The organism is Desulfotomaculum sp. OF05-3, assembly GCF_003435535.1.
GTDB lineage: Bacteria > Bacillota > Clostridia > Lachnospirales > Lachnospiraceae > Pilosibacter > Pilosibacter fragilis.
Genome location: NZ_QWGO01000028.1, coordinates 1,182 through 46,189, shown reverse-complemented (window position 1 = coordinate 46,189; position 45,008 = coordinate 1,182). Strand labels below are relative to the sequence as shown.

Sequence of the window (45,008 nt, the reverse complement as noted above, 5' to 3'; positions counted from 1 at the left end):
ATGTATTGAACTGTCCGCAAAAAATGACCGACTGATTTGGAACAGCGGCAGGGGCGTATTGAACGGCAGGGCAATATGTTCCCAGAGGTGGAGGTTTACCGTTATGTAACGGAGCAGACCTTTGATGCCTATCTCTATCAGTTGGTGGAAAGCAAGCAGAAATTTATCAGCCAGATCATGACGAGCAAAAGCCCTGTCCGTTCCGCAGAAGATGTGGATGAGGTTGCCCTTTCCTTTGCGGAGGTCAAAATGCTTGCCACAGGGGACGAGCGTTTCAAAGAAAAGATGGACTTGGATATGCAGGTATCGAAGCTCAAGGTGCTAAAGCAGAGTTACCTTAATCAGCATTATGAGCTTGAGGACAGAGTGTTGCAGCACTTTCCGAAAGAAATAAAACAGCTTGAGCAGCTTATTTCTGCCTATGGGTGTGATGTTCCCCTGCTTGAACAGCATAAACCAAAGGGCGAGGATCGGTTTTGCCCAATGACTTTGCAGGGTGTGACTTACACAGAAAAAGCCGATGCAGGCAAGATGCTTCTTGCAATCTGTAAGGAATATCCGCTGACACAGCCGAAAGAAATCGGCAGCTATCGAGGGTTTCAGATGGAGATTTACTATGATACGGTCAATACCCATTATTGCCTGAACTTGTGCGGCAAGACAAAACACAAGGTCAACTTGGGCGAGGACGCTTTGGGAAATCTAACCCGAATAGAAAACGAGCTTGCCAGAATCCCCGATAAGCTGGAAGCGGCAAAGACCAGACGGACGGAAATTTTATCGCAGATTGAAAATGCAAAGGAAGAACTGGCGAAGCCTTTTGATTTTGAGGACGAGCTGAAAGAGAAAACGGAAAGGCTCAATGCTTTAAATATTGAGCTGAATCTGGATCAGAAAGACCCTGCGGTACTTGATGCAGAGCCAGAGGAAACAAATGAACTACCCGAAAGAAAAGCGGCTGACCGTGAGCGATAATCTTCTTTTGCACATTTGAAAAGCCGTTATTTGGGCGGTATAATGGGAAAAGATTGAATAATCGGAGGTGGAAAAATGTCTTTGGAATTTCAGTTTGAAACATTTGTAGATGTGTACCACAGCATCTTTTCCGAATATCTAAGCTCTGTTATCGCCAAGCTGCCGAAAGAAAATGAGAAGTACCGTGCCATGAAAGAAGAACTCTCAAGCCTGTATGACAAATATCCGAAAATCTTGGACATTTTTGATATGGATAAGGCGGAGGGACTTTCTGCTGAAGAATGTGCAGGACTTGTAGAAGCCTTGCAGCTTCGGAATGAGCTTACCGATATGGAACTGCAATCGGTTTATTTTCGGGGCTGCTATGATGGTGTGGGGTATCTGAAAAAAGCAGGAATTTTGTAATGAAATGATTGAGGAAAGGCGGCGTTGGTGTGAAGCTGACGCCGCTTTTTACATAGTTAAGAAATAGAAAAAAATAAAATAATATGATACAATCATATAAAGGTTAAATATTTGGAGGATCGATATAAATATGTTAAAAGACTGGAATTTTTGGCTTTCGATAGTAACGGTGGTAGCTGCTGTTATTGCCTTAATGCAAACGAAACAGCAGATTAAATTGAGTAATAAGCAGCATCTGTTTGATAAAAGAGTAGAGCAGTACCTAATAGCTAAGGGGCTTATTCAACTATATGAAAATAATGATACAATATTAGTATTTAAAGAAAATGAACCAATATTATCAATAGATTTCATATTTATGCAGATGACGAACAATACTTATATGGAACAAATGGTAGATGTAATATCGCATCCTTTAGAAGAACCTTATCATAAGAAATTTTTAATTAGACTGGAGGAACTCAAAGAAATTTCTACAAAAATTAAGTTTATTTTTAGTGGTAAAGAAGCTATCCTTTTAGGCGATTACATTTTACATTATCAAGAGTTGTTATTTAAGATGTATCAGTATCAAATACTATTGGGAAAGTTAAAAGATGCATCTCAAGAGTTTCGATTAACTATTGAAAAAGCCAGAGAAACAGTTGGAGAAAATCAATATCGAGAAGAATTACAAAAAGCGGTTGACAATTTGAAACAGGCTTATGATGTGCTTAAAAAGGGAAAAGTTGAAGAAAAAATTGAACAGCAGATCACATTGAGATAAATAAAGGTGGAAAAACTGATATATAATTAAAAAAATAGTTTGAGGTGTGGTATGAATGAAAAGAATAGAAATATAGAATATGAACAATTGGCTAAAAAGATGCAAAAAGTTGCAGATGAAATTACTCGTAATTTTCCTTTAAATAATATACTTCCACAGATGAAAATAATACAGGAGAAAATATCAAATTTAAGAATGTTCCCAATTTCGGAAGAATTGCAAACATTTATTTTAGAAGCAAAAGCAAGTGAAAATTTGTCGCATGAAGATTTTATGAATAAATATGGAACAGAAATTGATTTATGCAAAACTGTTGGAAAAGCAGGGTGGGTTGTATCACAACATTCAAATCCAAGGGAAATTAAAGAGTGGTATCAATTAGTTATTCAAGGAAAGGAAAGTGATATCGTAGATTATTTTGATGCAAATGCTAATAACATTTTAAATAAAATCAAAAATAATTTGTCAAATACCTATATAGAAATGTCTAATTGTCGTTATTATAATAAAGGTATGGAAGCATATGATAGAGAAGATTATATGACAGCTGCAATGTATTTAGTTGCATTGTTAGAAGCGAGGATAAATGATTATATGAATTATCCAAGAAAAATGTCGTATTCAAAAAAATATTCCAAAGATGGCTTTGAACAACATTTAAATAAAGAATTTTTGAAAGCTAATTCTTTTTTTACAAAGAGATTTTTGTTTTTGGATATGTATCCATCTTTAATTGAGTTTTTGAATAGACTATTTGTAGATGGGAAATATACATTTGAAAGTAAGAGTGAACCACCATACATTAACCGTAATTGGCTTTTACATGGGAAATGTGCAAGAAATATTGAGAGATTTGAATGTGTACAAATTCTTAATGCATTAAATGTTATAGAGTTTGTATTTAAAATGCTATAAAACAAGGACTAAATTTACATAGCCGAGAGGTTTATCAAACGATAATCCCCTCGGCTTATTTTATTTTCAAGGAGGTGCAAAAGTGAATTATCAGGAGTACAAGCAATCCCTGAACCAAAGGCTGACCGACAAGGTACAGCGTGAGCTTTCGGCTTTTCAGGAGGAAATGTTAGGAAAACCGCCGCAAGAAATCTACGATGCAGCATATCAGATCACATTGAAGAATGATATTGCCGAGTGTTTTTCGGAAACAGATTATTCCCCACAGGCGGCGAAAGCTCTCTTAAAATCGCCCAATCTGTTACAAGAGGTTTATGATGAGTGGTTAGAAACCGATTATACCCATATGGAAGATTTACGCCAGACCATCACAGAATTTAAAGACTATATGGTTAAGACAGAAAAAATATTGTCTTGGGGAGAGAGGTAATAAAGAAATGAGAAGTAACAAGCCTTATGTTCCTCTTGATCCTGCACTCATCGAGCAGGCAAGACAGATTGACCTTTTAACTTATCTTAGGGACTGTGAACCGAGCAATCTTGTAAAAGTGAAAGGCACAACGAATGTGTATTGTACCGCCGAACACGACAGCCTAAAGATTTCTAATGGCAAGTGGTATTGGTGGTCGAGGGGCTTTGGCGGCGTATCTGCCCTTGATTATCTGATGAAAGTCAGAGGTTTTGGCTTTGTGGAGAGCATTGAAATTTTGACAGGCAGGGAGTTTTCTTATGTGTCGCCGCCCCCTGTTCCAAAGGAACAGAAAGAAAAAGTGCTGCTTTTACCCGACAGATATTCCAACAATGAGCAGGTCATTCACTATCTGTTCGGGCGTGGAATTGACTTGCAGATCATTCAGGAGTGCATTGATGAAGGTATCCTGTTTGAGAGTGCAGGACGATACCACAACGCTGTTTTCGTTGGTAAGGATGAAAAAGGCGTATCCAGATACGCCGCCTACCGAGGACTTGGCGGTAACTTCCGTCTGGATGCTTCGGGAAGTGACAAGCGGTATTCGTTCCGACTTCTGGCAGATAAGCCTGCAAGTTCGGTGCATTTATTTGAAGCCGCCATTGATTTACTGTCCTATGCCACTTATCTGAAATGTGAGGGAAAGGACTACAAAGGAGAAAATCTACTCTCTTTGTCGGGGGTGTATCAGCCAAAGAAAGAGCTGAAAGACAGCACCATCCCCATTGCCCTATCCACATTTTTGAAAGCAAACACGCAAATTAAAACGCTCTATCTGCATTTAGACAATGACAATACAGGCAGACGGTGTACCGCCGCCTTAAAAGTATTGTTGCAAAAAGACTATGAGATCGTTGACGCACCGCCGCCTGTCGGTAAGGATGTCAACGATTTTTTGTTGTCCTATCTGGGTATCGGACAGCAGAAAAACCATCGTGAAAGGGGGGATGCCCGTTGATTGTCGGATGATGATTTCCAGAAAGATACTAAAAATAACATCAAATTTAAGAAGGAAAGCGAGGAATTATCCAATGAAAAAATATGCAGTTACTCTTACAGGACACTATGAAAAGACCATTTCTGTTTATGCAGATACTACCGAACAGGCGGCGGAGAAAGTCAAAATCATTCTCTTTGACACCGACCTTATTTCTTTTTCTGAGGAAGATTTTGTCTGCGGAGAAGCCAAGATTGAGGATGTAGATAAGGAAGATGGAAAGGAAAAAGATACGCCCGATGAAGAGGAGGCCGAGTGTATGAACCACGAGGATTGTTCGGGATGTCCGTATCTTTGCCCAGCGTGTGGAGAATGTCTGTGTGAGTACGAGGACTAAGACAGGTCTTACCAAGCACTGAATTTGATTATCCATCTTTTGACGGATACCAAATTCGCTTGTTAGGGGAAGTCCCCTAATACCCCCAATCAAAAGAAATACCGCAAGGGTATCCCATTATGCCGTAAAGCACGGCAGGAATAAGGAAAGGAAGTGTTAAGAATGAGTGAGTGTATCTCTTTTATCATCGGCACAATGGTCGGCGGTCTGACAGGTGTTGTGCTGATGTGCTGTTTGCAGATAGGAAGGCTCTCCGACAGAAAGGGTGTGACCGATGCGTAAACGAAATGTGCAGGTACTCTTTCGGCTGACGGAGGAGGAAGCCGATGAGCTTAACGAGCTTGTGCGAAAGTCGGGGCGTTCCAAAGAAGCGTTTTTAAGGGCGATGGTGAAAGGCTACCGCCTGTGCGAAAAGCCTGTCCCAGAGTTTTACCAGATGATGCGGGAACTGTCTGCCATTGGCAACCGTGTCAATCAGCTTGCGGCAAAAGCCAACGCCCTGAACTTTGTGGATGCACCGATGCTTACGGAAGAAGCAGTTAAGTGGCGGCAGTTCCAGATGGACATTCGCAAGAAGTATCTGCTTCCGAAAAAGGGATCGGGGTAATGGCTGTCTGTGAGATATGGGATGTGAAAGGCAGGCTTGACCATCCTATCGACTACGCCAAAAACCCAGAAAAGACCGTCAATCCCAAATACACGGAAGCAGACTTGCAGGCATTAGGTGATGTGATGAAATACGCTACTAACGGAGAAAAAACGGAGAAGCAGTTTTTTGTCACAGGCGTCAACTGTGACCCTGCCACCGCAAGGGATGAAATGATGATAACGAAAGGGCAATGGCAGGATGAAAGTGAGATTGTCTGCTATCACGGCTACCAGAGCTTTAAGCAGGGCGAGGTCACGCCAGAGCAGGCTCACGAGGTCGGGGTGAAACTTGCCGAGCGTATGTGGGGCGACCGATTTCAAGTGATTGTCGCCACCCATTTGAATACGGACTGTCTGCATAACCATTTTGTGTTAAATTCCGTATCCTTTGCGGACGGGAAGCATTACCACGACAACAAGAAAAATCTGCGTCTGATCCGCAAGCGGTCGGATGAACTGTGTCGTGAGTATGCCCTGTCCGTGATTGAACAGCCAAGCGGCAGGAAGAAGCCTTACGCTCTTTATCAGGCGGAGAAGCAGGGACTTCCTACCAGAGATACGGTGGCAAGGCAGGCAGTGGACGAAGCCATCAGCAAGTCGTTTACGCTGAAAGACTTTGACCGTGAACTGTTAAAGATGGGCTACCGCATTAACTTTGACCCAAACCGTAAGTATTGGACGATCATCGGGAAAGGATGGCAAAGACCAAAACGGCTTTACAAGCTGGGCGAGGATTATACCAATGACCGCATTGTGGAGCGTATCAAGGAAAATTCCTATGCCGTCAGATTTTCACAGTTTGCCAAGTCCACAAAAGAAGTTAAGGTTTTCCGTGTCCGAGGGACAATGAAAAATGCCCGAAAGATAGGCGGACTGCGGGGGCTGTATCTTCATTACTGTTATAAGCTTGGCATCTTGCCAAAAGGCAGAAAACAAGATTATGCGAAGCTTCATTATCTTTTGAAGGACGACCTTATGAAGATGGAGATGATCGCAAAGGAAACAAGGCTGCTTTGCCGCTGTCATATTGACACCGCAGAGCAGCTTTTGTCATATAAGGCTTCTCTGACAACGGAGATGGCAGAGCTGACCGCAAAGCGTAAGGGACTTTATTCCCTCTCCCGCAAAGCAAGCGGCGAAGAAAAAGAGGCGGTCAAGGCTCAGATTTCCGAGATTACAGGGCGGCTTAATACGATACGAAAGGAGGTCAGACTGTGTGAGGGCATCGAAGTCCGAAGCGGTGTCTTAAAAGAGAAGTTGCAGACCATTCGGACAGAAGAACAGGAAACCAAACGAAAGGAGCTGATGAAGAATGAACACAGGCGGCGAAGCGGCAGAACAGATCGTCCGAATGAGCTTGGAGGGCTTTGAGGTCGCTGCCAAAATTACAGGGGCAGGGGCGAAGAATATCGCTATTCTGCTCTATACCATTCTCAAGGAAGAAAAGAAAACGAAAGGAAAGTCAAGGCTTACCAATATGCTCCGTTCTGGCAAGGAGTTGAAAGTCTTTACGGTCAGGCGTGGCGACCTGAAAAAATTTACGCAGGAAGCCAAACGGTACGGGGTTCTTTACTGTGTATTGGCTGACCGAAAAAATAAAGACCCGAATGCGGTTGTGGATGTGATTGCCAGAGCAGAGGACGCATCGAAGATCAGCCGAATTGTGGAACGCTTCAGCTTGGCGTCTGTGGATACCGCTACCATCGTACAGGAAGCGGAAAAGACAAAAGACGGTAAGTCGGCAAAGACAGGGCAGCCAGAGCCAGACATCGGGGTACAGGAAAAAGCACAGAAGGATCAATTATTAGACGCCCTGATGGGGAAGCCTGTCCAGAAAGAGGACAATGCCCAAAACCCCTCGGTGGCAAAGACAGAAAAGTCCCCTCTGTCCGAGCCTACCTTAGAGAAGCGAAGCAAGTCCGCAGAGGGGGCTACTTTGAATAAGGAGAAACCATCCGTCAAGGAAGAACTGCGGAAAATCAAAGAGAGCCGCAAGGAACAGGAAACAGAAACTTCCCCGACTCTCAATCAGGAAAAATCTTCCAATCAGGCAAAGCAGCCTGTGAAAAAGACAGAGCATAAGCAGCCTGCCAGACGGAAGAAACCGAAAAAATCGAAAGGAGCAAGATAATGAGTATTTACGATGTATTTGGCGGCAGTAAGCCGTTTAATAAGGAGGAATGGGCAGCACAAAAACAGGCACAGCGTAAGGAAGCCTATGAAATGATTGACAACACCTGTACCGAGATGCTTGCGGACGGCGATGCTTTTCAGCAGTATCTTGAGGTACAGGGGCGTTTTGACCGTTACTCTGTCAACAATGCGATTTTAGTATCTGCCCAGATGCCTGAAGCGACTTCTTTGAAGGATAAAAATGCTTGGAAGCAGAGCCGTGTCTATGTAAATAAGGACGCCCAGAAGGTTATCATTCTTGAGCCAGGGAAAGAGTACACTCGTGAGGACGGGACAAAGGCAGTCGGTTACAATGCAAAAGAAGTTTATGATATTTCCGATACTTCCGCAGCAAACCGACAGCCGCCACAAGAAAAGAAGGGAATGCGTGAGCTTGTATCAGCAATGATTGACGCAAGCCCTGTTGGTTTTCAGCCTGTGGACGATTTGGAACTGCCTGCCTTTTATGACAGCGGACAGCAGACCATTTTTATTAAGACAGGGCTTAATGAGGAACAGCTCTTTGTGAGTATGGCAAAGGAAGTGTCGGCGGCAGTCTTTGATTTTAAGTATAACGAGAGCCGAGATGCGTCTGATTTTAAATCGTTCTGCGTTGCCTATATGGTCAGTTCCCGTTACGGTGTGGATACAAGGGCGTTCCGTTTCGATAAGCTCCCCAAAGAGTATGAGGGAATGGACGCACAGGCACTCAAAGGCGAGCTTGGTTCTATGCGTGATGTTCTGGGAGAAATTCAAAGCGAGATGTATAAGAGCCTTGAAAAGAATAAACCTGCAAAAAGCAAAGAGCAGGAACGCTAAGGCGAGGTGCTGCTTATGAAAGAAGAACGCTACCATCTGGCATTGGACGCTTATGATAAAAATATTGTCATCCGTGCCTTAAACACCTTGCGGACACAGCAGTTACAGGAGGAACGCCCCACCGACCCTGTGGATGAACTGATTATCAAGGTGTCCGAAGCTCCGAGCAGAAAGGTCAGGGTGCTGCCCTGCAAGTGCCGTGAGGAACGATAACGATCAGAAAACGAGCCTGATCCTTGCCGTCTGCGGTATTCTTCCCATCGTGTGGTTTGCCCTCTTGACCGCCCCGTATGTAGATGGCGGTCTGGTGGAAATTATTGAAAACCTACCCATAGCAATGAACAACCCGTTTCACATAACGGTGTGTGAGGACAGCGTAAAAACTGTCCTTCTTTTTTTGCTTGTTTATGGGATGGGGATCGGCATTTATCTTTCTACACGGAAGAACTACCGCAGGCGTGAGGAACACGGTTCTGCAAAATGGGGCAACGCAAGTGCTATCAACAAGAAATATCAAGACAAGAACCCGTCTGCGAATAAGCTGCTGACCCAGAATGTCCGTATCGGTCTGGATGGGAAAAAGCACCGCCGAAACTTGAACATTCTTTGCTGCGGCGGTTCTGGGGCGGGAAAAACCCGCTTCTTTTGCAAGCCCAACGCTATGCAATGCAACACATCTATGGTGGTTTTAGACCCAAAGGGAGAAATTGTCCGAGATGTGGGAGGGTTGCTTGAAAAGAAAGGGTATGAGGTGCGTGTCCTTGACCTTATCAATATGCACAAGAGCCATTGTTACAATCCTTTTGTCTATCTGAAGAACGATAACGATGTGCAAAGGCTTGTGACCAATCTTTTTAAGGCAACGACCCCGAAAGGCAGCCAGTCGCAAGACCCGTTCTGGGATACGGCGGCAAGTATGCTGCTTTTGTCCTTGGTATTCTATCTCAAATACGAAGCACCAAAGGACGAGCAGAATTTCCCGATGGTTATGGAGTTACTCCGTGCAGGGGAAGTCCACGAGGATGATGACAGTTATATCAGTCCTCTTGACGAATTGTTTGACCGTCTGGAAATGGAGAACCCAGACCATATCGCTGTGAAGTATTACAAGGATTACCACTCTGGTAGTGCCAAGACCTTAAAGAGTATCCAGATCACCCTTGCCGCAAGGCTTGAGAAATTCAATCTTGAGAGTGTGGCGGCTTTAACCGCTACCGATGAGCTTGACCTGCCGTCATTAGGCGAGAAAAAGGTGGCTCTGTTTGCCCTGATCCCAGACAACGACACGAGCTTTAACTTCCTTGTGTCGATTTTATACACCCAGATTTTTCAACAGCTCTTTTATCTTGCCGACCACAAATACGGAGGAAGCCTGCCTGTGCATTGCCATTTTATTATGGACGAATTTGCCAATGTTTCGCTGCCAGACGATTTCGACAAGATTTTGAGTGTGATGAGGTCGAGAGGTGTGTCGGTCAGCATCATCCTGCAAAATCTGGCACAGCTCAAAGCCTTATTTGAAAAGCAATGGGAAAGCATTTGCGGTAATTGTGACGAATTTTTGTATCTGGGTGGCAACGAACAGAGTACCCATAAGTATGTGTCGGAGCTTTTAGGAAAGGAAACCATTGATACGAACACCTATGGAAAAAGCTCTGGTCGCAGCGGAAATTATTCCACCAATTATCAAATCTCAGGGCGTGAGCTTTTGACCCCAGATGAAGTGCGTATGCTTGATAACCGCTACGCACTTTTGTTTATCCGTGGGGAGCGTCCTGTGATGGACTTGAAATATGACATTTTAAAGCACCCCAATTTAAAGCTGACAACGGACGGAGGAATGCCGCCCTATCTGCACGGCGAACCGACACAGGCTGTCGCAACCCTTGTGTTTGACAGCGATATTCCAAAGAACGCTGTAACGGTGCAGGCTGTCAGCACATCTTATGAGCTTCTGTCCGAGGAGGACTTAGAGGAATTATTCAAAATTTAAGGAGGAATTACTGTATGAGATTATTTAAGAAGAATGACACCCAGAAGAACAACACCCAGAAGAATAACACAAAGCTGCCGATGACAGGCAGGGTAAAGAAAGGCTTCCGCTTTTACTGTATGGTGGTGATGGCGATGACCGTTGTGCTTGGCAGCTCCGTGACTGCCTTTGCCGCAGGCGATCCGTTGACCGTAGTGAATAACCTGTCCGACTTTATCTTCGGTCTGGTAAGGGCTGTCGGAATGATTATGCTTGGCTTTGGTATCGTGCAGATCGGTTTATCCCTGAAATCTCACGACCCCTCTCAGAGAGCAAACGGCTTTCTGACCCTTGCAGGCGGCGTTGTGATTACCTTTGCAAAAGAGATTTTAACCCTTATCACAGGTTAAGTTTGAGGTAAGGAAGAAAGAAAAGACAATACCTGCGGTGCGGTTTCCTTTGGAACTGCACCGCAGGAGGAAAGGAGGGTACAAAATAGAGAATAACCAGAAATACAATATCATTTATGCCGATCCACCGTGGCGATACCAACAGAAAAGGTTGTCGGGGGCTGCGGAACATCATTATCCCACAATGAGCGTGAAAGATATTTGCGGGCTGAAGGTAGAGGAGATTGCAGCAAAGGATTGTGTCTTGTTTCTATGGGCGACTTTTCCCCAGCTTCCTGAAGCTCTGCGTGTGATTAAGGCGTGGGGCTTTCAGTACAAAACAGTAGCCTTTGTCTGGCTGAAGCAGAATAAAAGTGGAAAAGGTTGGTTTTTCGGTCTGGGCTTTTGGACAAGGGGCAATGCGGAAATCTGTCTGCTTGCTATCAAAGGGAAACCGCACCGAAATTCCAACCGTGTCCATCAGTTTCTTATCAGTCCAATCCGAGGACACAGCCAAAAGCCCGAAGAAGCAAGAGAGAAAATCGTAGAGCTTATGGGGGAGTTGCCCCGTGTGGAATTATTTGCCCGTGAAAAGACAGAGGGATGGGATGCTTGGGGAAACGAGGTGGAAAGTGATATTGAAATAAGCAGTGATACAGAAAAAGAATGGAGGTGATCGATGTGTCTGATAACTGGGTAGTTCAGAATTTGGAGAACGCTTTGAACACTTGGAATGAAAAGTTAGCGGAGATATGGCAGATTATTACCCAATCCCCAGAGCAGTTCAAAGGCGGCACGATATGGGATGTGATCGTCGGTATCCACGGTGCGGTGCAGGCGATCGGACTTGCCCTTTTGGTGCTGTTTTTTGTGGTAGGCGTAATGCGTACCTGTGGCAATTTTGCAGAGGTCAAACGCCCCGAACAGGCATTGAAGCTGTTTATCCGTTTTGCCCTTGCGAAAGGTGCGGTCACTTATGGTCTGGAGTTGATGATGGCTCTTTTTAATATCGTACAAGGCTTGATTTCTACCATAATGAACGCCGCAGGTTTTGGTTCGGCAACCGATACGGTATTGCCGCAGGAAATTGTAACAGCAGTTGAGGACTGTGGCTTTTTCGAGAGTATTCCCTTATGGGCAGTCACCTTGATCGGCGGTCTGTTTATTACGGTCTTGTCGTTCATTATGATTATGTCGGTGTACGGCAGGTTTTTTAAGCTCTATCTTTATACCGCCATTGCACCTGTGCCGTTATCTGCATTTGCAGGAGAGCCGAGCCAGAGTGTAGGCAAGAGTTTTATCAAGAGCTATTCTGCGGTCTGCCTTGAGGGAGCAATCATTGTGCTTGCCTGTATTATCTTTTCCCTCTTTGCCGCAGCTCCGCCCGTAGTCAATCCTGATGCGGCGGCAGTTACAATGGTGTGGAGTTATGTGGGCGAGCTGATTTTTAATATGCTCATCTTAGTCGGTGCGGTCAAAATGGCAGACCGAGTAGTGCGTGAGATGATGGGATTGTAATGCAAAATTTTTCTGTGCATATTGACTTGGTTGTATGAAATGAGTATAATATGGGTAGAATAATACTATCTAATATACGAGAAGGAGGTTTTGTTATGAATATTCGACCATCCGCAGCAATCCGCCAGAATTACAACGAGATTGCCGATATGTGCAGAAAGACCGCAGAGCCGATTTTCCTTACCAAGAACGGCGAGGGAGATTTAGTCGTTATGGATATTGAAACTTATAACCGCAGGGAGAAAATGCTGAAGCTGCGTGAGGAATTGCTTGCCGTAGAGGAAGATAGAATGGCAGGCAGAGTTGGCTGTACGCTTGATGAACTGGACGCTTACCTTGATGATGTGATTGCAGAGGTGTAGCGTATGACAGAGAACAAGAGATACAAAGTCATTGTTTCTGACAGGGCAAAGAGAATGTTGGGAACACATATCCGTTTTATGGCACAGGTCAACAAAGAAGCAGCAGCGGCAAAAAAGAAAGAGATTATGACCGCTATGCGTTCCCTCTGCCAGATGCCGCAGCGTTTTCCATTTTTTGAAGAACCCTATATCACACCGAATAAATATCACAAGATGTTTATTGAGAAGTGGTATCTTGTCCTCTATCAAATACAAGATGATACGGTGTATGTGGAGTATATCTTAGATTGCCGTAAGGATTACAGTTGGCTCATTCGATAGCAACAAAATAACTTTCAGAAATCGTCACTTACAGTTGGTGGCGATTTTTTTATGCCTAAAATTATCAACAAGGAAAGGATGATAGAAATGAAGAAAGAAGAAAAATATTACCAGATTTATCGTATCCATTTACTGAACGGAGAAGTGATTGAAGCGTCAGAAGAATACGATCTGCCTGTTGAAAAAGGACTGGTGGGAAAATTCCAAAAGGCAGACGACAACAAAATATTTGAAATAGGAGATGCTGTTTCAGGATTGCTTTATGTTCCAAAACGCAGCATCCTTTTTATAGCGACAGGAGAGGTCAAGAAGGGATGGTGCTAATATGGAAGTCAAGATAAATAAGGAGATCCGTAATTATACGGAGAGTATGTTTTTTGGACTGTCGATGCGGCAGTTCATTTTTTCTGTCCTTGCCTGCGGTGTGGCGGTGGCTTTGTATTTTCTTCTCCGTCCCTACTTTGGCACGGAAACATTAAGCTGGATGTGTATTTTAGGAACTTCGCCTTTTGCAGCGTTGGGTTTTATCAAGTACAACGGGATGACAGCGGAGCAGTTCGTCTGGGCGTGGATAAAATCAGAGTTTATCATGCCGAAAAAGCTGTTGTTTTCCCCAGATAATCTCTACTATGAAGCCTTAAAAGAAACGATTGACATCCACGAAAAAGAAGCTCTGGGTATCCGTATCCACAGAAAGCAAAAGAGCAGACAGAGAAAGAAATCTCAAAAGAGCAAGGAGGTATCGAATGATTAAAACATTGAAAAATCTGTTTAAACAGGATAAGGAAAAGTTTGTCGTACCCAAATCGGTGCAATCGGTGATCCCGATTAAGACGATCTGGGAGGACGGCGTTTTCCTTGTGGGAAAGAACAAGTATGCAAAGACATTTAAGTTTGAGGATATTAACTATGCGGTGGCAAGCCGTGAGGATAAGGAAGCGATGTTCCTTGAATATTCAGAACTTCTCAACGCCCTTGACAGCGGTGCGACTACGAAGATTACCATTAACAACAGGCGTCTTAACAAGGCAGACTTTGAGCAGACGATCTTAATCCCAATGGCAGACGATGGACTGGATAAGTACCGCAAGGAATATAACAAAATGCTGCTTGATAAGGCAACAGGTGCAAATGCCATTGTGCAGGATAAGTATGTGACGGTATCTGTCTGCAAAAAGAATATTGAAGAAGCCCGAAATTATTTTGCCCGTGTGGGTGCTGACCTGATCGGGCATTTTAACCGTCTTGGCTCAAAGTGTGTGGAGCTTGACGCAGGAGAAAAACTCCGTATTTTTCACGATTTTTACCGTACAGGCGAGGAAACAGGTTTTGCTTTTGATATGCTTTTGAGTATGCGAAAAGGTCACGATTTTAAGGACTATATCTGTCCTGATACTTTCGAGTTTGAAAAGGACTACTTCCGTATTGGCGACAGATATGGGCGTGTGATTTTTCTTCGTGAGTATGCGGCATATATCAAAGACAGTATGGTGGCAGAGCTTTGTGAGCTGAACAGAAATATGATGCTGTCCGTAGATGTTGTTCCTGTTCCTACGGACGAAGCGGTAAGAGAAGTGGAAAACAGGCTTTTGGGTGTGGAAACCAACATCACAAACTGGCAGAGAAAGCAAAACCAGAACAATAACTTTTCCGCAGTTATTCCCTACGACCTTGAACAGCAGCGAAAGGAAAGCAAGGAATTTCTGGACGATTTGACGACCCGTGACCAGAGGATGATGTTTGCTGTTTTGACAATGGTGCATACGGCAGAAACGAAAGAGCAGCTTGACAATGATACGGAAGCACTTCTTACTACCGCCAGAAAGCACCTGTGCCAGTTTGCGGTACTGAAATATCAGCAGATGGATGGATTGAATACCGCCCTGCCCTTTGGTGTCCGCAAGATTGACGCCCTGCGTACCCTTACCACAGAGAGCCTTGCGGTATTTATCCCCTTCCGTGTGCAGGAAATCTATCACGAGAACGGTGTGTATTACGGGCAGAATGTGATCAGCAAAAATATGATCATTGCAAACCGCCGCCACCTGTTAAACGGAAACTCCTTTATTTTAGGTGTATCTGGTGCAGGTAAATCGTTTACGGCGAAGGAAGAAATGACCAATATCATTCTCACAGACCCTAATGCGGATGTCATTATTATTGACCCAGAGCGAGAATATTCCCCTCTTGTAAAAGCAATGCAGGGAGAAGTCATTCACATCTCTGCCACAAGTGAAAGCCACATCAACGCTATGGATATGAACTCTGATTATGGTGACGGTGCAAACCCTGTCATTCTGAAATCAGAGTTTATTTTATCCCTGTGCGAGCAGCTTATCGGCGGCAACAGTCTTGGTGCAAAGCAGAAGTCCATCATTGACCGCTGTACGGCAAGTGTGTACCGCTATTATCAGCAGGGCAACTATATGGGAACACCGCCGACTTTGCAGGACTTCCGTGAGGAATTGTTAAAGCAGAATGAGCCAGAAGCACAGGAGATTGCCCTTGCCATTGAGCTGTTTACAGACGGTTCTTTGAATACCTTTGCTAAGCATACCAATGTGGATACAAAGAGCCGACTTATCTGTTATGACATCCTTGATTTAGGAAAGCAGTTGCAGCCGATTGGTATGCTTGTAGTGCTTGACAGTATCTTAAACCGTATCACCCAGAACAGAGCAAAAGGAAGAAACACCTTTATCTTCATTGATGAGATTTACCTGCTGTTCCAACACGAATACAGTGCAAACTTCCTTTTTACCCTCTGGAAGCGTGTGCGTAAGTACGGTGCTTACTGTACAGGTATTACCCAGAATGTGGACGACCTGTTACAGAGCCATACGGCAAGGACAATGCTTGCAAACTCCGAGTTTATCATTATGCTCAATCAGGCATCCACCGACAGACTTGAGCTTGCCAAACTCCTGAATATCTCAGACCTTCAGATGAGCTATATCACAAATGTGGGGGCAGGACAGGGGCTTTTAAAGGTAGGCAGCTCCCTTGTACCGTTTGTCAATAAGTTCCCAAGAAATACAGAGCTTTACAGGCTGATGACAACCAAGTTTGGAGAGGTTTAATCGGATGGGTGACGGAGAGCTTTTACAGGCACAGGTGGAAAGAAAGGGATTGTGTAATCAAATTTATCATACCGATTGTATGGAGTTGTTGGCACAAATTCCCGATAACTATGTATCACTCATTTTAACTGATCCGCCTTATGGTATCTCTTACCGAAATCATTTTGCAAGGCAGCCCCACGCTGTTTTAACTGGAGATATGGGGATAGATTATGAACGGTTTGCGAGGGAAAGCTACCGCATTTTGCGTGAGAACTCCCACGCTTATTTTTTTACCCGTTTTGACTGCTATCCCTACCATTATGACTGTTTGAAACGGGCAGGCTTTACGGTAAAGAATTGTCTGATCGTGGAAAAAGGTACGATTGGAGGGATTGGCGACTTAACAGGCAGCTATGCCAATAATGCAGAGTGGATTATTTTCTGCCAGAAAGGACGGCGAACTTTTCAGCATACAACACTTCTTGAGAATAGGAAAAAAGAAGGAACGCAGTACCATGCAGGCAGAGAACGAAGTAAAAAATATAAGACACGCTTCAATGCCTGTTGGTTTGGCGAAGAATATCCGAAAGCGACCTATAATTCCGTATGGCAAAAACAGCATCAGATTTATCATCCAACGATAAAAAATGTGGAGTGTTTATCGTGGTTGATACAGATTTCCAGTTTACAGGGCGAGTTGGTTTTTGATGGGTTTATGGGAACAGGCAGTACAGCATTAGCAGCGATACAAACCCAGAGAGCCTATCTGGGGGCGGAGATTGATAAGGCGTATTTTGAAATTGCACAAAATCGAATTAAGGAGGTAGAAAAGAGGAATGTCACAAATTATTTTTAAATCGAAAGAGCATCGTGATTTCTTTCTGGAAATGATGTCAAAGTGTAAAGTCAACGACTGTTATCACAGGGCATTTTTCTATGTAATGGGCATTGCAGGAGAAACAAGGGCAAATATCAATCAGATGTTTGATTTTAAGCAAGACTGTATTGAACCAGAAGGGATGTATGGAGGGTGGCAGACAAGCGGAACGGTCAAGGTCTGCCACCTTGCCTTTAATCTCTGGAACAACTATGTAGAGGAAGGTCGGGAAACGAGCTTTACGCCAGAAGATTTATTTTGCTGTGAGTTCGCCCCGTATTTTATGGAGGGCATTAAGGTTCGATACCCAGAATATTGCAGGGAACTTCATACGCCCCAAAAACAGAACGACCATACACGCTAAAGAAAACACCCTGCGGGTGTACCACGATGCCCAGAAAACAGGGCAGGAATGAAGAAAGGAATAGCCTATGAAAGATTATCTGAAGAAATATAAGAAACAGATTTGTTTGACTGCCGCCGTGTGCCTGCTTGGTACGGCGGCTTTTTGCGGTTTTCACATCTATCATCATTATGCACAGGTGGAGGAACAGACAGAAGCCTTTGAACAGATTGCCGAAGTGGTGGAAGAAGCTCCCGAAAGTGAGCCTGCTTCTGGGGATACGCCTGTCAGCGAGGGCGAGGATGTTCTTGCAAAGTATAGAGAACTTTATTTGCAGAATGAAGATATGGTGGGATGGATCGCTATTGATGGAACAAAGCTCAATTATCCTGTCATGCAGACAAAGAACAATCCGAACTTTTATCTCAAGCGAAATTTTGAAAAAGAATACAGCGATCTGGGTGTACCGTATATTCAGGAAAATTGTGACATCTTAAATAGCGATAACCTGATCATTTACGGACACCACATCAAAGGCGGCAAGATGTTTGGTGCGTTGGAAAGCTATAAGTCCAAGAGCTTTTATGAAAAGCATAAGACCATTCAGTTTGATACGCTGACCGAGCAGGCAGAATATGAAATCGTGGCGGTATTTAAGACTGTGGCATATAGTGCAGAGGGTTATCGCTATTACGATTTTGTAAATGCAGAAACAGAAGAAGCTTTTGCGGAATATGTTGCCAAGTGTAAGGAACTTGCTCTTTATGATACGGGAGTAAGTGCTGAGTATGGAGATAAGCTCATTACCCTTTCGACTTGTGAATATTCTGCTCAAAATGGCAGGCTTGTGGTTGTGGCAAAAAAGGTTGTTTAATGTGACCGCAAAATCTCAAAGGATGTGCTGTATTCTTGGAAGGGAGGTTTTGTATGGCGAAGATTAAAACCAGAGATGCGGTCAAAGGAACAATCAAGACCATTGATAAGGCTGCTGTTGCTTCGGAGCGTATGAAATCTGCTTATACCAAGACAAAGGATAAAGCAGAGCAGAGCTGCTATGCGGAGGAAAACTCTGCCACAGAATATGCTGCTGATAAGGTGTCCCACACCGCTGAGCGTGTGACTGCTGAGGGTGTCTATCAATTTGACAAACAGGGACAGAAAAGCGTTCGCACCACGAAAGAGAACATTGTTAAGGCGAAGGACAAGGCTTTTGAGTTCAAGCAAAAAAGGATGATGGAAACAGTCCAAAGCCAAAGGGCAAATGCTGCAGGACAGAATGGCTCACAATTCCATTACGGAACGGTGAGCCGTTCTTCTGCGTCTAATACCTCTGTTCAGCGTGTGAAAGGGGTAAGACAGACACAAAAGACCATAAAGCAATCTGCCCGAAACAGTAAAAATGCAATTAAAACCGCTGCAAAAGGAACAGTCAAGACGACACAGAAATCAGTTAAGACTGCACAGGCAACCTCAAAAGCTGCCATTAAAACAACACAGACCACCGCTAAATCTGCACAGGCAGCGGCAAAGGCTTCTGCCAAGGCTGCCCAGAAAGCGGCACAGGCGGCACGAGCCACGGCGAAAGCGTCCGCTGCTGCGGTCAAAACGACAGCAAAAGCTACCGTGTCAGCAGTAAAAGCGATTATAGCGGGTACAAAAGCATTGATTGCCGCCATTGTTGCAGGTGGTTGGGTTGCAGTAATTATAATTTTGATTGTTGTATTGCTTGGCTGTGCCGTGTCCCTCTTTGGCGGCGGAGGTAACAGCAACGCTTATACTCCTGTAAGTGCGGAAGTGGAAGCCTATGATCCATTGATACGCCAGTATGCCAGTCAACACGGTATTCCCGAATATGTGGAGCTTATCAAGGCAGTTATGATGCAGGAATCGGGTGGTCGTGGAAATGACCCGATGCAGGCTTCGGAGTGTGGATATAACACGAGGTATCCCAACACCCCGAATGGAATTACCGATCCAGAGTATTCGATTGATGTGGGTATTCAAAATCTTGCAGACTGCTTAAATGCGGCAGAGGTGGAAAACCCCGTAGATATGGAGCATATTAAACTTGCTTTGCAGGGCTATAATTTTGGAAATGGCTATATATCTTGGGCGAAAAATAACTATGGAGGATATTCCTATGCAAATGCCGTAGAATTTTCCGCAATACAGGCAGAACGCTTGGGATGGGACAGCTATGGCGATACGCAGTATGTTGCTCATGTGCTTCGTTACTATCCATACGGACGGGCATTTACAAGCGGTGGCAATCAGGCGATTGTAGAGGTTGCTTTAACACAGCTTGGCAATGTGGGCGGTGAGCCTTACTGGTCGTGGTACGGTTTTGACAGCCGTGTGGAATGGTGTGCCTGCTTTGTATCTTGGTGTGCCGAGCAGTGCGGCTATTTGGAAAGCGGAATTATACCGAAATATTCCCTTTGTTCGGATGGTGTGAATTGGTTTCGGAACAATGGACAATGGCAAGGTCGGGATTATGAGCCGACAGCAGGCAATCTCATCTTCTTTGACTGGGAGGGAGATGGAACAATCGACCACACAGGGATCGTGGAGAAAAGCGAAAATGGTACAGTTTATACTGTTGAGGGTAACTCTGGGGATGAATGTAAGCAGAGAAGTTATCCTGTTGGAAGCAGTGTAATCTACGGTTATGGTATCCCTGCATATTAAAAAAGGGCAAAAGAAAACCAGAGGTTTATTCCTCTGGCTCTTTTGCCTTACATAGACTTCTGACGGTAGCTTCAATAACCGACAACTCTTTATCGTCAAGCTCATCAAGCAGGGCATCGACCTGTCTGCGTGTAGAACTTTTTACCGTTTTTTCCTCTGGGAAAAGGAACTGGTCAAGTGAGATGTGAAATCGTCGGGCAAGGAAAAATAATAGCTGAATGCTTGGAAACTGCCCATCGTTTTCAATGGACTGTACATGACGCACGGAATAGTCCAACAGCTCTGCTAAATTTTCTCTTGTCATATGTTCCGTATTGCGGGCTTTCTTGATAGCTTGACCTATCGGTGTAAAATCGAAGTCCAGATTGCACTTTCTATCGTCCATTTACTCACCACCTATCCTCTGATACTTCATATTTCTATATTTTACAGAGATGTGGCTTCTTATTAAAGAAAGTGAGATTGCTCAAAACAGGAGATAATATTTCTTGTTTCAAGAAATTAAAATGCGTAATAAGAATATGGATAATTGAATTATATGCTCGAATATGATATGCTAAGAAACAAGATACTAATGGGACGGTGAGATATATGTGTATCAATAAAAAAAGGAAAAATGATGCTTTTCTCCTTGCAAAGCCAGTAAGTTAAGCGACATTTGCAAGGAGTATTCATAGTCGCTAAGTAAATATATCTGGCTTTGCTACTTGACTTTATCAATCAAGGAGGAAGCCTACATGAAATACATTAATGCAAATGCAATTCTTCCTGATATGTTGGTCGAAGAATTGCAAAAGTATGTTCAGGCAGAATATATTTATATTCCTGCTAAAGACGAACAACATAAACCTTGGGGTGAATTATCTGGGTATCGAAAAGAACTTGCAAAACGCAATGCTGCTATCATTATGGAATATGATAACGGTATTTCTGTGGAGGAGCTTGCTGAACGATATTTTCTTTCGGTATCTGCTATACGAAAAATTATATATCAGAGATAATTTTAGGAGAGCTGCTGAGAAAGTAGCTCTCTTTTTTACACTAAACAAAGCTGTATTGTTTAGTGCATTGAATAGCATTTTTGTGATTGATAAAATTATAATGTATAACACAAGGAGGATTACAAAATGCCTATTTCAAATAAGATTTATCCAAGAACAGGAGATACACAAACAGTTTATTTAAAAAATGTGATTACAAATCCCAATATAAAAATCGGGGATTACACGATGTACAATGACTTTGTTAATGATCCAAAGGGGTTTGAACAGAATAATGTATTGTATCATTATCCAATAAATCACGATAAGTTGATTATCGGAAAATTTTGTTCTATTGCTTGTGGTGCAAAGTTTTTGTTTAATAGTGCAAATCATTCCATGTCATCACTTTCAACCTATCCATTCCCATTGTTTTTTGAAGAATGGGCACTTGACAAAAAAGATGTTATTAAATCGTGGGACAATAAAGGTGATATTATTGTTGGCAATGATGTTTGGATTGGCTATGAAGCTGTTATTTTTGCAGGAGTTAAGATTGGTGATGGAGCGATTATTGGCACTCGTGCTGTAGTTACTAAAGATGTTCCACCTTATACTGTAGTTGGCGGCGTCCCTGCAAAGCCGATAAAAAAACGCTTTGATGACAAAACAATCCATACATTACTTGATATTCAATGGTGGAATTGGTCAGATGAAAAGATTGCTCTAAATCTTGATGCCATTCAAGCAGGATGTGTGGATCGTATTATGGAGGTTTAGTTATGTGTACAAGATTTGTTTATAATGGAAAAGACACCATTATTGGATTTAATTTTGACATAGATCTTTCTGTTTGGACTCATAAAATTATTAAAGAAAAGAACAGATTTTATATTGGTATAAAAATGCCTGATAGTAGTTACCATTCTTTTCACGGAGTAAATAAGAACGGTAATGTCGGTACGCTTCTTTATGTAAATGGAAATGAAAAAGGAAAATACAGCAACGCTCCAAAGTGTCGCACTATTTCAGAGTTGACAGAAAGTTTTATCAAAGGAGTAATTACTCTTGATGATGTATTAAATATCGTGCAAAATAACAGGATTGTATATGCTCCAGATGCTACTATGCAGGCTATGTTATCAGATAAAAAAGGGCGTGTACTAATAATAGAGCCTGGATTAGGATATAGATTGGAGAAAGCCCAATATTCGCTCATAACCAACTATTCTATATTAAGTCCAGAAATAACGAAGCCATATATTGTATCTGATGATGATAGATTTGAAAGAGCTGACGAACTTCTTAAGCATTGTAATGATAGTTTTTCCGTTGCTGAAGCATTCCAGATATTAAAATCTGTGAAGCAGGAAGGAATATGGGCGACAAGAGTTTCCTTTGTATATTCAGTAAATGAAAATAGAGTATATTACGTTGAGAATAATGACTTTGAGTATGTTACAAAATATCAATTTTGTAATAGTTATTAAAGAGCTAATGAATTTGTGAGTAATCACAATCATTAAACCAGTATTTATAGTGAAACCTCATCTAAAATCTTGACAGCGTAAAGATTTTTCAATATAATATAGACACTGTAAAGATTGGAGGGTGTGTATGGAAAAGAAGCCTTATCATCATAAAAATTTGAAAAATGATTTGATAGAAAAAGGAATTGAATTAGTGAATAAGAATGGAATAAATCAACTTTCTCTCCGTAAGGTGGCACAAGCTTGTGGTGTAAGTCACGCTGCACCATATAGTCATTTTTCTAACAAGGAAGAATTGCTTCAAGAAATGCAATTACATATTACGAAAAAGTTTACAGAGGTACTCGAAAATACAGTTTCCCAATATAGAGGGACACCTATTTTTTTATTAGAATTTGGCAAAGCATATATTTCCTTTTTTATAAGCCATCCGCAATATTTTAACTTTCTTTTTCAGCAAGGAAATATACAAATTGATTTGAATATTGGCAGTGGTAGGGAAAGCAATTATCAGCCCTTTGCGATTTACAAAGAACAGGTGTTGAAATTACTTGCCGATACAAATATGACACAAAGCAAAAAAGAAGATTTGATAGTTGCATTATTTGCTTATGTGCAAGGTCTTACGACTCTTGCAACGATGGAGAATGTTCATTACGCATACAAATGGGAAGATAAACTGACAGATTTAATCGGAATATTTAGTTGTGAGTTTTAGGAGAATTTATGGTTGGAATTTATTTAAGTGGTACGGGTAACACAAAATATTGCATTGAAAAGTTGGTATCTCTTATTCATTCATCTGCAAAAGCTATTCCTATGGAAAGCCCTGAAGCTATTTCAGCAATTCAACAAAACGAAGAGATTTACATAGGGTATCCTACACAGTTTTCTAATGCTCCATATATGGTGCGTGACTTTATTAAAAAGAATGCTGACATCTGGAAAAACAAGAAAATACTGTGCATTGCGACAATGGGGGCTTTTAGTGGTGATGGTGCGGGATGCACGACAAGAATGTTAAAAAGGTACGGGGCAACTATTTTGGGTGGAATACACATTCATATGCCAGACTCTGTTTGTGACAGCAAGTTATTAAAAAAGACAATGGATGAAAATCGTTGTATTATAGCACGGGCAGATAAAAAAATCGAGAAAGTGGCTTTGCAGATTATAAATGGAGATTATCCACAAGAAGGTATTACGCTGGTTTCGCATATCATCGGATTATTGGGACAAAGGCTTTGGTTTTATAAAAAAACAAAAGGTTATTCCAATAAGTTGAAGATTAACAATAATTGCATTGGTTGCGGAAAATGTGTTTCTATATGCCCAATGAAAAATCTTATTTTACGAAATAAGAAAGTTGTGTCGAATGATCGCTGTACAATGTGTTATCGCTGTATTAGTCTATGCCCCCAAAAGGCAATAACTCTTTTAGGAAATGAAGTTGTAGAACAATATAGAATAGAGGATTATAGATAATTTATGAATTCAGAATGGATAATGTGTCCGATATGTGGCAATAAAACCCGTGACAAAATCAGGGAAGATACGGAATTGAAAAACTTCCCCCTTTATTGTCCGAAATGTAAACAGGAAAGTTTAATTGATGCAAAGAACTTGCAAATAACTGTCATCAAAGAGCCAGACGCAAAGACGCAGAGCCGATGAACTTGAGAAATGTTTCACAGTTCATCGGCTCTGTTACTACTTTTATGCTTGATTTTATTGTCTGTCACAGGGGATAGAAGTTGTTATCTTCATTTTCTGTTCGGCAACAGTTAAACTTTTATGCAAAGGGATTGCCATAAATACTGTAATAAGTGCAGAGAGAACATCGGCAATCGGCTGTGCATATAAAATACCGTTTAATCCCCATATAAATGGAAAAATTAAGATAACGGGAATGAAGCAGATACCTTGTCGGCAAGCTCCAAGAATAAACCCTTCTTTTCCTTTTCCAAGAGCAAGGAATAAAGAGGAATATACCGTATAGTATCCAAACAGCATAAATGTAATACCGTTTACTCTTAAAGAGGAAGCTCCAATGTGAATCATTTCTGTGTTTCCAGTTGTAAACTGTGAAACAATAGTCGTAGAAAACAGACTGAATAATAAACCTACGATCACACAGAAAACAGTTGACCATAAGATGGAAATTTTGATTGCAGTACGCAGACGATCAAATTTTTTCGCCCCATAACTGTAACCTGCAATCGGTTGAAAACCTTTGATAAAACCAAATACTGTTAAACTGCCCATAGATATAAGACGGGTAACAACGCCCATTCCCGCTATGGCTGAATCGCCATAATTACCTGCGGCATTGTTTATTAGAGAGATAGAAATACTTGTTAATAATTGAAATACAAGTGTCGGAACGCCAATTTTGAAAATTTCAGATAGAATTTCTTTAGAAAAGGTACAGTCCTTTATTCTAAACTGAAAAGCACTTTTTTGTCTGAATATATAAAATAGATACACAAGAGTAGATACTACCTGAGAAATTGCTGTGGCAATAGCAGCTCCTGCAACACCAAAATTAAAAGTGTATATAAATAATGGATCTAAACCGATATTGAGGACTGCACCTAACAACAAGGCACACATTGTAGTTTTTGCTGCTCCTTCACTTGTCACGATATTGTTCATTGTAACATTAAAAACATTGAAAATGCAGGAAACAATGTAAATACCAGCATAGGTAGCCGCATAAGGAAGGACACTTTCTGTTGCACCTAAAAGTCTTAGAATGGGTTTCAAAAAGATGATTGATAAAACGATCATAATTGCACCGACAACAAGGCTACTATATAGTGCAGTGCTTGCCACTTTGTTTGCCTGTTCCTTGTTTCTTTGTCCTAACAATCGGGAAATGTAGGATGCTGCCCCATTGCCAAAAAGTAATCCTAAGCCGACGACTACTTGACCGAGTGGATACACAACTGAGATGGCAGCCATTTGACTTTCGCCTAATCCGCCTACGAAATATGCGTCAACGAGATTGTACAAGGCGTTGATGAGCATACCAATCATTGTTGGAATACCCATAGCTAAAAGGGCTTTTGGGATTGGAGCATTGCCCAATAACTCCAATTTTCTGTTTTGATTGTCCATAGTGTTCGTTCTCCTTTCACTTGACAAATAGAATAAAATATACTACTATAAATTATAGTAGTTGAAACGCAAGTGGTATTCTACTATAATTTATAGTAGTTGTCAAGAGAGTAAAGGAGGAAATTGATATGGCGACCATTGACTTAATTGTTTTGGGAATGTTAAAGAAAGAACCTCTGAGTGCGTATGACATTCAAAAGTTGGTAGAGTACCGCAATATTTCAAAATGGGTAAAAATTAGTACCCCGTCTATTTATAAAAAGGTTATTCAGTTGGAGGAAAAAGGATATATTTCAAGTCATATTGAAAAAGAGGGTAAAATGCCAGAAAAATCAGTGTATTCTTTAACTGAAAAAGGGAAACAGCAGTTTGAAAAATTGATGCTTGAAATATCCTGTAAGCCGATAAACATTTTTTTAGATTTTAATGCTGTCATTGTAAATCTGGACAGTATGCCCAGAGAAAGACAGCAAGAATGTCTGGATAATATTGAGAGCAGTATGGAGGTATTGAAAAAATATCTGGAAGAAAATATTGCTTTGAAAAAAAGTAAAGAAGATATTCCTGTTACGGGTATGGCAGTTTTACAGCAACAATACACATTGGCAGAGGCAATAGAGGAGTGGATTGCTTCATTAAAAAAAGAAATCAATTCGTAAAAGTGCATGGTAGGAACAAAAGAGATGCTGTTATTTTTTAGTTTGGATTGTAATGAGATTGTAAGAAGTGGTTGCTATACTGAACTTACAAAATAAAAACAGAAATTTGGAGGTTTTAATATGGCAATACTTGAAACAAAAGATTTACGAAAGATATACGGAAGCGGAGAAAACGAAGTCCATGCTTTGGATGGGGTATCCATTTCCGTAGAGGAAGGCGAATTTGTTGCTGTTATAGGTACATCAGGCAGCGGTAAATCTACACTACTCAACATGATCGGCGGGTTAGACCGTCCTACTTCTGGTAGTGTTACTATCCGAGGAAAAGAACTGTTGAAAATGAAAGACGAGGAACTGACGATTTTTAGGCGTCGAAACATTGGCTTTGTTTTTCAGAATTATAATCTGCTTCCTGTTCTTAATGTGTATGAGAACATTGTGTACCCTATTGAGATCGATGGTGGCAAGACCGATACAAGATTTGTAAAAGAGATTATCCATACTCTTGGCTTGGAACAAAAGCTTAAGAATATGCCGAATAATCTTTCAGGTGGTCAGCAGCAGAGGGTTGCGATTGCCCGTGCCCTTGCGACAAAGCCTGCCATTATCCTTGCGGATGAGCCGACTGGAAATCTGGACTCAAAAACAAGTATGGATGTTATTTTGCTGATGCAGTCGATCAGCCGTCAGTTCCACCAAACCACCATTATGATCACGCACAATGAGGAAATCGCTCAAATGGCAGATCGCACAATCCGCATTGAGGATGGCAAGGTTGTTTCGGGAGGTGTCAGATATGCACGCTAACCGAAATAAAAAAGCAGTTAAGCGAGTAGAAAAGGGAATGATGAAAGCAAACCGTATTCGTAACCTGTTTGCGGTGTTTGCGATCGTTCTTACTACCTTTATGATTACTACCGTGTTTAGTTTGGGCATTAACTATATGGAAAATATGAAGTTAATGCAGGTGCGTACCGCAGGCACGACCGCTAATGCGTCTCTTGCGATGCCGACAGAAAAGCAGGAACAGCAGATTAAGAATTTGGAATATGTCAAAACCGTCGGTATGCAGTATATGGTCGGCTCGGTTGCCGAGAAGAACGACGAGGGGCGTGAGCTTTCTATTGCACTTTTGTATTACGACACTACTGAATGGGATAAACACTATAAAGAAGCAATCAAAGATTTAGAAGGAAAATATCCTTCAGATGAAAATGAAATTATGCTGTCGGAGGATGCTCTTTCACAGCTTGGAATGAAAGAGCCGAAGTTGAATATGGAAATCCCTCTGTCCTATTATGATAAAAACGGTCAGCAGGAAAAAAACTTCACATTAAGCGGCTGGTTTCATTCCTATACAGGTACAGGAATGGGATTTGTTTCAGAAAGCTATTGTAAAAACGCCGGTTATACAATAGCAGAGGACGGTGTTCTTTCTTTGACTCTGAATAAAATGCCCGATGATTTTTATCGTATTCAAAAAGATGTAAAGTTGAATGAAAATCAATCTTTCGGCGGTGCGGTTTCCATGAAATCATCAAGCGGTTCAGTTATCGCAATGGTAATCCTATTGGTATTCTTTATCATTGGCAGCGGTTATCTGCTCATTTACAATGTTTTGTATATATCCATTTCAAAGGATACCCGCTTTTACGGTTTGATGAAAACGCTTGGAACAACGCAAAAACAGATTAAATCACTGGTAAAAAATCAGGCGGTGAAGTTTGCCTGCATTGGTATCCCGATTGGCATTTTGTTAGCCACCGCTGTTTCCTTTGGAATTGTTCCCTTTGTTTTGAACGAGGGCTTTGAACAGGGCAAGTCGATGATGGATGCCGAAGTGTTTTTCCATCCATCTATCTATATTTTGTCCGTAATCTTTTCAGCGGTAACCGTTTGGATTGCCTGCAATGCTCCTGCAAAAGCGGCTGCAAAAATATCGCCAATAGAAGCATTGAAGTTTCAGAATTTTGCACCGAAGAAAACAAAAAGCAGGAATTCCACCAATGGCGGCAAGCTGTATGTGATGGCATTTCATAATGTATTCCGTGACAAAAAGCGTGCTATCCTTGTGTTTATGTCCTTGTTCATGGGAATTACTATGATTTTAGGTGTAAATGGAGTTATAAGCAGTATGTCGGCTGAGAACTTTATTAAGGAATACATGGATTATAACTTTGAATACAATGATATTCAATTTGAACAGCCTGAGCAACTCAACAAGGAAGTACCTCAATTCGACGAACATTTTGTGGAACAGATTAAGCAAATCGACGGTGTTGAAAATGTAGATATTCAAAAGACAGTCTGGGCAGGTATTGACTTTGATGAAACCGCTTTAGAAGGCTTTATGAAAATCCAATATGAGGACAGTAGATATAAATCCAAAGGGCAGTCCTATGAACAAATGATAGAGGCACTTAAAGGGTATGCTGATGCCGGTGACTACGGCTGCTATATTACAACACTTCCAGACGACAGGGTACTGGAAGAATACAATGCAGAGCATTCTGATACGCCTATTGACATGGAAGCATTTAAGCGTGGCGAAACAGCGATTGCAGGAAAAGATACCGAATATAACGCTCCTAATACCGCTTTAGTGGGTGAAACATTGACACTAACTGCCGACAGTACAGACGGCAAGGCAACTGATTTCAAAATTGGCGGAGCTTTTTACTATGACGATTATGATAATACTCTTTCAGAAGGTATTGGCAGACGCAAGGACATTCAAATTGTGCCGAATATCATCTTTGTCAGCGAAGCGGGTATGGAACGACTGACGAAAGAACCGATCATTTCGGCAATCGGTGTTGACATTAAGAATTTCAACGATTTAGAGCGAATTGACAGCGAATTACAGGCGATCAACAGTACCTTGACTGGATCAGAATGGCAACTTAGATCTTCTGTTAATCAGAAAGAACTATTTGAACAGATGAACTACTCTTTAAGCTTGTTGGGAAACGGTGCCGCAATTCTGCTCATTGTCATCGGTTTGATTAACTTTGTCAATGTAATGCTGACGGGTGTGGTGGCAAGGAAAAATGAATTTGCCATTATGGAAAGTATCGGAACAACGAAAAAGCAGATCAGGAAGATATTGACCTTAGAAGGCGGTATTTATGCTCTGATTTCTACTCTGCTGATTATGACTTTTGGTAATGCGTTCCTAATGTTGGTGGCAGATGCAGTTCCGCATATGGCAAATTATGCAGTATTTAAATACCCTGTTGCTCTTGTCATCGGTTTGATCGCAGCAATCTTTGTAATTTGCTTAAGCGTTCCTGCCATTGTTTACAAGGCAACTTCTGATGAAACGGTCATTGAAAGACTGCACAATTTTGATAATTAAATGAGGTTGCGGGACGGACGCAGCGTTGCTGCGTCTGTTCCTGCAATTTTGCATATTGAGGAAGGTGGTGCGTTTTACGGCTATGACAAATATTTTTCTCCTTGAAGATGATAAAATTTTGAGCAAGGGTATTTCTATCGCCTTAAAAAAAGACGAGCATACGGTTACAGCAGTCTATGGGTATTTGGAAGCATTGCAGCAATACCAAAAGCAAAAGTATGATTTGTTTCTGCTTGATATTAACCTGCCTGACGGCAATAGTTTGGAATTTTGTAAGAAAATTCGGGAAACATCGGAAACACCCGTATTATTTTTAACCGCTAATGATACGGAAGAAGATATGTTGGAAGGGTTTGGCGTTGGTTGTGATGATTATATATCAAAGCCTTTTTCTATTGAAGTTTTACGAAAAAAAGTATTGGCAGTTCTAAAACGAACTGGCATAGGAAAATTTCGTATGAAATACAGAGATTTAGAGTTAGATAAAGAAAAGTGTCTTGTTTTAATGAAGGGACAGGAAATACATTTGACCTCAACAGAATACAAATTGCTCCTTTATCTAATGGAAAACAGGGGAAGGGTTGTTACAAAGGCGATGCTTTTGGAACAGCTTTGGGATATAGACGGAAACTTTGTTGATGATAATACCGTGCGTGTGAATATTAAGCGGCTAAGGCAGAAACTGAATGATGAAAAGCAGGAATACATTGTAACAGTTTTTGGCATGGGCTACTCTTTTGGAGAATGACGATGAAGCATTTTGAAATTTACAGAAAACTGATTTTAATTATAGGTACTGCTACGGCGGTGGTATCTGTTGGTGTGTTCTTTTTTATGGAGGACATCCTTTTCCGTACGCTTTTTATCTCTTTTGCATTTGTATTTTTATGTGGTCTGTTGTTCCTACTGGACTTTCTGCACAACCGCTATAATGATAATCTGTTAGAGGAGATTACGCTGCTCATTGAAGCTTTGGTAGAACAGCAGGAACGGACGGTCTTTTCAGAAGCTGAGGACACCTTGACTGCACGGTTGCAGCACCAACTTCTAAAACTCCGCAATATTTTAAAGGCACAGAATCAAATGCTGACACAGGAGAAAGAACAGATTAAAACTTTAATCTCCGATATTTCCCATCAAATCAAAACGCCTGTAGCGGCGGCAAATACCTTTGCACAGTTGTTAGGTGATACAGGCTTATCCGATGAGGAGAGAAGGGAATATATTGCCACCTTGCAGATGTCCCTTGAAAAGCTGACTTTTTTGACAAACAGTTTGATTAAAATGTCCCGTTTGGAAAGTGGTATTATCCGATTGAAACCTGAACAAAGCAGTTTAAATGATATTGTTATGCAAGCGGTAAAAACGGTTTATGCCAAAGCAAGGGATAAAAATATTACGATTACCTTTGATTGTGGGCAGACCTTTGAAGCCTTGCTTGATTTTAACTGGACGGCAGAAGCTGTTACCAATGTACTTGACAATGCTGTGAAATACACACCAAGCGGAGGAGTTGTGGACTTGAAAATCACCGAATATCCATCGTATTTGCGATTGGATGTATCCGATAACGGAATTGGCATTCCTGAAGAAGAACAGGCAAAAATCTTCGGCAGATTTTACCGTGGAAAGCAGTCAGCAGGAGTTGACGGTGTGGGAATCGGGTTATATCTTACCCGTGATATTGTGAATAAGCAGAACGGGTATATCAAGGTGGCATCCGATGAAAAAGGTACAACATTTTCTTTATTTTTGAAAAAGTTTAGAGAACAATAGTAATTCCAGATAAGTGTACGATATGAATTTGTCAAGATAGTAAATATAAAATTGAAAGATCAAATAAAACAAGATAAATGGAGATGGATAATTTATGATTTCAGAATGGATAATTTGCCCGATTTGTGGCAACAAAACCCGTGATAGAGTTAGAGAAGATACTATTTTAAAAAATTATCCTCTTTATTGTCCGAAATGTAAGAAAGAAACTTTAATAAATGCAAAGAAATTACATATAACCGTCATCAAAGAGCCAGACGCATAGACGCAGAGCCGATGAACTTGTGAGATAACCTTATAAGTCATCGGCTCTTTTTTTACATAAATATAGAATTTGACAAGTCCGCCAAATAAAAAAAACGGTGTTTTGGTGGGCAATTTTGTCATGCTCAGATAGCTATTTTATCCCTCCAGACCTGTTTTGAGTTTGGAGGGATTTCTTATGTGTTGGTCTGATAACACTTTGCTGCTGATTTTAAGCAGCAGTTATTTACATACCGTTCGATAGAGATGAGGATAATTTGTTAAAAAAATTCTTATCTCCATTTGGGGAAATTATGCTCCAAGAGTAGATATTAAATATCTATATAATAGAATTGATATTTCTTATAACCGTAAGGGTCTGACAGCCTTTGCGGTTTTTCTTTTGTCGTTTTTTGTTGAATTAAGGCGTAAGCCTGTTTGGGGCGTAGGGTGTCGTTCTCCGCCGATCAATCTGAAATTTCAAAAATTCAGATTGATTGGAGGAACGAAGAATGGATGAAAAACATCCTAACCGAAAAAAGGACAAGCATAACCCTTATACGCTGATGATTGTAGAGGGCAGATATTACCTCTCTTTTAAAGATGGGCGGGGGATAATGCAAAATATTGAAATAGATAAAGTGTTATATGACCTGTTTAACCGTTTTGAGCTTGAGGACATTTCCTATCTTAATCGGGTGAGCAGGCACATTGAACACTCCGAGTTGACAGAAAGCACCTTAAATGACCGAGCCTTTTATAAGGAAGAAAGTCTTGAGGAAACCGTTTCGAGGAGTATGGAATATGAGCAGTTACATAAGGCAATTTCAAAACTGCCCGAAACACAAAAACGCAGGCTGCTTCTGTATTTTTTCGGAGAGTTGACCTATGAGCAGATTGCAGAGCTTCAGGGATGTAAATATCAGGCTGTTCAAAGCTCTATCTATGCGGCAATCAAAACTTTGAAAAAATTTTTGAAATAGTGCCTTGTGTTATGGACTTTGAGTGAGCAAACAGGTGAGAGGGATTAAATTCCTTCCACCTGTTTTGCTTTGTGTGGCGAAAACGGGAGTGATCTTTGACAACCGAATATCCATTCGCCAAATACTTCCTCTTTGTGATTGTGATGAGCATAAGCGTGTGCAGCGGTACGCCAAGACCTGTTAAGAAGCAGCGAGCGATGAAAGGAGGTGCTTTCATTCATTACCGACTGAAAATATCGGATTGCTTCCGATTTCGCAATAACCCACAAAGAGAATAATGGTACTCCCGTCCAGTCACAAGTCCGAGCGTGATAAAACCGTCGCAGACAATGAGGGCGGCTCTGGCAGACCGTCAGAGGGGTGAAACTCCCGTGGCGTCAGTTCGCTGCTGACCGTTTGGCGACTTCCCTGTGTTCTATGAACACATTGCATTTCGGGGTGTCGAGGACAAATTGAGATGCTTCTATCATAAAGCCAGATAAAAGGTAGTCATAGGAACAGATTTTGCTAATAATCTTCCAATATTAAATACTTCCTTTTTTCTGGCTGTTACATAGGTAAGTTCTTTCTTACCTAAAACCAGATAGGAGGTCTGAATATTTATGGAAAGAATTATTAAGCGTGGAGATATTTTCTACGCAACACTTAATCCCGTCATTGGCTCAGAGCAAGGTGGTACAAGACCTGTTCTTACTATTTCTAATAATACGGGGAACAGGCATAGTCCAACAATTATTGTCGCACCGATAACAAGCCGTACACATACGAAAGCAAAACTCCCGACACATACAGAGGTGAAAGATTTTGATAAGCTCGATAAGGACTCAATTATTCTGCTTGAACAGATAAGGACGGTTGATAAGCAGAGATTAAAACAGTATATAGGGCTGATGCCCGACCACATAATGGCAAGAGTTGATAAGGCTCTTGCCATTAGTCTTGCAATGAACGGAGAGGGGTGTTTTGATGGAGCAAAGTAATGGACAGAAATTTGCACATTATAGTATTCAATTTGCATGTTTGCAGAAGTTAAAGAAAAACGGTTTAATTACGGTAGATGAGTACGAAGCCATAAAAAAACGGCTTATGAGTGATTTCAATGTCGTTTCAAATCTTGCGGCTTAATACTTATCAGTAAATAAAATATCGGAGGTATAATCGTATGAATGATGTTCAAGTAATCAAAGCAAACCGTAACGAAAATCGTATTCGTGGTAGAAAGGTAGAGATACTGAGAGTTGCTGCTTATTGCCGTGTTAGCACAGATAGCGAGGATCAGCTTAACAGCTATAAGTCACAGGTTATGTATTATACGGACTTAATCAAGAAAAAACCAGAATGGTCTTTAGCTGACATATATGCTGACGAAGCCATAACAGGAACGCAGGTAACAAAGCGAGAGGATTTCCAGAGAATGATAAACGATTGTATGAATGGAGATATTGATATGGTCATTACAAAATCCATTTCGAGATTTGCCAGAAATACATTAGATACTCTGAAATATGTTCGTATGCTGAAAGAGAAAGGCATTGCTGTTTTCTTTGAGGATGAAAATATCAATACTTTGACAATGGATGGAGAACTGCTTTTGGTGGTACTCAGTTCTGTTGCTCAGCAGGAAGTTGAGAATATATCTTCCAATGTCAAAAAGGGCTTGAAAATGAAAATGCAGCGAGGAGAACTTGTAGGCTTTCAAGGATGTTTGGGATATGACTATCATAAAGACACAAAAAGCATATCTGTCAACGAAAAAGAAGCTGAAATTGTGAGATATATTTTTAATCGGTATATAGAAGGGGCGGGGTGTACAGTGATAGCCAATGAGCTTGAGAATCTTGGCTATAAGACAAAATATGGAAGCTCACGGTGGGTGCAATCCACAGTAATCGGTATTATTAAAAACGAAAAATATAAAGGCGATTTGCTGTTAGGTAAAACATTTACGGTTGATCCTATTTCTAAAAGACGGTTGGAAAACTTTGGAGAGGAAGATAAATTTTATATCCGTGACCATCACGAAGCAATTATCAGTGAGGAGATATTTGAAGAAGCACAGAAGATACTTGCAAAAAGAAATGTTAATCGTGGTGTACATCAGGAAGGTCAGAAGCGGAACAAATTTAGCAGGAAATATGCTTTTAGCTGTATGATTAAATGTGGTTTTTGCGGAGGTACACTAAGCCGAAGAAATTGGCACAGTAGTTCTGCTTATACTAAGACAATCTGGCATTGTGTGACGGCTACCAAACATGGAAAAAAGAATTGCCCACATTGTAAAGGCATACCTGAAGAAGTAATTGAAAATGCTTTTGTAAAAAGCTATCAGCTCTTATGTTCCGATCAACATGAGGTTGTGAGTGAGTTTCTTCAAAAAGTTGAGGATATTCTCAAAGACGACGCTTCTTTGAAACGCTTGCCGAAGATTGAAAAAGAAATGACAGATTTGCAGCGAAGAAAAGAAAAACTGCTTGACTTAAGGCTTGATAACAATATCGACAGGGATATTTATGATAAGAAAAATCAGGAGTTATCGGAGCAGTTAAAAAAACTTCAAGCCGAACAGTTGCAGTTGGTTGAGTTGAGCAAAAATCAGGAGAGTACCAAAACAAGGATAAGAGAATTTCGGAAAAACTTAAATTCTGGAGAACTATTGGAGAGCTTCGATAGAGTGGTTTTTGAAAGTGTAGTTGAAAGAATAATTATCGGCGGTTATAATGATGAAGGAGTGGAAGATCCGTTGAAGATAACTTTTGTATATAAAACTGGTATCCACTCAAATCTTAATGCAAAAGATTTTAAGCCAAAGCGTAAAAACGCTGCGGCTGTACATACGGACGCAGAATTGTGTTCCTATGCAAGTGTCGAGGATAACAAATTGTGTTTACATAGTAGCTCCGACACATGTGGAGACGGTTGTCTTGCTTTCCAAGGGCGAAGTCGACTCGAAAAAGATTCGGGTTGAGTTCTCTTTGGAAGATATGGATATGTCCGAATTTCAGGATGGGGCAACCTACACCCAGATCAAAGACTATGTGCTGGAGCATAGCGGGTTAAAGGTATCCAACCTTTATATCTCACAGATTAAGAGGAAATGTGGGATTGAAGTTGGCAAGAATTACAATTTGCCGAAGTCCGAGGATTCCAGACAGCCCATGTGTCCGCCGGAAAAAGAGAAAGCAATCCGAGAAGCATTCAAATATTTTGGGATGATCTAACATCCCGCAAAATGGAGGTTTCTTATGGATAGATTGATTTCTTGTGAGTTTAACATGGATACCGCTTGTGTGGAACTGAAATTTTTAGATGGCAGCATGATTGCCATTGATACCATCGCCGTGGAGAATGAGGTTGCCGATAATATGTATCAGCGGTCAGAACTGGACTATCTGATCTACAATGATCCGATTGGATATGCTGATTTGATACTGAACGGTAATCCCGAAACCTATTTGAAAACTGTAACTGAATACAAACCGCTTGATAGCTAACCAACACTTTGCCCGTGGGAGAAATTCTGCGGGCAATTTTTTTGTATCTTTTCTGTGAACTCTATTGATTTTGGCTGTCTAATGTGGTAGACTATGTGTGAAGTCTAATGGTGTAGACAGGGAGGGCGTGAATATGGATTTTCCGAAGATTCACGAAAGTGAATATCGTTTTTGTTTGATTATGTGGGAGCATGAGCCGGTTACTGCTGTCGAGCTTGTAAAGCTGTGCCAGGATCAACTCGGATGGAAAAGGACTACGACTTATACCGTTATCAAGCGTCTTGGAGAGCGTGGTGTGCTGAAGAACGACAATGGCACTGTTACTTCTCTCGTTTCCAAAGATGAAGCCCAGGCGTGTGAGATCGATGAACTGGTTGAGAAAAAATTCGAGGGTTCTCTGCCTGCCTTTATCGCTGCTTTTACAAAGCATCAGGCTATGTCCGAAGATGAGCTTGATGAGGTACAGCGCATGATCGACCGCATCAGGAAAGGAGGTTCACAATGAACGAACTCTTTTTGAAAATTATCAACATGAGTATATCTGCAAGCTGGCTTATCCTGGCTGTGCTGATACTCAGGCTTGTTTTGAAGAAAGCTCCCAAGTGGGTCAATGTTCTGCTTTGGGGTATCGTGGCTGTCAGATTGATTTGCCCGCTCTCTTTTGAGAGCGCATTAAGCCTTATCCCAAGTTCAGAAACAATTCCGTTGGATATTGAAATGGCGGCCAAACCCACAATAGACAGCGGTGTTCCGGCGATCAATAGTGTGGTCAATCCTGTTCTATCCTCATTTGCCCCACCACAGCATGTATTGACGAGTGCAAACCCGCTTCAGATTTGGATTCCGATTTTGAATATTATCTGGTTGATTGGTGTCGGCGCCCTTCTCTTGTATACCGCAGTTAGTTATTGGCGCCTATGTCGTAAAGTGGATACCGCTGTTCGCTACAAGGGCAACATTTTCCAGAGTGAGAATGTAAGTTCTCCGTTTGTCCTGGGCATTATCAAACCGAGAATCTATCTCCCGTTCAATATGAATGGTCAGGATCTGGAGCACGTTGTTGCCCACGAACAGGCGCACATTCGCCGCAAAGACCATTGGTGGAAGCCTCTTGGTTTTCTCCTGCTGACGATTCATTGGTTCAATCCTTTGATGTGGTTGGCTTATGTACTTCTTTGCCGTGACATTGAGTTTGCCTGTGATGAAAAGGTCATCAAGGAACTTGGCAACGAACAGAGAGCCGACTATACACAGGCTCTTGTGGTCTGCAGCGTCAACCGTCGCATGATTGCGGCCTGCCCACTTGCCTTTGGTGAAGTTGGTGTTAAAGATCGTGTGAAGTCTGTGATGAATTATAAGAAACCTGCGTTCTGGATTATTATTCTGGCAGTCATTGCCTGTGTGATCGTTGCGGTCTGCTTTTTGACCAACCCGATGGGATTCCAATTCGATGAAGCAACACACACCATCGTTTCTGCAAATCATTTTGATATGCGAAATGCGGATGACGCGGTGGCTATTGAAATGAATCCCGCACAGATTAGTGAGTTGAGTTCTCGGCTGGCCGGGGTCAAGAACACGAAGAAGAGCGATGAATATGGTGGATTCACACCGGGATATCAAATCAGCGCACTCCTGGAGGATGGCACATATATCCGGATAAACGGTTATTCTCTCTCCGACAATGATATGGTAGATATCGAGTGGAACGGAGAACGGTATGTTGTATCCGACGGAGAGTTCCAAGATTATTTGAGTAGAATCTGTGTGGGAGGAGATGTCGCAGTTGCTGAACCTGTACCGTCTGTTACAAAATGGTTTGACTATCTTGAAACACCAGATGAGATGCAGTGGGGTGGTCGCCATGAGATTAATCTTCCAGAGTTCCCGGATGTGACTTTCCGTTGGACTTATGGAGAAATGATGGCTGTTACGGGTAACGAAATCACTTCGTTGTATACCGGGATGCCCATCTGGAACGCCTATTTCTGCCACCTCACCGGCGACGGCTTGCCTGAGTTGTGTTCTACAATCAGTTGGGGATCTGGCATGATTGATAACCGTGTCACCATCTATGACTATGCAAACGGAGCAAGCTATGAACTGTCTGATCGAGGATATTTCGATTTTACCCTCAGATTTAATGAAGCTGACGGATACCTCTATGTAGATAAAAAGAAATATAATACTGATGAACTGGTAGAAACTGGTCGATTGGTTTTCAAGAATAATTGTATTCAGATTGAAGGTTTTTCCAACGAAGCGCATCAGGTTTTCCAAGCTGAAATTCTGGAAGATCATAATGGTTATTATCTTGTGAAGCCTGTTGAAGGTAGCTGGGAACTGAATAGTGCAGACCGAATTGAAGTACCTATCAGAAATGCTCATCCATCACCAGAACCTGAAATCGGAGATGTGATTGAAATTGAATACTCCGGTGAAATCCTTGAAACTTATCCTGCACGAATTGCGGATGTTTATGGAATCAAGGTTATAAAGCAAACCGAAACATGGGACTTAATCCCTATGGTTATGGTGAACGGGACACTGTATCTTGATACTGGCCATGAAAGCAAAATAGAAGCAAGATGTGGTGTTATGGATGGAGAAATCACATCCCAGGTTGATGGAAATAAACAGCCCAGCGTTGACAATCAATCCAATTTTGGTACAGGATATGGTTATCAATACGGGGCAACTGAGGGAACCATTGAACTCTTTATGAATGGCAAGTGGTGGATCTTCGCTACCGAAGAAGCACGACAGAAAATCCAGTTCCCGTCCATAGAGGATGAACTTTCTAAGTTTTATCTGACCATTGGCTCTGAAGGCGTTAAGAGCATCAAGCTTTCAATGCCAAATTCCAGTGGCGGCTTTGAAAATGCAGATGGTTCTCTGCTCAAGAAAGGCGAACGCATCTGGCTCGAAAATCTCGATGGCTACACTGATCTGCGAGGATTAACAATAACTGCCCTGGGTGAAAACGGAGAAATCATCTGGACAGCATCAATTCCAGATGAAGAAGAAAACAAAGGATTTACCCATCTGGTAAATGATGATTGGGAAATCACAAATATCGAATAATTAGTTCCCAGCAAATAAACCGCTGCAATTCTCATTCCAAAGTGGGATGGATGTTGTAGCGGTTTTTCTTTTTATGGTTCAAATGCCACCATTGTTTCCTTTGGTAGTTTCTCATTTTCACAGTTCAGAAGATAGGCTACGGCCTTGTTCGCAAAGCGGTTGGTTTTTATCGTATCCCAATCGGCAAGATGGATGATCTCTGCTGTGCTGCTTTCAAAATCAAATGAAATCTTACCCCATTCGCCGTCGCAGTCTGCTTGGTATTCGTAGATTGCGGCGGCGATTTTCTTTTTTCGCTTGATCTTGGATTTCTGTTTTAGCCGGACTGCATGGATTGCGCCCTCGGCAACCAACAATTCCGTCAACTTGTCCACTGCTTTTCGGTAGGCTCGTTCTGCACCGCTGGCTGTACTGCCCTCAAACATAACCGCCAGTTCTTCAAAGGTGGGGCGGTTCTTCCATGAGCCGACACGCCCACAGGTCATACAGATCGCCAGCCGCTTTTCAAGCAAGGTTTGCTCCCGGTAATTCAGTTTCTCAAATGCCCGCTGCACCTTTTCAGCCTGTATGCCGTTCCAGAGGATGTCGGTATAGTTCCATGTATCATCAAGGGCAACATCTTCACCTGTTTCTTCGCCGTCCTCGTCTGTCACGTAGAATGGCTGCTGATTGCGGATTCCACGGACAACTTTCAGATATTCTTCCGCAAGGGCAAGATCGCAGTTGTATTTCTTGGAAAATTCGTTGACCGCATCCTTGGTATTGTGGTACAGCCAAGCCATTGACCGCACCATTTTATAATTGGTCAGAGAAGATACCGACCATTTTTCTTCGCCCATACGGAAACGGAGCATAGCATCCCAGATAAACGGATAAATGCAGGTGGCATACTCTGCACCCTTGGCGGGGTCGTAAACAATCAGCTTTTGGAGCATTTGCTCCCGGCAGGAGAGCTTTATATCTATAAATCGGTCTGTGTCGTACAAATCGCCGCCATCCACGCTAAGAAAGCTCTTGATACGCTTATTAAGCTGCGGTTCGTAGTGGTGGAGAAAGAACGAGAAATATATCAAATTCTTCTCCTGTAAGGCAGACAGGATATATTCGTTCAGACTGTCCACCACTGGCGGCTCCGGTTCCAGTTGGAAGATGCGCTCTGCCACATAGGGAATAATGCCGTCACCGTGCGGATTGGCTTGGTATTTCGGTATGTATCCAGTCATGTTCCATGTAAAATCATTCAGCATAGCGCACCTCCTTTCAAGTGAATCAGATGCTAACCATTAACTAATCTTAAAAGCGATGAAATACACAGGGAAATCAAATCCATCTCGTGTAAGAATCAGGGTCGCAACCCGAGCAGCCGCATTTGGATAAGGCAGCACATTGAATGGACGCTTTATCTGGAGTGGAAAATCGTACTGCCGCACATGATCGGAATATCTCTTCCAGAAGGATTCAAAATCCGCAGAGTTTACATATGCAACAAGGAAAGTAGCTGTCCCGAGTGCATTATAATTGACAATGGCTTTGTCAATATGAGCGTCAATGTACACTGTTGATACACTGTCCAGCTTCAAACCTTCAAATATAGCAATTTCTCGCCCAGCTTTGGTCAAGAGTATATCAACCTCTGCTGCATCCTTTCCGCTTGCTGATATGCCATGCCTTGTCTGGTCTTTTACTTCGTTATATCCCTTAAAAGAAAGCATATCTCTAAAGTAGTCGTTTATGGTGTTCTCAGAACTTGATGCGGTGAACGAAGCGTTCAAGCAAACGCGTTCGCCCACCTGTATCAAATCATCGAGTACACTCTGAGCTGCTGCCATATCAGCATTTAATCGTTCCTCATTTGATGGCGGAATCATTGTGGATTCGGCTGTACTGTCAGAAGCAAAATAGTAGACCTTTCGAACGAGAAGTCCCGATTCACTTGCCTTGAGCGCCTTTCCTATCGCATCTTGCAGTACGGAATCGAAAGACTGTAGTAATGCTATGTCAGATTCTGCCCCTTCAAATGTGAAATCCAGAGCGTTTTTATTCCAGTTATCACCTTTCATCCCTGCATAATAAGCCAGACCAAGATCTTCATACTCATATTCGCACCGTTGAAAGGCTTGGGCTACATGAGCTTTTCCGAATTGCTGAAGAAATTGAACAACACGTTTATTAAAATTTGCAGGTACACTGTATGTAAAATCAAATTCTCCCATCTCACATTCCCCCGATATAAGTCTGTTTTATGATCTTGGCTTCTTTCTTCAAAGCAGCCTGTTCCATCTCTTTTTCATAATCACCCTTGGCATAAGCAACATTGCTGACCGCCCGAAGCATCTTATCTTTTGCCAGCTTCTTCATAACCTCCGCAAGATCAGCGTCCAGAGTACCACGCTTCACATAGCGGTTTATGGTATTCAGCCGTTTCTCATAAATCTGCTTCAGCGGATGATCGTCCGCAAGTTCTCGCTGTTCTCTACCTTTCAGATTACCGATCTGACGGCAAGTGCGGTGCAGCTTGTCCCCCGGTGCATAGCCACCGCAGTATTTGGTGTGCCTTGCGTTGGTGGTCAGAAACCACTTGCCGCAGATCCGGCATTTCTTCGGTGCATGACCAACACATAAGCCCTCAAAAAGATCAGACCGGAACATCCCTACAAAGGATACATAGTGCATCCGCTTGACCAGCTTCGCAACTTTTTCGCCGGGACGGATGACGGATACATACTGAACGGAATTGTTCAGGGTAGACATCCAGGCATTGCCTTCCGTGATGGAAAACTCCGGCGGGAAATAGCTGCCGAACATTTTTGCAAAACCCTCTGCGGTGCGGTCTGCTTCGTTGCCGTCTGTTTTTTCTGCAAAATCAAGCATGGCCGTTTGGTATTCCCCAAGGGAGTATGCCAGATGCCCGAAAACTGCGGTATAGCGTTGGAGCATCATCGCATCGGTAAAGTTCTGGATTTCTTCAAATTGCAAAGAATTGGTTGCGGCTTTTATGGCAAACTCCACATATTTCAGCGCATTGTCCACAGTAAAGACTTTTTCAATCCGTTCTCTGTGCTTTGAGATATTCATATAGGAGAACGGCGGTGTTTGACTGAGAATATCAAGCATCGTCAGAGCAGCTTCCGTTGCAATAGGACAGAGTGCAGAAGCATCCTGTCCGGCGTTTAATATTCCAAGCAGCAGATTGATTTTCTCGCATTGCTCGTTTATTTTTGCAATGGTATTCACAGGAACATTCAGTGCATCACAGGCAAGCGTACCGACAGGAAATGTTTTGCTCTCATATATGACCGTATCCTGCCAGAAATCCAATGTCATCAATTCTTGATTCATGCTTGCCCTCCTGTCCTGTTTTTTCATTTTTCTAATTATACCATGTAAATGTAAAGAAATCTACGTCCTCAGATAAGTTGTCCTGTTTTTTGAAACAGGATTGTCCTGTCATTAGCCTGTTTTTTGAAAAATCCGTCATAACCATAATAGAAGGAGCGAAGCACCTGCCAATCACGGCGGGTGCTTCGTGCTTTCCAGAATATTATGAACGGAGGGTTTTCTATGACAATCTATGAAACCATCAAGGCGGCAATCAGCGTCAAGCAAGCCGCCGAACACTACGGGCTGAAAGTGAGCCACAACGGCATGGCTTGCTGCCCGTTCCACAACGACAGGCATCCGAGCTTGAAGCTGAATGAGGACTATTTTTTCTGCTTCGGCTGCGGAGCCAAGGGGGACGTAATCGACCTTGTGGCAAGGCTGTTCGATCTGAGCAGTTATGAAGCAGCGCAAAAGCTGGCTGCGGACTTTGGACTTGACCCAAAACCGCCCACTGCCGCAGCTATGGTCAAGCCGAAGCGTCCCTATATCCGTCAGTTACGGGAGGATGAAATGCTGTGTTTCCGGGTGCTGACGGATTATCTGCATCTGCTGGAAGATTGGAAAGTACGATACGCACCCAAGACACCGGAAGATGCTCTGGATGACCGTTTTGTGGAAGCCTGCCAGATGCACTGCTATATCGAATATATGGCAGATGTGCTGACGGTGGGTGATCTGGAAGAACGGGTGGCATTGGTGGACAAGCTGATGCAGGACGGCAAAATTGCTTTTCTGCAAGAGTACATCACACGAAAGAAAAAGGAGGTGGCGCACCATGGCGAAGAACCGGAAAACGCCTGATATGAATTTGCCTGTCTGGTTTGACGGACAGAACATCAACGAAGCTCTGTTTTGTGAAGAATTTCTGCATGAGCGCAGAATCATCTTCGCAAACGGAGCTTTTTTCACGCCCAATGGTCGAGTGACGGACGCTCTCCCTCTGCGTGGGGAGATTTACGACAAGCTGAAATTCTGTGCCGTAAACAATATCCCCCGGAAGATCACCAACATTCTGGAAGTGCTGAAACTGGAAGCGCAAGTGCCGGACTTTCCACCGGAGCAGGATCGGATTCATTTGTCCAACGGTACGCTACTGCTGAACGGCACATTTACCGAGGGCAGACCGACTATCGTGCGAAACCGTCTGCCTGTTGTTTACAATCCTCATGCACCTACACCTGTGACCTGGCTAAAATTTCTGGATGGGCTGCTCCATGCGGAGGACATCCCCACTTTGCAGGAGTTTATCGGCTATTGCCTGATTCCCTCCAACAAGGGGCAGCGCATGATGGTGATTAAAGGCAACGGCGGCGAAGGTAAATCTCAAATCGGTGCGGTACTGTCTACCATCTTCGGCACGAATATGAAAGACGGCAGCATCGGCAAGATTTCTGAAAACCGCTTCGCCCGTGCTGATTTGGAACACATTCTCCTGTGCGTGGATGATGATATGCGGATGGAAGCTCTGCGCCAGACCAACTATGTGAAATCCATCGTGACTGCACAGGGCAAAATGGACTTAGAACGCAAGGGAAAGCAGAGTTATCAGGGCTGGATGTTTGCTCGGCTGCTTGCATTCAGCAACGGCGATCTGCAGGCTCTGTATGACCGCAGCGACGGTTTTTACCGCAGACAACTTGTGCTGACCACCAAAGAAAAGCCCATGGACAGAGCCGACGATCCCAACCTCGCTGAGAAAATGAAAGCCGAAGCTGAGGGAATTTTCCTCTGGGCATTTGAAGGCTTGCAGCGGCTCGTTGCCAACAACTTTAAGTTTACGGAGAGTGACCGCATCCGTGAAAACCGGGAAGCGGTCAAGCGTGATAATAACAACATTTTTGACTTCATGGATTCCGATGGATACATCCTGCGTAAAGCGGATGCGTCCATCAGCTCCAAGGATTTCTATGAAATCTATCGGATGTGGTGCGTGGAAAACTCTCTTGCACCGCTGAAAGCCCGCAGCTTCAGCGATGCCATGGTTACCAATGCGAAGAAATTTAATTTGGAGCATTGCAACAACATCACCAATTCTGCCGGACGGCGGGTATGGGGATTTATGGGTGTGGAAGCTGTGGCAAGACCTCATATAAATGGGTTCTACGGAAATTCGCCGTGTACGTACGTACCGGATGACATTCCGGAGGAATGGCGGAGGGTCGAGTAAAACCGATTGCTGGTACGTATGTACACAGCAACAGATCGTGAAACGCTCTTGATAGAAACAGCTCATTTCCTTTATTTGGGCTGTTTCTATGGCAGTGAAAGATACGGTTTTCACTGCCACCGTCTGCAAGAGTAAGTTTCGCAAAACGGCTCAATGCAGACGGGCTGACCATGAGAAAAGTTGCAGACATTTCACCTTGGTCAGCAAAGGTCGCCTCAGCGACCGCATCCCCCCTCCGGAG

General features: G+C 42.4%; 51 protein-coding genes and 1 pseudogene. 47 read left to right on the top strand and 5 right to left on the bottom strand.

Annotation, left to right across the window (positions count from 1 at the left end; translation table 11 throughout):
* The first annotated feature begins 75 nt into the window (after positions 1-75).
* The 26 genes from DXA87_RS13580 to DXA87_RS13455 all read left to right on the top strand — a co-directional run bounded on the left by DXA87_RS13580 (position 76) and on the right by DXA87_RS13455 (position 20,035).
* Entirely contained in the window at positions 76-975 is a 900-nt protein-coding gene (locus tag DXA87_RS13580; protein WP_117504908.1) for a helicase, read from the top strand.
* A 75-nt stretch (positions 976-1,050) separates the two neighbouring features.
* Entirely contained in the window at positions 1,051-1,380 is a 330-nt protein-coding gene (locus DXA87_RS13575; protein WP_117504906.1) for a DUF6664 family protein, read from the top strand.
* Between the two features lie 130 nt (positions 1,381-1,510).
* Complete coding sequence (locus DXA87_RS13570) at positions 1,511-2,146, top strand: hypothetical protein (RefSeq protein ID WP_117504904.1); 636 nt, start codon at positions 1,511-1,513, stop codon at positions 2,144-2,146.
* A gap of 51 nt (positions 2,147-2,197) precedes the next feature.
* Complete coding sequence (locus DXA87_RS13565) at positions 2,198-3,061, top strand: hypothetical protein (RefSeq protein ID WP_117504902.1); 864 nt, start codon at positions 2,198-2,200, stop codon at positions 3,059-3,061.
* An 82-nt stretch (positions 3,062-3,143) separates the two neighbouring features.
* Positions 3,144-3,491 (top strand): DUF3848 domain-containing protein, encoded by a 348-nt coding sequence (locus DXA87_RS13560; RefSeq protein WP_117504900.1) that lies wholly within the window; start codon positions 3,144-3,146, stop codon positions 3,489-3,491.
* Positions 3,492-3,498: 7 nt separating this feature from the next.
* Entirely contained in the window at positions 3,499-4,488 is a 990-nt protein-coding gene (locus tag DXA87_RS13555; protein ID WP_117504898.1) for a DUF3991 and TOPRIM domain-containing protein, read from the top strand.
* Positions 4,466-4,864, top strand: a complete 399-nt coding sequence (locus tag DXA87_RS13550; protein ID WP_242998079.1) for a hypothetical protein — start codon at positions 4,466-4,468, stop codon at positions 4,862-4,864. Before DXA87_RS13555 ends, DXA87_RS13550 begins: the two co-directional genes overlap by 23 nt.
* Positions 4,865-5,026: 162 nt before the next feature.
* Positions 5,027-5,146, top strand: coding sequence for a DUF3789 domain-containing protein (locus DXA87_RS13545; protein WP_101874550.1), 120 nt, complete (start codon positions 5,027-5,029; stop codon positions 5,144-5,146).
* Positions 5,139-5,471: a ribbon-helix-helix domain-containing protein gene (locus DXA87_RS13540; RefSeq protein ID WP_117504894.1), complete on the top strand. Its 333-nt coding sequence runs from the start codon at positions 5,139-5,141 to the stop codon at positions 5,469-5,471. The genes DXA87_RS13545 and DXA87_RS13540 overlap by 8 nt, the downstream gene beginning before the upstream one ends.
* Complete coding sequence (locus DXA87_RS13535; protein WP_117504891.1) at positions 5,471-6,883, top strand: relaxase/mobilization nuclease domain-containing protein; 1,413 nt, start codon at positions 5,471-5,473, stop codon at positions 6,881-6,883. The genes DXA87_RS13540 and DXA87_RS13535 overlap by 1 nt, the downstream gene beginning before the upstream one ends.
* Positions 6,825-7,643 (top strand): PcfB family protein, encoded by an 819-nt coding sequence (locus DXA87_RS13530; protein ID WP_117504889.1) that lies wholly within the window; start codon positions 6,825-6,827, stop codon positions 7,641-7,643. The genes DXA87_RS13535 and DXA87_RS13530 overlap by 59 nt, the downstream gene beginning before the upstream one ends.
* Positions 7,643-8,503, top strand: coding sequence for a hypothetical protein (locus tag DXA87_RS13525; protein WP_117504887.1), 861 nt, complete (start codon positions 7,643-7,645; stop codon positions 8,501-8,503). Before DXA87_RS13530 ends, DXA87_RS13525 begins: the two co-directional genes overlap by 1 nt.
* A gap of 15 nt (positions 8,504-8,518) precedes the next feature.
* Positions 8,519-8,716: a hypothetical protein gene (locus tag DXA87_RS13520; protein ID WP_004848373.1), complete on the top strand. Its 198-nt coding sequence runs from the start codon at positions 8,519-8,521 to the stop codon at positions 8,714-8,716.
* On the top strand, positions 8,703-10,496 hold the full coding sequence (locus tag DXA87_RS13515) for a VirD4-like conjugal transfer protein, CD1115 family (RefSeq protein ID WP_117504885.1): 1,794 nt from the start codon (positions 8,703-8,705) through the stop codon (positions 10,494-10,496). Before DXA87_RS13520 ends, DXA87_RS13515 begins: the two co-directional genes overlap by 14 nt.
* A 14-nt stretch (positions 10,497-10,510) precedes the next feature.
* Positions 10,511-10,885 carry a glutamyl-tRNA amidotransferase gene (locus tag DXA87_RS13510; RefSeq protein ID WP_117504883.1) on the top strand — a complete coding sequence of 125 codons (375 nt, stop codon included), beginning with the start codon at positions 10,511-10,513 and terminating at the stop codon, positions 10,883-10,885.
* Positions 10,886-10,940: 55 nt separating this feature from the next.
* Positions 10,941-11,540, top strand: coding sequence for an MT-A70 family methyltransferase (locus DXA87_RS13505; RefSeq protein ID WP_348982229.1), 600 nt, complete (start codon positions 10,941-10,943; stop codon positions 11,538-11,540).
* A 5-nt stretch (positions 11,541-11,545) separates the two neighbouring features.
* A complete protein-coding gene (locus DXA87_RS13500; protein ID WP_101874542.1) occupies positions 11,546-12,382 on the top strand; it encodes a hypothetical protein in 837 nt (278 codons plus the stop codon).
* 95 nt (positions 12,383-12,477) lie between these two features.
* Positions 12,478-12,744, top strand: a complete 267-nt coding sequence (locus DXA87_RS13495) for a type II toxin-antitoxin system Phd/YefM family antitoxin (protein ID WP_008976571.1) — start codon at positions 12,478-12,480, stop codon at positions 12,742-12,744.
* 3 nt (positions 12,745-12,747) lie between these two features.
* Positions 12,748-13,065 carry a type II toxin-antitoxin system RelE/ParE family toxin gene (locus tag DXA87_RS13490; RefSeq protein WP_117504881.1) on the top strand — a complete coding sequence of 106 codons (318 nt, stop codon included), beginning with the start codon at positions 12,748-12,750 and terminating at the stop codon, positions 13,063-13,065.
* A gap of 87 nt (positions 13,066-13,152) precedes the next feature.
* On the top strand, positions 13,153-13,389 hold the full coding sequence (locus DXA87_RS13485) for a hypothetical protein (RefSeq protein WP_117504931.1): 237 nt from the start codon (positions 13,153-13,155) through the stop codon (positions 13,387-13,389).
* A gap of 1 nt (position 13,390) precedes the next feature.
* Positions 13,391-13,819 carry a PrgI family protein gene (locus tag DXA87_RS13480; protein ID WP_117504879.1) on the top strand — a complete coding sequence of 143 codons (429 nt, stop codon included), beginning with the start codon at positions 13,391-13,393 and terminating at the stop codon, positions 13,817-13,819.
* On the top strand, positions 13,812-16,145 hold the full coding sequence (locus tag DXA87_RS13475) for a VirB4-like conjugal transfer ATPase, CD1110 family (protein ID WP_101874540.1): 2,334 nt from the start codon (positions 13,812-13,814) through the stop codon (positions 16,143-16,145). Before DXA87_RS13480 ends, DXA87_RS13475 begins: the two co-directional genes overlap by 8 nt.
* A gap of 4 nt (positions 16,146-16,149) precedes the next feature.
* The gene (locus DXA87_RS13470; RefSeq protein ID WP_117504877.1) at positions 16,150-16,983 is read left to right on the top strand and encodes a DNA methyltransferase; all 834 of its coding nucleotides are present in this window, start codon (positions 16,150-16,152) and stop codon (positions 16,981-16,983) included.
* Complete coding sequence (locus DXA87_RS13465; protein ID WP_077744917.1) at positions 16,964-17,368, top strand: DUF6075 family protein; 405 nt, start codon at positions 16,964-16,966, stop codon at positions 17,366-17,368. Before DXA87_RS13470 ends, DXA87_RS13465 begins: the two co-directional genes overlap by 20 nt.
* A gap of 79 nt (positions 17,369-17,447) precedes the next feature.
* Positions 17,448-18,221 carry a class B sortase gene (gene srtB, locus DXA87_RS13460; protein WP_117504910.1) on the top strand — a complete coding sequence of 258 codons (774 nt, stop codon included), beginning with the start codon at positions 17,448-17,450 and terminating at the stop codon, positions 18,219-18,221.
* Between the two features lie 53 nt (positions 18,222-18,274).
* Complete coding sequence (locus DXA87_RS13455; RefSeq protein WP_117504875.1) at positions 18,275-20,035, top strand: lysozyme family protein; 1,761 nt, start codon at positions 18,275-18,277, stop codon at positions 20,033-20,035.
* Between the two features lie 25 nt (positions 20,036-20,060).
* On the opposite strand, the gene DXA87_RS13450 is transcribed toward DXA87_RS13455, so the two are convergent.
* The gene (locus DXA87_RS13450; protein ID WP_077744919.1) at positions 20,061-20,420 is read right to left on the bottom strand and encodes a helix-turn-helix transcriptional regulator; all 360 of its coding nucleotides are present in this window, start codon (positions 20,418-20,420) and stop codon (positions 20,061-20,063) included.
* Between the two features lie 352 nt (positions 20,421-20,772).
* Here DXA87_RS13450 and DXA87_RS13445 point away from each other — a divergent pair, with 352 nt between their 5' ends.
* The 6 genes from DXA87_RS13445 to DXA87_RS13420 all read left to right on the top strand — a co-directional run bounded on the left by DXA87_RS13445 (position 20,773) and on the right by DXA87_RS13420 (position 24,179).
* The gene (locus DXA87_RS13445; protein WP_117504873.1) at positions 20,773-21,036 is read left to right on the top strand and encodes a CD3324 family protein; all 264 of its coding nucleotides are present in this window, start codon (positions 20,773-20,775) and stop codon (positions 21,034-21,036) included.
* A 126-nt stretch (positions 21,037-21,162) separates the two neighbouring features.
* Entirely contained in the window at positions 21,163-21,795 is a 633-nt protein-coding gene (locus tag DXA87_RS13440) for a CatB-related O-acetyltransferase (protein ID WP_117504871.1), read from the top strand.
* Between the two features lie 2 nt (positions 21,796-21,797).
* Positions 21,798-22,505, top strand: coding sequence for a conjugal transfer protein (locus DXA87_RS13435; protein WP_117504869.1), 708 nt, complete (start codon positions 21,798-21,800; stop codon positions 22,503-22,505).
* 127 nt (positions 22,506-22,632) lie between these two features.
* Complete coding sequence (locus DXA87_RS13430; protein ID WP_101874535.1) at positions 22,633-23,223, top strand: TetR/AcrR family transcriptional regulator; 591 nt, start codon at positions 22,633-22,635, stop codon at positions 23,221-23,223.
* 8 nt (positions 23,224-23,231) lie between these two features.
* Complete coding sequence (locus DXA87_RS13425) at positions 23,232-23,990, top strand: EFR1 family ferrodoxin (RefSeq protein ID WP_009320284.1); 759 nt, start codon at positions 23,232-23,234, stop codon at positions 23,988-23,990.
* Between the two features lie 3 nt (positions 23,991-23,993).
* Positions 23,994-24,179 (top strand): cysteine-rich KTR domain-containing protein, encoded by a 186-nt coding sequence (locus DXA87_RS13420; protein WP_011528003.1) that lies wholly within the window; start codon positions 23,994-23,996, stop codon positions 24,177-24,179.
* Between the two features lie 54 nt (positions 24,180-24,233).
* Here the strand turns inward: DXA87_RS13420 and DXA87_RS13415 are convergent, their stop codons facing one another.
* Entirely contained in the window at positions 24,234-25,625 is a 1,392-nt protein-coding gene (locus DXA87_RS13415; protein ID WP_117504867.1) for an MATE family efflux transporter, read from the bottom strand.
* A gap of 128 nt (positions 25,626-25,753) precedes the next feature.
* Between DXA87_RS13415 and DXA87_RS13410 the strand changes: the two genes are divergently transcribed.
* The 13 genes and pseudogenes from DXA87_RS13410 (at position 25,754) to DXA87_RS13335 (ending at position 39,219) form a co-directional block, all read left to right on the top strand.
* Positions 25,754-26,284 carry a PadR family transcriptional regulator gene (locus DXA87_RS13410; RefSeq protein WP_101874533.1) on the top strand — a complete coding sequence of 177 codons (531 nt, stop codon included), beginning with the start codon at positions 25,754-25,756 and terminating at the stop codon, positions 26,282-26,284.
* 120 nt (positions 26,285-26,404) lie between these two features.
* Entirely contained in the window at positions 26,405-27,091 is a 687-nt protein-coding gene (locus tag DXA87_RS13405) for an ABC transporter ATP-binding protein (RefSeq protein WP_009243486.1), read from the top strand.
* The gene (locus tag DXA87_RS13400) at positions 27,081-29,642 is read left to right on the top strand and encodes an ABC transporter permease (RefSeq protein ID WP_117504865.1); all 2,562 of its coding nucleotides are present in this window, start codon (positions 27,081-27,083) and stop codon (positions 29,640-29,642) included. Before DXA87_RS13405 ends, DXA87_RS13400 begins: the two co-directional genes overlap by 11 nt.
* Positions 29,643-29,724: 82 nt before the next feature.
* Positions 29,725-30,390 (top strand): response regulator transcription factor, encoded by a 666-nt coding sequence (locus DXA87_RS13395; protein ID WP_199537931.1) that lies wholly within the window; start codon positions 29,725-29,727, stop codon positions 30,388-30,390.
* Between the two features lie 2 nt (positions 30,391-30,392).
* On the top strand, positions 30,393-31,418 hold the full coding sequence (locus DXA87_RS13390; protein WP_117504861.1) for a HAMP domain-containing sensor histidine kinase: 1,026 nt from the start codon (positions 30,393-30,395) through the stop codon (positions 31,416-31,418).
* 94 nt (positions 31,419-31,512) lie between these two features.
* Positions 31,513-31,683, top strand: coding sequence for a cysteine-rich KTR domain-containing protein (locus DXA87_RS13385; protein WP_101874530.1), 171 nt, complete (start codon positions 31,513-31,515; stop codon positions 31,681-31,683).
* 490 nt (positions 31,684-32,173) lie between these two features.
* Positions 32,174-32,644: a sigma-70 family RNA polymerase sigma factor gene (locus DXA87_RS13375; protein WP_117504857.1), complete on the top strand. Its 471-nt coding sequence runs from the start codon at positions 32,174-32,176 to the stop codon at positions 32,642-32,644.
* A 602-nt stretch (positions 32,645-33,246) separates the two neighbouring features.
* The gene (locus DXA87_RS13365; RefSeq protein WP_117504855.1) at positions 33,247-33,624 is read left to right on the top strand and encodes a type II toxin-antitoxin system PemK/MazF family toxin; all 378 of its coding nucleotides are present in this window, start codon (positions 33,247-33,249) and stop codon (positions 33,622-33,624) included.
* A gap of 182 nt (positions 33,625-33,806) precedes the next feature.
* Positions 33,807-35,609 carry a recombinase family protein gene (locus DXA87_RS13355; protein ID WP_117504850.1) on the top strand — a complete coding sequence of 601 codons (1,803 nt, stop codon included), beginning with the start codon at positions 33,807-33,809 and terminating at the stop codon, positions 35,607-35,609.
* A pseudogene (locus DXA87_RS13350) lies at positions 35,548-35,862 on the top strand (23S rRNA (uracil(1939)-C(5))-methyltransferase RlmD); the annotation flags it as partial. The gene DXA87_RS13355 and the pseudogene DXA87_RS13350, both read left to right, overlap by 62 nt.
* A 24-nt stretch (positions 35,863-35,886) precedes the next feature.
* Positions 35,887-36,135, top strand: coding sequence for a DUF6061 family protein (locus DXA87_RS13345; RefSeq protein WP_007488104.1), 249 nt, complete (start codon positions 35,887-35,889; stop codon positions 36,133-36,135).
* A 133-nt stretch (positions 36,136-36,268) separates the two neighbouring features.
* The gene (locus tag DXA87_RS13340) at positions 36,269-36,640 is read left to right on the top strand and encodes a BlaI/MecI/CopY family transcriptional regulator (RefSeq protein WP_007488105.1); all 372 of its coding nucleotides are present in this window, start codon (positions 36,269-36,271) and stop codon (positions 36,638-36,640) included.
* On the top strand, positions 36,637-39,219 hold the full coding sequence (locus DXA87_RS13335; protein WP_117504846.1) for a M56 family metallopeptidase: 2,583 nt from the start codon (positions 36,637-36,639) through the stop codon (positions 39,217-39,219). The genes DXA87_RS13340 and DXA87_RS13335 overlap by 4 nt, the downstream gene beginning before the upstream one ends.
* A gap of 71 nt (positions 39,220-39,290) precedes the next feature.
* Here DXA87_RS13335 and DXA87_RS13330 read toward each other — a convergent pair whose 3' ends face one another.
* From DXA87_RS13330 to DXA87_RS13320, 3 genes are read right to left on the bottom strand one after another with little or no spacing between them, the layout of a single operon-like run.
* Positions 39,291-40,466 carry a hypothetical protein gene (locus DXA87_RS13330; RefSeq protein ID WP_117504844.1) on the bottom strand — a complete coding sequence of 392 codons (1,176 nt, stop codon included), beginning with the start codon at positions 40,464-40,466 and terminating at the stop codon, positions 39,291-39,293.
* A gap of 36 nt (positions 40,467-40,502) precedes the next feature.
* Complete coding sequence (locus DXA87_RS13325) at positions 40,503-41,432, bottom strand: hypothetical protein (RefSeq protein ID WP_117504842.1); 930 nt, start codon at positions 41,430-41,432, stop codon at positions 40,503-40,505.
* A 1-nt stretch (position 41,433) separates the two neighbouring features.
* Complete coding sequence (locus tag DXA87_RS13320) at positions 41,434-42,558, bottom strand: DUF6076 domain-containing protein (protein WP_117504840.1); 1,125 nt, start codon at positions 42,556-42,558, stop codon at positions 41,434-41,436.
* Between the two features lie 222 nt (positions 42,559-42,780).
* On the opposite strand from DXA87_RS13320, the gene DXA87_RS13315 reads away from it, so the two are divergent.
* Both DXA87_RS13315 and DXA87_RS13310 read left to right on the top strand, forming a co-directional pair.
* Positions 42,781-43,401, top strand: coding sequence for a CHC2 zinc finger domain-containing protein (locus DXA87_RS13315; RefSeq protein WP_117504838.1), 621 nt, complete (start codon positions 42,781-42,783; stop codon positions 43,399-43,401).
* Entirely contained in the window at positions 43,376-44,767 is a 1,392-nt protein-coding gene (locus tag DXA87_RS13310) for a phage/plasmid primase, P4 family (RefSeq protein ID WP_117504835.1), read from the top strand. Before DXA87_RS13315 ends, DXA87_RS13310 begins: the two co-directional genes overlap by 26 nt.
* Positions 44,768-45,008 lie beyond the last annotated feature (241 nt).

Coding starts and splice junctions, on each gene's coding strand:
- DXA87_RS13580 (WP_117504908.1), top strand. CDS start 76: ATGTTCCCAGAGGTGGAGGTTTACCGTTATGTAACGGAGCAGACCTTT.
- DXA87_RS13575 (WP_117504906.1), top strand. CDS start 1,051: ATGTCTTTGGAATTTCAGTTTGAAACATTTGTAGATGTGTACCACAGC.
- DXA87_RS13570 (WP_117504904.1), top strand. CDS start 1,511: ATGTTAAAAGACTGGAATTTTTGGCTTTCGATAGTAACGGTGGTAGCT.
- DXA87_RS13565 (WP_117504902.1), top strand. CDS start 2,198: ATGAATGAAAAGAATAGAAATATAGAATATGAACAATTGGCTAAAAAG.
- DXA87_RS13555 (WP_117504898.1), top strand. CDS start 3,499: ATGAGAAGTAACAAGCCTTATGTTCCTCTTGATCCTGCACTCATCGAG.
- DXA87_RS13545 (WP_101874550.1), top strand. CDS start 5,027: ATGAGTGAGTGTATCTCTTTTATCATCGGCACAATGGTCGGCGGTCTG.
- DXA87_RS13540 (WP_117504894.1), top strand. CDS start 5,139: ATGCGTAAACGAAATGTGCAGGTACTCTTTCGGCTGACGGAGGAGGAA.
- DXA87_RS13535 (WP_117504891.1), top strand. CDS start 5,471: ATGGCTGTCTGTGAGATATGGGATGTGAAAGGCAGGCTTGACCATCCT.
- DXA87_RS13530 (WP_117504889.1), top strand. CDS start 6,825: ATGAACACAGGCGGCGAAGCGGCAGAACAGATCGTCCGAATGAGCTTG.
- DXA87_RS13525 (WP_117504887.1), top strand. CDS start 7,643: ATGAGTATTTACGATGTATTTGGCGGCAGTAAGCCGTTTAATAAGGAG.
- DXA87_RS13520 (WP_004848373.1), top strand. CDS start 8,519: ATGAAAGAAGAACGCTACCATCTGGCATTGGACGCTTATGATAAAAAT.
- DXA87_RS13510 (WP_117504883.1), top strand. CDS start 10,511: ATGAGATTATTTAAGAAGAATGACACCCAGAAGAACAACACCCAGAAG.
- DXA87_RS13495 (WP_008976571.1), top strand. CDS start 12,478: ATGAATATTCGACCATCCGCAGCAATCCGCCAGAATTACAACGAGATT.
- DXA87_RS13490 (WP_117504881.1), top strand. CDS start 12,748: ATGACAGAGAACAAGAGATACAAAGTCATTGTTTCTGACAGGGCAAAG.
- DXA87_RS13485 (WP_117504931.1), top strand. CDS start 13,153: ATGAAGAAAGAAGAAAAATATTACCAGATTTATCGTATCCATTTACTG.
- DXA87_RS13480 (WP_117504879.1), top strand. CDS start 13,391: ATGGAAGTCAAGATAAATAAGGAGATCCGTAATTATACGGAGAGTATG.
- DXA87_RS13475 (WP_101874540.1), top strand. CDS start 13,812: ATGATTAAAACATTGAAAAATCTGTTTAAACAGGATAAGGAAAAGTTT.
- DXA87_RS13470 (WP_117504877.1), top strand. CDS start 16,150: ATGGGTGACGGAGAGCTTTTACAGGCACAGGTGGAAAGAAAGGGATTG.
- DXA87_RS13465 (WP_077744917.1), top strand. CDS start 16,964: ATGTCACAAATTATTTTTAAATCGAAAGAGCATCGTGATTTCTTTCTG.
- DXA87_RS13455 (WP_117504875.1), top strand. CDS start 18,275: ATGGCGAAGATTAAAACCAGAGATGCGGTCAAAGGAACAATCAAGACC.
- DXA87_RS13450 (WP_077744919.1), bottom strand. CDS start 20,420: ATGGACGATAGAAAGTGCAATCTGGACTTCGATTTTACACCGATAGGT.
- DXA87_RS13445 (WP_117504873.1), top strand. CDS start 20,773: ATGAAATACATTAATGCAAATGCAATTCTTCCTGATATGTTGGTCGAA.
- DXA87_RS13440 (WP_117504871.1), top strand. CDS start 21,163: ATGCCTATTTCAAATAAGATTTATCCAAGAACAGGAGATACACAAACA.
- DXA87_RS13435 (WP_117504869.1), top strand. CDS start 21,798: ATGTGTACAAGATTTGTTTATAATGGAAAAGACACCATTATTGGATTT.
- DXA87_RS13430 (WP_101874535.1), top strand. CDS start 22,633: ATGGAAAAGAAGCCTTATCATCATAAAAATTTGAAAAATGATTTGATA.
- DXA87_RS13425 (WP_009320284.1), top strand. CDS start 23,232: ATGGTTGGAATTTATTTAAGTGGTACGGGTAACACAAAATATTGCATT.
- DXA87_RS13420 (WP_011528003.1), top strand. CDS start 23,994: ATGAATTCAGAATGGATAATGTGTCCGATATGTGGCAATAAAACCCGT.
- DXA87_RS13415 (WP_117504867.1), bottom strand. CDS start 25,625: ATGGACAATCAAAACAGAAAATTGGAGTTATTGGGCAATGCTCCAATC.
- DXA87_RS13410 (WP_101874533.1), top strand. CDS start 25,754: ATGGCGACCATTGACTTAATTGTTTTGGGAATGTTAAAGAAAGAACCT.
- DXA87_RS13405 (WP_009243486.1), top strand. CDS start 26,405: ATGGCAATACTTGAAACAAAAGATTTACGAAAGATATACGGAAGCGGA.
- DXA87_RS13400 (WP_117504865.1), top strand. CDS start 27,081: ATGCACGCTAACCGAAATAAAAAAGCAGTTAAGCGAGTAGAAAAGGGA.
- DXA87_RS13395 (WP_199537931.1), top strand. CDS start 29,725: ATGACAAATATTTTTCTCCTTGAAGATGATAAAATTTTGAGCAAGGGT.
- DXA87_RS13390 (WP_117504861.1), top strand. CDS start 30,393: ATGAAGCATTTTGAAATTTACAGAAAACTGATTTTAATTATAGGTACT.
- DXA87_RS13385 (WP_101874530.1), top strand. CDS start 31,513: ATGATTTCAGAATGGATAATTTGCCCGATTTGTGGCAACAAAACCCGT.
- DXA87_RS13375 (WP_117504857.1), top strand. CDS start 32,174: ATGGATGAAAAACATCCTAACCGAAAAAAGGACAAGCATAACCCTTAT.
- DXA87_RS13365 (WP_117504855.1), top strand. CDS start 33,247: ATGGAAAGAATTATTAAGCGTGGAGATATTTTCTACGCAACACTTAAT.
- DXA87_RS13355 (WP_117504850.1), top strand. CDS start 33,807: ATGAATGATGTTCAAGTAATCAAAGCAAACCGTAACGAAAATCGTATT.
- DXA87_RS13345 (WP_007488104.1), top strand. CDS start 35,887: ATGGATAGATTGATTTCTTGTGAGTTTAACATGGATACCGCTTGTGTG.
- DXA87_RS13340 (WP_007488105.1), top strand. CDS start 36,269: ATGGATTTTCCGAAGATTCACGAAAGTGAATATCGTTTTTGTTTGATT.
- DXA87_RS13335 (WP_117504846.1), top strand. CDS start 36,637: ATGAACGAACTCTTTTTGAAAATTATCAACATGAGTATATCTGCAAGC.
- DXA87_RS13330 (WP_117504844.1), bottom strand. CDS start 40,466: ATGCTGAATGATTTTACATGGAACATGACTGGATACATACCGAAATAC.
- DXA87_RS13325 (WP_117504842.1), bottom strand. CDS start 41,432: ATGGGAGAATTTGATTTTACATACAGTGTACCTGCAAATTTTAATAAA.
- DXA87_RS13320 (WP_117504840.1), bottom strand. CDS start 42,558: ATGAATCAAGAATTGATGACATTGGATTTCTGGCAGGATACGGTCATA.
- DXA87_RS13315 (WP_117504838.1), top strand. CDS start 42,781: ATGACAATCTATGAAACCATCAAGGCGGCAATCAGCGTCAAGCAAGCC.
- DXA87_RS13310 (WP_117504835.1), top strand. CDS start 43,376: ATGGCGAAGAACCGGAAAACGCCTGATATGAATTTGCCTGTCTGGTTT.